The organism is Exiguobacterium sp. s57 (genome assembly GCF_018617685.1).
Taxonomy (GTDB): Bacteria; Bacillota; Bacilli; order Exiguobacteriales; family Exiguobacteriaceae; genus Exiguobacterium; species Exiguobacterium marinum.
Genome location: NZ_JACSKR010000008.1, coordinates 1 through 53,499, shown reverse-complemented (window position 1 = coordinate 53,499; position 53,499 = coordinate 1). Strand labels below are relative to the sequence as shown.

Below are 53,499 nucleotides of genomic sequence, written 5' to 3'. Positions count from 1 at the left end.
TCAGCGCCGAAAGTAGTTGGGGGATCTCCCCCTGTGAGGATAGGACGTTGCCAGGCAACAACGCAGAGGACGACCGAGCATAACGCTCGATCGTCCTTTTGTATATTAGCGATGTTCTCTATGGAGAACATCGCTTTTCATTTGCCTTTTTTTAAATCAATGATAAAATATAGTCAAAAGTCAAAGATGGTCAGAGGGTGGTGGAGATGAGAAATATTTCGGATGTCATTGAACAGTATTTGAAGCAAGTGTTGAAAGAAAGTCAGGCGAATGCGATTGAAATTAAACGTCAAGATATCGCGCAACGATTCGAATGTGTCCCATCCCAAATCAATTATGTCATCAACACACGTTTTACCGTCGAAAAAGGATATTTAGTAGAAAGTAAACGTGGCGGTGGCGGATATATTCGCATTCGACGCGTCACTTTGCATGAAAAGCAAGATCTCCTCTCTAGTTTGATGGATGTCATTCTTGAGCATCCACGTCTGAATGAACAGCTCGTCGAAAATGTTCTTGTTCGATTAGTGGAAGAACAAATGTTGCACGAGCAAGAAGCTCAGTTGATTTATCATCTCTTATCAGATGAAGCGTTAAACTTACAGGTTGACGATCGCTTCTTTATCCGACGTCAACAGTTACTGGCACTAATGAAAGTACTTCGTTACCGTAATGGAGGATAAGTCGTATGTTATGCGAACGTTGTAAACAGCGACCGGCTGTCAATGAAGTCGTTGTCATGGAACAAGATGTACCTGTGAAAAGACACTTATGTCGACAATGTACGGTAGAACTCATGACGGGTTATGTCCCGGTCGTGAAGCGTTGTCCGACTTGTCAGATGACCCGCCAAGACTTATTGCGTGTAAGAAAAGCAGGGTGCGCTACGTGTTATACCGTATTCCGGGATGAACTGATAAAAATCACCCGTCAATATCAACAAGGACACGATCGTCATATCGGTTCGATTCCTGACCATCTACGAACACCGTATGAACGGATTGAGGAGCGGCTTGAAAAGTTAGCAGGGGAGTTGACCCGTGCTGTCGAACAAGAAGATTATGAACGGGCAGCACGTATTCAAAAAGAAATGAAGCAATTAGAAGGGCAGGGAGATGGCTAATGGAACCTTTCCTAACACATCCACTCGGTCCAAAAATGAAAGAACGTGCCAAACTTGATGATTTGGTCGTCTCCACAAGAATCCGACTGGCACGTAACGTCAAAGACACCGTGTTTTCACCGGCCCTTTCTAAAGAAGGAGAACGTCAACTTTGCGATCGTTTAGAGGGACGTCTACGCGGGTTGAAGGGATTTGAATATCTTCATATGCGTGATTATGATGAAGTGACACGACAAGCGTTAATGGAGAAACATTTGATTAGCCCGGCTGTTGCTACTAATGAAGAAAGTGCGGTCTTCTTAAGTGAAGATGAAACCATCAGTGTACTAATCAACGAGGAAGACCATCTGCGAATTCAAACGTTGCTTCCCGGCTATCAAGTGAAAGCGGCGTTCGAATTAGCGAAACAAGCAGACGCATTATGCGCGGAGTCACTTTCTTATGCTTTTGATGAACAGTTAGGCTATTTGACGACATGTCCAAGCAATATCGGAACAGGACTCCGAGCTTCGGTCATGTTACACTTACCGGGACTCACGCTAACGGGTCGGATTGGTCCGATTTTACGGGAACTTCGAAAACTCGGTTATACGATTCGCGGTCGTTATGGTGAAGGAAGCGATGCAGCCGGACGCTTGTTCCAGCTGTCGAATCAACGGACACTAGGTAGTCATGAATCACAACTGTTGGCTGACTTTATGGAAGTGACAGAACAAGTGATTCAGGCAGAACGCCATGCGCGTGAAGAACTCATTGCGAATCGACAGGAAGAGTTAGAAGATCGATTTTATCGGTCATATGGTATATTACGATATGCTAAATTACTCTCTTCCACTGAAGCAGTTGAACGACTATCTGATTTACATTTAGCAAGTGACCTTGGAATTTTGTCTGATTGGAGCCCGCCGAAGTTTCACGAGTTGATTGTTCGGTTACAATCAGGTTTTCTACAAAAACATTTCGGGAAAACATTATCTACGCAAGAGCGGGATCGAGAACGAGCGACACTCGTTCGTCGAACGTTAGATCAAGGCTTAGTTTGATCCAACTATAAGGAGGTTTTGTCAATGATGTTTGGACGATTTACAGAGCGAGCACAGCGCGTATTAGCTTTAGCACAAGAGGAAGCCGTACGTCTTGGCCATCATAATATTGGTACAGAACATATTTTATTAGGATTGGTTCGGGAAGGAGAAGGGATTGCGGCGAAAGCACTCTTCGCACTAGGACTGACATCTGAAAAGATTCAACAAGAAGTCGAGTCATTGATTGGACGTGGTTCTGAGAACGGATCGACGATTCACTACACACCACGTGCGAAAAAAGTCATTGAACTCTCGATGGATGAAGCAAGAAAATTAGGACATTCATACGTCGGAACGGAACACATCCTTCTCGGATTGATTCGTGAGGGGGAAGGTGTCGCAGCGCGCGTCCTCAATAACCTAGGAATCAGTTTGACGAAAGCACGTCAACAAGTACTGCAGCTCCTCGGGAATACTGAGTCTTCTTCAAATGCTTCGCAACCAGGCGCAAGCGCTGCAACACCAACGCTTGATGGGTTGGCACGCGACTTGACGCAACAAGCCAGAGAATCACGTTTAGATCCGGTGATTGGACGCGCAGGTGAGATTCAACGTGTTATCGAAGTCTTGTCTCGTCGGACAAAGAACAACCCGGTTCTTATTGGTGAGCCGGGTGTCGGGAAGACCGCGGTAGTCGAAGGCCTTGCTCAACAAATCATCAACAACGAAGTCCCTGAGACACTTCGTAACAAACGAGTCATGGTACTCGACATGGGTACGCTCGTGGCCGGTACAAAATATCGTGGTGAGTTCGAAGATCGTTTGAAAAAGGTCATGGATGAGATTCGCCAGGCTGGAAACGTCATTCTCTTCATCGATGAATTGCATACATTGATTGGTGCAGGAGGCGCTGAAGGCGCGATTGATGCGTCGAACATCCTCAAACCGTCACTGGCCCGTGGTGAACTTCAATGTATCGGGGCGACAACACTCGACGAGTACCGGAAGTATATCGAGAAAGATGCAGCACTTGAACGACGTTTCCAACCAATTCAAGTGAACGAGCCGACGGCAGAAGAGGCTGAGCAAATCCTTCTCGGTTTACGCGACCGCTATGAGGCACACCACCGTGTAACGATTACAGACACAGCCATTCATGAGGCGGTCGTCCTTTCTGACCGTTATATTTCGGATCGCTTCTTACCGGACAAGGCGATTGACCTCGTCGATGAAGCCGCATCAAAAGTACGACTTCGTTCTTTCACAGCGCCGCCGAACTTGAAAGAGTTGGAATCGCGCCTCGAGTCGATTCGTAAAGAAAAAGACTCTGCTGTTCAAAGCCAAGAGTTTGAAAAAGCAGCGTCCCTTCGCGATACGGAGCAAAAATTACGTGATGAATTAGAAGAATTGAAAGCAGAGTGGCAGAATAAGCAAGGGAACGAAAAACTTGAAGTGACGAAAGAAGATATCGCTCAAGTTGTCGCAAACTGGACAGGAGTACCGGTCACAAAGATTGCCGAAGAAGAGACGGACCGTCTCCTCAAACTCGAATCGATTCTTCACAATCGTGTCATCGGTCAAGACGATGCAGTGAAATCGATTTCTCGTGCTATCCGTCGTGCCCGTGCCGGATTGAAAGATCCGAAACGTCCAATCGGTTCGTTCATCTTCCTCGGACCGACCGGAGTCGGGAAAACCGAGCTCGCCCGCGCAGTTGCCGAAGCGATGTTTGGCGATGAAGATGCGATTATTCGAATCGATATGTCAGAGTACATGGAGAAACATGCGACAAGTCGTCTCGTCGGTTCGCCTCCGGGCTATGTTGGTTACGAAGAAGGTGGTCAATTAACCGAGAAAGTACGCCGGAAACCATATTCGGTCATTCTTCTTGACGAGATTGAGAAAGCACACCCTGAAGTATTTAACATCTTACTTCAAGTGCTAGACGACGGTCGCTTGACGGACTCAAAAGGTCGCACGGTCGACTTCCGAAATACCGTCATCATCATGACGTCAAACGTCGGGGCAGCAGCGCTTCAACGAAATAAATATGTCGGATTCACAGTCGAAGATGATGTGAAACGTGAGTATACGGAAATGAAAGACAAAGTGCTCGAGGAATTGAAAAAAGCGTTCCGACCTGAGTTCTTGAACCGAATTGACGAAATCACAGTCTTCCATTCACTTCAAAAAGAGCACATCCAAGAAATCATCAAACTTATGGCTGAGACACTTAAGAAACGTCTCGCCGAACAGGGTGTTGATTTCAGCATGACAGATGCGGCGCTCGAGAAGATTGCCGAAGTCGGCTACGATCCGGAATACGGGGCCCGTCCCCTCCGTCGTGCTCTTCAGCGAGAAGTGGAAGACCGTCTCTCAGAAGCAATGCTCGGTGGTACGATTACCAAAGGTAGTAAAGTTGCGCTCGACGTACAAGATGGAGAGTTTGTCGTTCGTAACGAAGGTGTCGTTCAGTAAATCATTCAGCTCCCTCACTGTTCATGAGGGAGCCTTTTTTAGACAGGAAGGAAGCTTATGGCCAAAATTAAAACGAAATACGTCTGCCAATCGTGTGGATATGAATCAGCGAAGTGGATGGGGCGCTGTCCAGGTTGTAATGAATGGAATACGCTTGTGGAAGAATTTGTGGAAGAAAAGAAAGCCAAACGCGGTGCAGCATTTGTCCATAGTTCGTCTCGACAATTGAAACCGGAACGTCTATCAAACGTCGTCTCACAAGAAGAGACGCGTGTGCACACGAATAGTCGTGAATTTGACCGTGTGCTCGGTGGAGGAATCGTCCCGGGTTCCCTTGTCTTAGTCGGGGGTGACCCAGGAATCGGAAAGTCGACGATTTTGCTACAAGTCAGTGCCCATTTAGCCCATAGCGGCAAAAAAGTGTTATATATTTCGGGTGAAGAGTCGCTCAAACAAACGAAACTGCGCGCGGAACGACTCGGCTTACCGACCGAAGACTTGTTCGTGCTCGCGGAGACAGACATGCTGATGATTGAACGGGTCATCGATGAAGAACAGCCGGGGTTTGTCATCATCGACTCGATTCAGACGGTGTATATGGATGAGATTCAATCTGCTCCGGGCAGTGTGTCACAAGTACGAGAATGTACGGCGGCGCTCATGAAGATTGCGAAAACGCGAGGGATTGCTGTCTTCATTGTCGGACACGTGACGAAACAAGGGTCGATTGCAGGACCGCGCTTACTCGAACACATGGTAGATGCGGTGCTTTACTTTGAAGGCGAACGTCATCATACATTCCGTATTTTGCGGGCGGTGAAGAATCGGTTTGGTTCAACGAATGAAATTGGGATTTTCGAGATGAAAGAGAGTGGGTTAGAAGAAGTCCTCAACCCGTCCGAAATCTTTTTAGAAGAGCGAACCGCAGGGGTATCCGGCTCTACGGTCGTTGCTTCGATGGAAGGGACACGGACGGTGCTCGTCGAACTGCAGGCACTTATCTCCCCTACCTCATTCGGGAACCCGAGACGAATGGCGACGGGAATCGATCAAAATCGGGTCGCGCTTCTCATGGCCGTGCTCGAGAAACGATCCGGTCTTCTGCTTCAAACACAGGATGCTTATTTGAAAGCGGCCGGTGGTGTCAAATTGGATGAACCGGCGATTGACCTTGCGATTTGTATTTCAATCGCCTCTAGTTTTCGCGATCGCCCGACTCGGCCGACGGATGTCTGCATCGGAGAAGTCGGATTGACGGGAGAAGTGCGGCGCGTATCACGAATAGAACAACGTGTTGCCGAGGCGGCAAAGTTAGGGTTTACAAGGGCCATCATCCCGAAAAATAATATGGGTGGATGGACCGCTCCGGCAGGGATTGAGGTGGTCGGTGTCGGAACAGTGGATGAAGCACTCCAGTTGGCGATTCCATTTTGATGGGTCGCCACTGGCAGTTTGTAACGCTTTGTAACGAACGTGATTAAAAAATCGTGTTACAATGAAAGTGTTATTTTTTGAAATTTTATTTCATATAAAAGGAGGTGGAATGAGTGAAGATTGCTGTACGAATCGGATTTATTTTGATTGGACTCGTCGTGGGTTGGTTCGGAATCATCGAAGCGACGCTTTTATTAGCAGACCTTGGCATGAATGTGCCGGAGTGGTTAACGATTCCATACGTAGCAAGTTTGATTGGTGGACTTATCTTCTTCATTCTTAGTTTATTCTTAACAGATGGTGTTGTTGCATTTATTCGTTTTGTCGAAGAACGGCTCGTCCGTTTACCGGTGGGAGATATCTTATTCGGTTCGATCGGTCTTATCATCGGGCTCTTGATCGCCTTTTTGATCAGTGTATCGCTTGAAGTCACGAATATTTTCTTACTGAGTAAAATCGTCCCGATTTTTGTCACGGCACTGTTTGGTTACTTTGGTTTCGCGGTCGGCTATCGGAAGCGTAACGAATGGATTAAACTATTTGTGAAGAGCGAACGGGAGAAGCCGGCGGCTGAACCGGTTCAACGTTCTAACGATAAAATCTTGGATACGAGCGTCATCATCGACGGTCGGATCGCGGATATTGCGACGACTGGATTCGTGGAAGGGACATTGATTGTTCCGCAATTTGTGATCGGAGAGCTCCAATACATCGCCGACTCTTCGGATACATTAAAACGAAATCGTGGTCGTCGGGGTCTCGACATTTTAAAAGAACTGCAGGAGAACAAGCGCATCCAAGTTGAAATTTATGATGGCGACTTTGAAGATGTACCGGAAGTCGATATCAAATTAATCAAATTGGCTGAACTTAAAAATGGTATTGTTGTCACGAATGACTATAACTTAAACAAAGTGTGTGAAGTACGGAATGTCCCGGTATTGAATATCAATGACTTAGCGAATGCCGTCAAACAAATCGTCATTCCTGGCGAAGAGATGGTCGTGACAGTCATTAAAGAAGGAAAAGAGCAAAATCAAGGCGTCGCCTATCTTGAAGATGGGACGATGGTTGTCGTGGAAGGTGGACGGAAGTTGATTTCGAAGACGCTTCCTGTCGTCGTGACGAGTGTCTTACAGACGTCTGCAGGTCGAATGATTTTTGCACGTCCGGAATAATGAACAAAAAAGAGACGCGGGAGCGCTCTCTTTTTTCACGAAGAGAGGTGTTTACATGGTAGCTTATACAGTCGTCATCCCGGCTGCGGGAAGAGGGAAGCGGATGGGAGCAGATGCGAACAAACTCATGTTGTCGTTACGAGGCAAGCCGATTATCGCATGGACGTTACAAGTGTTCGATACCGATCCATGGTGTGAACATATCGTTTTAGCGATTCGTCCAGAGGAACGTGACTGGTTTGAAGCGATGATGGCACATATCGATACGCCGATTACATATGTAATTGGCGGAGAAGAACGACAACAGAGTGTCTACGCAGGACTGCTTGTTGTTGAAACGGACACGATTGTGATGATTCATGATGGCGCTCGTCCGTTTGTGAAACGCGAACAGCTACATCAAGTGGCGGAAGCTGCGTTACAAGGTGGAGCTATTTTAGCGGTACCGGTCAAGGATACGGTCAAACAAGTGGAGCGTCACCAAATCGAACAAACCGTGCCCCGTGAAAACTTGTGGTTGGCACAAACACCGCAAGCTTTTCAGGCCAAGGCGATTTTATCAGCGCATGAAAAAGCAGTAGAACGACAGGTGCTAGGAACGGATGATGCCAGTTTATTCGAATGGCTCGGTGAAACGGTGCAAGTGGTCCCTGGAGATTACCATAATATTAAGATGACGACACCAGAGGATTTACTGTTTGGCGATGCGATTTTAGCGAAGGGGGATTTACAATGAGAATTGGTCAAGGGTTTGATGTACATGCATTTGCGGAAGGACGTCCGTTAATATTAGGTGGAATCGACATCCCACATGAGCGTGGACTTCTCGGTCATTCTGATGCGGATGTGTTGCTCCATACGATTGCCGATGCGGCGCTCGGAGCGATTGCGGCAGGCGATATCGGGAAGCATTTTCCTGATACAGATTCCGAATTCAAAGATGCGGATTCGAAAGTGTTACTTCGCCACGTATGGCAACTTGTGAAAGACGAGGGGTATGTCCTCGGAAATGTGGATGCGACGGTCATGGCACAACGTCCGAAATTGCGCCCCTACATTGATGAGATGCGCGCGGTCATCGCAGATCTTCTTGAAGCGGATATTGAACAGGTAAACGTGAAAGCGACGACGACGGAGAAGCTCGGCTTCACTGGACGAGAAGAAGGAATCGCAGCACAGGCGGTCATCTTACTCAACCGAGCTTGACAGAAATGGTATACTATTTGGGCAGAAGAGAAGAAAGGTGGAACTATTATGAGTGAAGTGCGTGTACGCTATGCGCCTAGTCCGACGGGGCATCTCCATATCGGAAATGCGCGGACTGCGTTGTTTAACTACTTATTTGCTCGCCATGCAGGCGGGAAGTTGATTCTTCGAATTGAAGATACTGACCAAAAACGGAACGTGTTGAACGGTGTCGAAAGTCAAATGAAGTACTTAGAATGGCTTGGCATCGACTGGGATGAGGGTCCAGGCCGTGACGGCGACTACGGTCCATATTACCAAATGGAGCGTCTTGCGATTTATGAGAAATATGTCAATGAGTTGATGAGCAAAGGTCTTGCTTATAAATGTTACATGACATCTGAAGAGCTCGAAGCGGAGCGTGAAGCTCAAATCGCTCGTGGAGAGGCACCGCGTTACTCGGGTGCGCACCGTAACCTCACTGCCGAAGAACGTGAAGCATTTGAAGCGGAAGGCCGCAAGCCATCGATTCGTATTCGGGTGCCAGAAGGCGTGACGTATAAGTGGACGGATGTCGTTAAAGGAGACGTCTCCTTTGAATCGAAAGACTTTGGAGATTGGGTCATCGTGAAACAAGATGGGATTCCAACATACAACTTCGCTGTTGTCGTAGATGATCATTTGATGAACATCAGTCACGTATTGCGTGGGGATGACCACATCGCAAACACACCAAAACAGATGATGGTATATGATGCGCTCGGTTGGGAGTATCCGGAGTTTGGTCACATGACCCTCATCTATAACGACCAACACAAGAAGTTGTCAAAACGTGACGAATCGATTATCCAGTTCATCGAACAGTATGCCGATCTCGGTTACTTGCCTGAGGCGCTCTTCAACTTCATTTCTCTTCTTGGCTGGTCACCAGTCGGGGAAGAAGAAATCTTCTCAAAAGAAGAGTTCATTCAAATGTTTGATGCGAACCGATTGTCGAAGAGTCCGGCTGTGTTTGACCAACAAAAACTTTCTTGGATCAACAGTGTATACATGAAGAAGGCCACGCTTGACGAAGTGGTGGCACTCAGTTTACCATTCTTACAAGAAGCAGGACGATTACCCGAGGCGGTATCTGTCGAGGAAGCGGATTGGGCGACAAACTTGATCGCATTGTATAAAGAACAAATGACGCACGGGGCAGAGATTGTCGCGTTGACAGACTTGTTCTTCAAAGATGAAATCGAGTATGACGAGGAAGCGAATGTTGTCCTTTCAGGTGAAACGGTACCTGCTGTTCTTGCAGAGTTCAAACAGCAACTCGAAGGAATCGAAGACTTCACACCGGAAGCGATTAAAGCGGCGACGAAAGCGACTCAAAAAGCTACCGGTCAAAAAGGAAAGAACTTGTTCATGCCGATCCGTGTCGCCACGACAGGACAAACACATGGGCCAGAACTCCCGAACGCCATTTCATTAATTGGAAAAGAGCGTGTATTGAAGCGTCTGACAACTTTATTAGCGTAATAAAGGCATCGATGAGGAAAGTAAGCGGTACGACACGTTGCAGAGACTAGGACCTAGGCTGGGAGTTCTAGATGTGTCCACCGAAGAAGTGCACCTCGGAGCCGTCTCGGCGATATGTAGTCGAGGCCGTGACTCGGCGTTAACGGGATTTGAGAGGGGAACACTTTTCCCAAACAGAGTGGAACCGCGCTTACGGCGTCTCTGTGCCTTGGCACAGGGGCGTCTTTGTTTTTGTATAAGAAAAGGAGATATCGATTATGGGATTTTGGAGCAGTGTACGCGAAGACTTGCGGACTGTCCTGGAACTAGACCCTGCCGCTCGATCAAAAGTGGAGGTCGCAATGACGTATCCAGGATTGCACGCTATTTGGGCACATCGCATCGCACACGGATTATGGAAACGAAACGTGAAGCTAGTGGCTAAGTTATTAGCCCAGTTCAGTCGCTGGGTGACCGGGATTGAAATTCATCCTGGCGCAGTTGTCGGTAACCGGGTATTTATCGATCACGGTTTCGGCGTCGTCATCGGAGAGACAGCCATTATCGGAAATGACGTGACGATTTATCAAGGCGTCACACTCGGTGGAACCGGGAAAGAAAAAGGGAAGCGACACCCGACGATTGGAAGTGACGTCCTCATTTCAGCCGGGGCAAAAGTGCTTGGAAACATCACGATTGGCGATTGCGTCAAAATCGGGGCAAGTTCCGTCGTCTTGAATGATGTACCGTCTGATTCGACTGTGGTCGGGATTCCGGGTCGGGTCGTTATTCGAAACGGCAAACGTGTGAAACAACACGACTTAGATCACCGCCTGCCTGATCCGGACCGCGAATGCCAAGAACGTCTTGAAAATGCTGTGGCAGAACTTCAACATAAATTAGAGACGCTTGAAAAGCGAATGGAGGAGAAGACACATGATTCAGCTGTACAACAGTCTCACGAATAAAAAAGAACCGTTTGTCCCGATTGTCCCGGGTAAAGTATCGATGTATGTTTGTGGACCAACCGTCTATAACTATATCCATGTCGGCAATGCCCGTCCGGCGATTGCCTTCGATACAGTTCGTCGCTATTTGACGTATCGTGGGTATGAGGTGAAATACGTCTTGAACTTCACGGACGTGGACGACAAAATCATTCGTACCGCCAACGAATTAGGTGAAGACACCGAAACGTTGACGAATCGTTACATTGACGCATATTTAGCGGATACGGGTGCTCTTAACGTGCAACCTGCGGACGTGCATCCACGTGTTACCGATACAATGGAAGAGATTATCGAGTTCATTCGTCAGTTAGAGACGGAAGGGTTCGCTTATGAATCCGAAGGCGATGTCTATTTCCGGACGAAGAAGTTTGAAACATACGGGAAACTAAGTCAGCAATCGATTGAAGATTTGCGGGCAGGCTCACGCGTCGATGTCGGGGAAAAGAAAGAAGACCCGCTCGACTTTGTCTTGTGGAAAGCGGCTAAGCCGGATGAACCATCATGGAATAGTCCATGGGGCAAAGGTCGTCCGGGCTGGCATATCGAATGCTCGGCGATGGCGAAAAAACATCTCGGGGCAACGATCGACATTCACGCGGGTGGGCATGATTTAAAATTCCCACACCACGAGAACGAGATTGCCCAATCGGAAGCGTGCAACCATGCGAAGTTCGCCAACTATTGGTTGCATAACGGGTTCATCAATATTGAAAACGAGAAGATGTCTAAGTCACTCGGAAACTTCCTCCTCGTCCATGAAGCACTGAAGGAAGTCGATCCGATGGTACTACGTTTCTTCATGTTGTCTGTTCATTACCGTCATCCCATCAACTATAGCCGTGAATTGATCGAACAAGCGGCGAACGGGTGGGACCGAATTAAAGAAGCGTATCAAAATATTGAATACCGCTTATCGGTAACAGCCGGACTCGGGGAACCGAGCGAGTCGATGGAACGGAAACTTGAATCGATCAAGACGGCTTTCATTGAGTCGATGGATGATGACATCAATACAGCAAACGCTGTGACGGTCTTATTTGACTTAGCACGAGAAGCAAACATTTATGCGAAAGCGGACCATGTGGCAAAAGCGACACTCGAGCAGGTTCTTTCACTATTCGATGAATTGACGGGTGTGCTCGGTTTGACGTTGGCAGAAGAAAAAGAACTACTGGATGCCGAGATTGACCGATTGATTCAAGAACGAAATGATGCACGTGCGGCACGTAATTTTGCCCGAGCCGACGAGATTCGTGATTTACTAAAAGAACAAAACATCCAACTCGAAGACACGGCCCAAGGGGTTCGGTGGAAGCGGTTATGATGCAACCGAAACAAATGAATGCCCTCGCCCTAGCCTACATGGGGGACGTGGTATATGAATTGGCCGTACGGAAACGGTTGCTCGAGAAAGGATTGACGCGCCCGAACGATTTACACCGGGGCGCGGTCCGCTACGTCAATGCACGGGCACAGGCGAGCGTCGTGACCCATTGGCTAGAAATGGACTTATTGACGGAAGAAGAGCAAGCCATCGTCAGACGTGGTAAGAATGCGAAGTCAGGATCAATCCCGAAGCGGGTTGATGTTCACACTTATCGTTACTCCACAGCGTTCGAGGCGTTGATTGGATATATCTATTTGACAGAAAGAAGGGATCGTCTTGAAGAACTCATCAAACAAGCGTTCGAACGACTCGAAGCCGAATCGTTCGAATCGACATGACGGAAAGCGGGGAGCGGAGAAACGAACATTTGACCGCCCTCGTGGTGAACGACCAGAACGTGCACGTCGCCAGAAAGCCGAGCGTCCGGATTATAAAGAAGTGGACGTGATGGAGGAAGGGATTGACTTCCTTTATGGCCGAAATCCCGTACTCGAAGCACTTCGAAGCGGCCGTGACATGAACAAAGTGTTTATTATGGAAGGGCAACAAAAAGGCCCGCTCGCCCAAATCATTGCGATGGCGAATGAAGCATCAGTTCAAGTTTCTTTCGTACCCAAAACGAAACTCGAGAAGATGGCAGGCAGTGAGCATCACCAAGGTGTCGTTGCAGCCGTAGCGGCTTATGAATACAAAACGATTGAGGATATGTTTGCACTCGCTGCTTCAAAAGAGGAAACACCGCTCATCATCCTGTTGGATGAGCTAGAGGACCCGCATAATCTAGGTTCGATTTTACGGACGGCAGATGCAATCGGGGCACACGGAATCATTATTCCAAAACGCCGTTCGGTTGGTTTGACCCAAACGGTCGCCAAAGCGTCGACTGGGGCGATTGAGTATATTCCAGTTGCGCGCGTGACGAATTTGACGCGAACGCTTGAAGAATTGAAGGAAAAAGGACTATGGGTCGTCGGGACCGATGCGAAAGAGAGTCAGGACTATCGTCGATTAGATGGAAATATGCCGCTTGTCGTGGTCATCGGAAGTGAAGGCAAGGGGATGAGCCGACTCGTGCGTGAATCGTGTGACTTCCTCGTCCATTTACCGATGGTCGGTCATGTCACGTCACTCAACGCATCTGTTGCAGCAGCGCTCCTTCTGTACGAAGTGCATCGCTCACGCCACCCGTTAGCATGAGTATTCTAAAACGCGAGCTCCTTCTTGTAGATGGATATAACATTATCGGAGCGTGGCCACATTTAAGAAGTTTGCGCGATGTAGATTTTGATCAGGCGCGCAACCTCTTGATTGAAGCGATGGCAGAATATCAAGCTGTATCCGGCAAAGAGGTCACAATCGTGTTTGATGCTCATATGCGGTATGGTCGTGAAGCAAAAGAGAAGCGCAGTCGTGTCGATGTCATTTATACGAAAGAAAATGAGACAGCTGACGAATGGATTGAGCGACGAGCGCATGAATTGGTCGATGACCGACTCGTGACATTATTCGTTGCGACAAACGATTTCACCGAGCAATGGGTTATTTTTGGTCAAGGTGCATTACGCGTTCCTGCGACCGAGCTGTTAAAAGATTGGATGCATGCGAAAACACTGATTGAGCAACAACGGATGTCGTTAGAAAAGGAACAATCCAATCGAAAGACAATCGATATTCCTCCGCACATTCAAGCGCGCTTTGAAGAAATGCGACGACGTAAATCAAAAGGTGACTGAAATCACGGGCGAGTTCATGGAATGGACTCGTCTTTGTTTCGATTTTGACATTTTTTTGCAAAGGAATGTTGTATACTATTACATATATGAGTTACACATTATTCAATTGACGGAATTTTTAGAAATTTGTTTGACGCATAGGAGTAGGGAGTCCTATAATGGGACAAAACCTTACATAGTTCAGGATCAATCGCCGGGGGGGAACGAGCATGAACGGATGGCCGTACGAACAGTTTGAAAAAATGTCAGACGAAGAGTTGGTCTTATTGGCGCGAAACGAAGGGGATAGCGATGCGCTTGAGTTTTTGATTGAACGATACCGGTATTTTGTGCGGGCGAAGGCGCGCTCATACTTTTTGATTGGGGCAGATCATGAGGACATCGTCCAAGAAGGCATGATCGGTCTTTACAAAGGGGTGCGTGACTACAAAGACGAACGGCTCGCGTCATTCAAAAGCTTTGCTGAAATGTGCATCACACGTCAGATGATTACTGCAATCAAGACGGCGACACGTCAAAAGCACATTCCGCTCAATTCATACGTTTCGCTCGATAAACCGATTTTTGATGAAGAATCCGATCGAACATTGCTTGATGTTATCTTGCCTCCACATCCTACCGACCCTCAGGAATTGATTGTGACACAGGAAGAGCAAACGTTCATGGAAGAGAAGATGGAAGAAATTTTAAGTGACTTGGAGCGGAAAGTATTGCGTCTTTATTTAGACGGACGTTCTTATCAAGAGATTTCAGACGACTTGGATCGTCATGTCAAATCAATTGATAATGCGTTACAGCGTGTGAAGAAGAAATTTGAACGCCATGTCGATGTTCGGACGCTTACAAGCTAACCGATTATTGACCGCGTGCCTCCTATGTGATACTTTAAAAGTAGCGCCTTGTCCGTAGACGCCATTTACAGGAGGCGTTTTTTTTTTCGCTCTTTTTTAAGAGAGAGTAGTCGAAAGGGGCGCTTATGAATGGCAAAGAAAGTAAGTCTCGCTTGTTCAGAATGCGGGTCTCGAGAGTATTCGACGACAAAGAAAGATGGTGTGTCGACACGACTTGAAATGAAAAAGTTTTGTCGCCGCTGTAATGCGCATACGATGCATCGGGAATCAAAGTAACGTAGATTGGCATTCAATGTAGGAGGAAGCTACCATGAACTTTTTGCGCGACGTATGGAAAGAGTTGAAGAAAACGAGTTGGCCTACTCGTAAAGAACTCACGAAATATACCATTACCGTCATCGCGACCGTTGTCGTGATTGGCCTGTTCGTGTTCGGCGTAGATACTGGAGTCAGCTATCTCGTCAATTTATTGATTAACTAAGGAAGAGGTGAAAGCCGTGGAGAAACAATGGTTTGTTGTCCAGACGTACTCAGGTTTTGAGAATAACGTCAAAGAAAACCTAGAACGTCGAATCGGTTCGATGAACATGGAAGATAAAATTTTCCGCGTCCTCGTCCCGACTGAAACGACACAAGAAGAAGTCACATTAAAGAGTGGCGAGAAGAAAATCAAAGAGCGTGAAGTCAAAAACTTCCCGGGCTATGTGTTCGTAGAGATGGTCATGACTGACGATTCATGGTATGTTGTCCGCAACACGCCTAACGTCACCGGCTTCCTCGGTTCAACCGGCGGTGGGGCCAAGCCGATCCCGCTTCAACCGGATGAAGTGACAAATGTCTTGTCGCAAATGGGACTCATCGAGAAGAAAGATCGTTACAATTACGAACTCGGTGACCTTGTCCGTGTGAAAGAAGGCGCGTTCGAGAACTTTGAAGGTACGATTGACGAAATCGAAGCTGACAAAGAGAAGCTCAAAGTCGTGGTCGATATGTTCGGTCGCGAAACAAAAATTGAGCTTGATTTCGAACAAGTTCAGAAAATTAACTAAACCCACTTGCTAATCCGTAAAACGGATGGTACAATCGGAAATGTTTGATGTTGTGCTTTATTTCGGTACAAACTCGACCTAATAGATTGAGTGGGAGGGCGCACAACGTCCAAGAAACCACATTTTAGACTTAAGGAGGTGTGTCTCGTGGCGAAAAAAGTTTCTAAACTCGTTAAACTTCAAATCCCAGCTGGTAAAGCTAACCCAGCTCCACCGGTAGGTCCAGCACTTGGACAAGCAGGTGTTAACATCATGGGATTCTGTAAAGAGTTCAACGCTCGTACACAAGACCAAGCCGGATTGATTATTCCTGTAGTCATCACGGTATACGAAGATCGTTCGTTTACATTCATTACGAAAACTCCACCAGCTGCAGTTCTCTTGAAGAAAGCTGCTGGTATCGAGAGTGGTTCTGGTGAACCAAACCGTAAGAAAGTAGCAACGGTTAAGCGTGACAAAGTTCGCGAAATCGCTGAACTTAAAATGCCTGACCTTAACGCATCATCTGTAGAAACAGCGATGCTTATGGTTGAAGGTACTGCACGTAGTATGGGTATTGTAATCGAAGACTAATTGATAGTCTCTGGGGTTGTCGGTGAATACTGCTCACCTTCAATCCCTTCATTATGTGGGAGGAAATTCCGCTAACCACAAGGAGGAAAAGATCATGGGTAAAAAACACCAAGAAGCAGCTAAGCTTGTTGACCGCACGAAGTCATACGACCTCGCCGAAGCTGTCGAGCTCGTTCAAAAAACAGCTACTGCTAAATTCGATGAAACAATCGAAGTTGCTGTCCGTCTCGGCGTAGATCCGAAGAAAGCAGACCAACAAATCCGTGGTGCCGTTGTACTTCCACACGGTACTGGTAAAACACAAAAAGTTCTCGTCTTCGCTAAAGGTGAGAAAGTGAAAGAAGCGGAAGCTGCTGGAGCAGACTACGTTGGTGACGCTGAGTACATCAACAAAATCCAACAAGGATGGTTCGACTTCGATGTCATCGTTGCGACACCTGACATGATGGGTGAAGTTGGTAAACTCGGTCGTGTTCTCGGACCTAAAGGCCTCATGCCTAACCCGAAAACAGGAACAGTTACTTTCGATGTAGAAAAAGCAATCGCGGACATCAAAGCTGGTAAAGTTGAATACCGTGTTGATAAAGCTGGTAACATCCACGTTCCAGTTGGTAAGAAATCATTTGAAGCATCTAAACTCTCTGAGAACATCGAGACAATTCTCGAAACACTCATGAAAGTGAAGCCTGCTACTGCAAAAGGAACTTACCTTAAAAACATCGCGCTTTCATCTACAATGGGTCCTGGGATCCGTGTAGCGACTGCGGATTTCCTTAAGTAATTTTGTTGAAATAAATTGTTGACAACGTGTGACACCGCTGATAAAGTAATACACGTTCAACCGAATATGTTGGATTACCGTAGACAGAAGGTGGACATCGGTCCGTAAACCCTTCCGAGGTGTCTTTGCTCGAACTTGAGCCTGTTGTCACAGGTTTACTTTCAAACAATTACGCCCTCGTATGTCTTCATACGAGGGATTTCTTTTGGAGAGCAGCCTCTCGTCCGGTATAAGAATTGACTAGGAGGTGCAAACACATGGCAAACGAAAAAATCGTAGCTCAGAAATCGGCACTCGTCGATGAAATCGCTGAAAAAATGCAAGCGAGCGTGGGAACAGTTGTTGTTGACTACCGCGGACTTACAGTTGAAGAAGTGACTACACTCCGTAAATCACTCCGTGACGCTGGAATTGAGTTCAAAGTTTACAAGAACGGTCTTCTTCGCCGCGCAGCTATTCAGTCGAACTTCGAAGGTCTTGACGAAGTCTTCACTGGTCCTACAGCAATCGCCTTCTCAAACGAAGACGTTATTGCTCCAGCGAAGATCTTGAATGACTTCTCGAAAGATCACAAAGCGCTCGAACTTAAAGGCGGAATCATCGAAGGCAAAGTGACTTCACTCGAAGAAATCAAAGCCCTTGCAGAACTTCCATCACGCGATGGTCTTCTCTCGATGCTTCTCAGCGTACTTCAAGCTCCAATCCGTGGGCTCGCAGTCGCAACAAATGCAATCGCAGAACAAAAAGAAGAGCAATCAGCTTAATTTTTGTCGCGTAGCGTAACTTAAAAACTTTTTACAACATCAAAGGAGGAAAACCATAATGGCTTTCAACAAAGAGCAATTCATCGAAGACCTCAAATCAATGACGGTTCTCGAACTTAACGAACTCGTAAAAACAATCGAAGAAGAATTCGGCGTATCAGCAGCAGCTCCAGTAGCAGTTGCAGGTGCTGGCGCAGGCGCAGCAGCTGAAGAGCAAACTGAATTCGACGTAATCCTCACAAACGCTGGCGCTGGTAAAATCAACGTCATCAAAGCTGTTCGTGAAATCACAGGCCTCGGTCTTAAAGAAGCAAAAGGACTCGTTGACGGAACTCCGGCTCCAGTCAAAGAAGGCGTTTCTAAAGAAGACGCTGATTCAATCAAAGCTAAGCTTGAAGAAGCTGGCGCATCTGTTGAAGTTAAGTAATTCAACTTCACAACCTATAGAAGCTCGCCATGGCGAGCTTCTTTTATTTCCTTGAAGAATGGGTTAGGAGGTTCGACGCATGGGAGATCATTACTATACGAACGATCCACGTTCGGAAAGTGCCCCGGAGACATGGACGTATGAGTTACGAGGGAAACAGTATCATTTCACTTCGGACCGCGGTGTGTTCTCGAAAGGATCGGTCGATTTTGGGTCACGTCTTTTAATTGAATCGTTTGAAGTACCTGAGGTGTCAGGACGCATTTTAGACGTAGGCTGCGGCTATGGTCCGATGGGGATCTCGCTTGCCGATGCCTCTGGGCGTGAAGCATTGCTCATTGATGTAAATGAGCGTGCGCTGGCGCTCTCTGAGCAAAACGCCGCCCGTAATGGAGTGACGGTCGAAACACGGCTTTCTCACGCGTATGACGCGGTGGGGGGAGAACGGTTTGCCGCCATTGTCACCAATCCGCCGATTCGTGCGGGAAAACAAGTCGTCCATACGATCTTGCGTGAAGCACATGCGCATTTGGTCGATGGAGGAGCAATTTATGTCGTCATTCAAAAGAAACAAGGAGCGCCTTCTGCTAAAAAGTTATTAGAAGAGGTGTTTAGTCAAGTCGAAACGGTCGCGAAAGAGAAGGGTTACTTTATTTTCCGAGCAATTCGGTCTTGACAAACGGTGAAGTCTTGTTGACTCGCTATAACGTATATGCTAACATTATAAAATGCCATTGGAATGGAATTCGCTTGAAACTGCCGTGTCTGCTGCTTTTTAGAGACGGAAAACGAGCGACATTCAATGACAATGTTCGATTATTACGCCCGAAAAATTCGCTAAAGAATTGGGGGTCTGAGAGGTGAATCAGTTGACTGGTCAACTTGTTCAGTACGGTCGTCACCGTCAGAGAAGAAGCTTTGCCCGTATCAGTGAGGTTTTAGAGCTTCCGAATTTGATTGAAATTCAAACTGCTTCTTACGAGTGGTTCTTGCGTGAAGGATTGAAGGAAATGTTCACAGACATTTCACCGATTTCCGACTTCACAGGAAACCTCGTGTTGGAGTTCATCGATTACTCGCTCAGCGAGCCGAAGTATTCGATCGATGAATCGAAGGAGCGCGACGTTACTTATTCTGCGCCACTTCGCGTAAAAGTACGTCTCCAAAACAAAGAGACAGGTGAGCTCAAAGAACAAGAAGTGTTCATGGGAGATTTTCCGCTCATGACAGAATCGGGAACATTTATTATTAATGGTGCAGAACGCGTCATCGTTTCCCAGCTTGTCCGTTCACCGAGCGTGTATTACAACGCTAAACTCGATAAAAATGGTAAACGTGGATTTGGCGCAACCGTCATCCCGAACCGTGGTGCTTGGCTCGAACTTGAAACAGATGCCAAAGATATCGTTTATGTTCGTATCGACCGTACCCGCAAAATTCCGGTAACGGTGTTGTTGCGTGCCCTCGGATTCGGTACGGACCAAGAAATTATCGACCTTCTCGGTGATGACGAATATCTTCGTAACACCCTTGAAAAAGATAATACAGAGTCTACAGAGAAAGCGTTGATCGAGATTTACGAGCGTCTACGCCCTGGTGAACCACCAACTGTAGAAAACGCGAAATCACTTCTCGTATCACGTTTCTTCGACCCGAAACGTTATGACTTAGCGAACGTTGGTCGCTATAAGATGAACAAGAAACTTCATCTTAAGAACCGTTTGTTCGGTCAAAAATTAGCGGAAACGCTCGTGGACCCGGAAACAGGCGAAGTACTCGCTGAAGCTGGAACCGTCCTCGACCGTCGCAACTTAGATCGTATCCTCCCACATTTGGAGAGCGGCCTCGGTTATGTCGATGCGGAACCGACTGGCGGCGTCGCTGAAGGCGAACCGTTCGGTCTTCAATCAATCAAAGTCATCTCACCAGATGACCCAGATGGAGAGCGTATCTTGAACATCATCGGAAATGGCAATATCGACCGCAGTATCAAACATGTTACGCCGGCTGATATTATCGCTTCAATCAACTACTTCTTTAACTTACTTCACGAAGTCGGAACAACAGATGACATCGACCATTTAGGAAACCGTCGTCTTCGTTCAGTCGGAGAACTTCTCCAAAATCAATTCCGGATCGGGCTTTCTCGTATGGAACGTGTTGTAAAAGAACGTATGTCGATTCAAGATCAAAATGCGATTACACCTCAGGCGCTCATTAACATCCGCCCGGTTATCGCATCGCTTAAAGAGTTCTTCGGTAGCTCGCAATTGTCACAGTTCATGGACCAAACGAACCCGCTCGCAGAGCTTACGCACAAACGTCGTCTCTCTGCACTTGGACCGGGTGGTTTGACACGTGAGCGTGCTGGTTTCGAAGTTCGAGACGTTCACTATTCCCACTACGGTCGGATGTGTCCAATCGAAACGCCAGAGGGCCCGAACATCGGACTCATCAACTCACTTTCGTCTTATGCGAAAGTGAACGAGTACGGTTTCATCGAAGCGCCATATCGCCGTGTCGACCCGGAAACAGGTCTTGTCACAAGTGAAATTCAATATATGACGGCCGATGAGGAAGATCTCTACGTCGTCGCACAGGCAAACATGCCGCTCACAGAGGATGGTCACTTTGCAGACGAACAAGTTCTTTGCCGTTTCCGCGGACAAAACTTGTCAGTCGAGCCAAGCCGAGTGGACTACATGGACGTATCGCCGAAACAGGTTGTTTCTGCTGCGACAGCATGTATCCCGTTCCTTGAGAACGATGACTCGAACCGTGCCCTCATGGGAGCGAACATGCAACGTCAAGCAGTACCACTTCTTCAACCAGATTCGCCGATTGTCGGTACTGGAATGGAGTATGTGTCTGCGAAAGACTCTGGTGCAGCAATTGTTGCGAAATACCCAGGTGTCGTTGAACGCGTCACAGCGCGTGAAATCTTGATCCGTCGTATGTCTGACGTAAACGGTTCTGAGGTTTCAGGTGATTTGGACCGTTACAAACTTCAAAAATATGTCCGTTCTAACCAAGGAACATGCTATAACCAAAAACCAATCATCGCAGCTGGCGATCGTGTCGAAAAAGGAGAAATCCTTGCGGACGGTCCGTCGATGGATATGGGTGAGCTCGCGCTTGGCCGTAACGTTGTCGTTGCCTTCATGACATGGGATGGTTACAACTATGAGGATGCGATCATCATGAGTGAGCGTCTCGTGAAAGATGACGTGTACACGTCGATTCATATCGAAGAGTACGAGTCAGAGTCACGCGACACGAAACTTGGACCAGAGGAAATCACACGTGATATTCCAAACGTCGGAGATGACGCACTTCGTAACTTGGACGATCGCGGAATTATCCGTATCGGAGCTGAAGTCAAGGATGGCGATATCCTCGTCGGTAAAGTAACACCTAAGGGCGTTACGGAATTGACGGCGGAAGAACGTCTCTTGCACGCAATCTTCGGTGAGAAGGCACGTGAAGTACGTGATACGTCACTTCGTGTACCAAACGGTGGAGACGGAATCATCTTGGATGTCAAAGTGTTCGACCGTGAAAACGGCGACGAGTTGTCTCCAGGCGTCAACCAAATGGTACGTGTCTATATCGTTCAAAAACGTAAGATTCACGAAGGGGATAAGATGGCGGGACGTCACGGTAACAAAGGTGTTATCTCGCGGATCCTCCCTGAAGAAGATATGCCATACATGCCAGACGGTACACCGGTTGACATCATGCTCAACCCGCTTGGGGTACCATCGCGTATGAACATCGGTCAGGTACTTGAACTCCACCTTGGAATGGCAGCGAAGAAGCTCGGCATCAAAGTGGCAACACCTGTATTCGATGGAGCGCGTGAGGAAGACGTATGGGCAACGATTGAAGAGGCTGGTATGGATAAAGATGCGAAAACGCGTCTCTATGATGGTCGTACGGGTGAACCGTTCGATAACCGCGTCTCTGTCGGTGTCATGTACATGATCAAACTCGCGCACATGGTTGATGATAAACTTCACGCTCGTTCGACAGGACCATACTCACTCGTTACGCAACAACCGCTCGGTGGTAAAGCACAGTTCGGTGGTCAGCGCTTCGGAGAGATGGAAGTTTGGGCTCTTGAAGCGTACGGTGCAGCCTACACGCTCCAAGAAATCTTGACAATCAAGTCGGATGACACGGTCGGTCGTGTGAAAGCATATGAGGCCATCGTGAAAGGCGAGAGCGTTCCAAAAGCGGGCGTTCCTGAATCATTCCGCGTCTTGATCAAAGAGCTTCAAGCGCTCGGTATGGAAGTCAAGATGATGTCAGCGGATGATGAAGAAGTCGAAATGAAAGATGAAGATGACGACAACATCCCGAACGCAACATCGGCGTTAGAACAAGTCGTTCAACCGACTGTTACGGAAGAGGAATAAGGCGAAAAGGGAGGTCGGCCCCTTGGTAGATGTTAATCGATTTGAATATATGAAAATCGGCTTGGCTTCATCAGAGAAGATCCGTTCGTGGTCTTACGGTGAAGTCAAAAAGCCGGAAACGATCAACTATCGTACACTTAAACCAGAGAAGGACGGATTGTTCTGTGAACGAATCTTCGGTCCTACGAAAGACTGGGAATGTTACTGCGGGAAATACAAACGAATCCGTTATAAAGGAGTCATTTGTGACCGCTGTGGCGTTGAAGTGACGAAAGCGAAAGTGCGTCGCGAGCGAATGGGCCATATCGAGCTCGCGGCACCAGTTTCGCACATCTGGTACTTTAAAGGGATTCCAAGCCGCATGGGGCTTGTTCTCGATATGTCACCACGTGCACTTGAAGAAGTCATTTACTTCGCATCTTACGTGGTAACAGAACCAGGTGACACACCGCTTGAGAAGAAACAACTTCTCTCGGAAAAAGAATTCCGTCTCTATCGTGAAAAATACGGTAGCGACTTCAAAGCAGACATGGGTGCTGAAGCAATCCGTACACTTCTTCAAGACGTCAATCTTGAAAAAGAAGTGGGTGAGCTTCGTGAAGAGTTGAAAACTGTCCAAGGTCAGCGTCGTACTCGTGCGATCAAGCGCTTGGAAGTTCTTGACGCGTTCTTCACTTCAGGAAACAATCCAGACTGGATGATCCTTGAAGTACTTCCTGTCATCCCGCCAGAGCTTCGCCCAATGGTACAGCTCGACGGAGGACGCTTTGCAACATCTGACTTGAACGATTTGTATCGTCGAGTCATCAACCGGAACAACCGTCTCAAACGTTTGCTCGACCTCGGCGCGCCGAATATCATCGTGCAAAACGAGAAGCGTATGCTTCAAGAAGCGGTTGATGCTCTCATCGACAACGGTCGTCGTGGTCGTCCGGTAACAGGTCCTGGTAACCGTCCGCTCAAATCGCTTTCACATATGTTGAAAGGGAAACAAGGTCGTTTCCGTCAAAACCTTCTCGGTAAACGGGTCGACTACTCAGGACGTTCGGTTATCGTCGTAGGACCAAACTTGAAGATGTATCAGTGTGGTCTTCCAAAAGAGATGGCACTTGAGCTCTTCAAACCGTTCGTAATGAAAGAACTTGTCGGTCGCGGCATCGCTTCAAACATTAAGAACGCAAAACGTAAAATCGAGAAGATGCAACCTGAAATCTGGGGCGTCCTTGAAGAAGTCATCCGTGAGCATCCGGTTCTCTTGAACCGTGCCCCGACACTTCACCGCCTTGGTATTCAAGCATTCGAACCGATTCTTGTTGAAGGTCGTGCGATTCGCCTTCACCCACTCGTATGTACGGCTTATAACGCCGACTTCGATGGTGACCAAATGGCTGTCCACGTTCCACTTTCTGCAGAAGCACAAGCGGAAGCACGCCTTCTCATGCTCGCTGCACAGAACATTTTGAACCCGAAAGACGGTAAACCAGTTGTTACACCATCGCAGGATATGGTCCTCGGTAACTACTACATCTCACTTGAACGTGAAGATGCCGTCGGTGAAGGAAAAGTGTTCTCGAACGTCAACGAAGCGTTGATTGCTTACCAAAACGGATATGTCCACTTGCACTCGCGTGTGGCTCTTCCGGCACGTACGCTCAACAATCCGACGTTCACAGACGAACAGAACGAGAAATTGCTCATTACGACAGTTGGGAAGATGGTCTTTAACGAAATCTTGCCAAATACGTTCCCTTACTTGAACGAGCCAACGATGGAAAACTTGCAGGAAGCAACGCCTGACAAGTACTTCATCGACAAAGGGACGAACGTTGCGGAAGAAATCGCATCACGTCCAATCATCGATCCGTTCAAAAAAGGATTCCTCGGGAAAGTCATCGCGGAAGTGTTCCAGAAGTTTGAAACGACTGAAACAAGCCGCATGCTTGACCGGATGAAAGATCTTGGCTTTAAGCACTCGACAAAAGCGGGTGTAACGGTTGGGATTGCTGATATCATCGTACTTCCTGACAAACAGGAAATCTTGGATGAGGCACAAACTCAAGTCGACCAAATCATGAAGTCGTTCCGTCGCGGTCTCATCACAGAAGATGAGCGTTACGAGCGCGTAGTACGTGCTTGGAACGAAGCGAAGGATGAAATTCAATCTCGATTGATGAAATCCCTCAACCGCTTGAACCCGATCTTCATGATGTCTGACTCTGGTGCCCGTGGTAACGCATCTAACTTTACGCAGCTTGCGGGTATGCGTGGTTTGATGGCCGCTCCATCTGGTCGCATCATCGAACTTCCAATCAAATCGTCGTTCCGTGAAGGTCTGACGGTTCAAGAGTACTTCATCTCGACTCACGGGGCTCGTAAAGGTCTTGCCGATACAGCCTTGAAGACAGCCGATTCAGGTTACTTGACGCGCCGTCTTGTTGACGTGGCGCAAGATGTCATCATCCGTGAAGAAGACTGTGGAACAGACCGCGGAATCCGTGTGTCTGCACTCCGCGAGGGTACGGAAGAAATCGAAAGCTTGTACGACCGACTCGTCGGACGTACATCGTTCGAAACGGTCACACACCCTGAAACGGGCGAAGTGTTAATCGATAAGAACGAATTGATTACAGAAGATATCGCACGCATCATCGTTGATGCGGGTGTTGAACAAGTTGAAATTCGTACAGCCTTCACATGTAACACGTCACACGGCGTATGTAAGAAATGTTACGGACGCAACTTGGCGACTGGATCAAACGTTGAAGTCGGAGAAGCCGTCGGTATCATCGCCGCGCAATCGATCGGTGAGCCAGGAACGCAGCTTACAATGCGTACCTTCCACACTGGTGGGGTTGCCGGAGACGATATCACACAAGGTCTTCCACGTATCCAAGAGGTATTCGAAGCCCGTAACCCGAAAGGTCAAGCGGTCATCTCGGAAATCTCTGGTACGGTCATCGACTTCACTGAATCACGTGACAAGCGTGAGCTCACGGTCGAAGGATTCAGTGAGACACGTTCATACACGATTCCATTCGGAGCTCGTCTCCGCGTCCAAATTGGTGATACAGTTGAAGCCGGTGAAGTCTTCACGGAAGGTTCGATCGATCCGAAAGAATTGCTGAACGTCCGTGGTGTATCTGGTGTTCAAAACTATCTTCTCCAAGAAGTTCAAAAAGTTTATCGGATGCAAGGGGTAGAAATTGGTGATAAGCACGTTGAGGTTATGGTTCGCCAAATGCTTCGTCGTGTTAAAGTCATCGAGTCTGGTGACACGCCACTTCTCCCTGGATCACTTGTCGACATCAGCGTCTTCAAAGAAGCGTGTAAAGGTGCGATTCGTGACGGGAAACACCCGGCGACTGCAAAACCGGTCCTACTTGGAATCACGAAAGCCTCGCTTGAGACAGATTCGTTCCTCTCAGCAGCTTCGTTCCAAGAAACGACTCGTGTCTTGACTGATGCGGCAATCAAAGGGAAGCGCGACTACCTCCTTGGACTCAAAGAGAACGTCATTATCGGTAAACTCGTTCCGGCTGGTACTGGAATGGCTGTCTACCGTGATGTGAAACTTGAAGAAGATGAGGCACCAGTTGCTCTCGAAGATACAACGGTCGAATAAAATACGTCTTGACAGCGCAGGTTGGCGGTGCTACTATGATTTAGTGCCGCCAATCGGTTGTTGTCGATGACAACGGTGTCCAGCAGTCGGCAAGCTACTTGGACGTCCATCCGAACTTTCTACGGGAAGGTTTGGCTGCTACAATTGCCACTTTCAAGGTATAACTCACGTTTTTGCGAGGTCATGGAATGCCTACGCCTCGTAAAAACGTTTCGTTATGACCTTAAATGAACCACCCGGGTCGGTGGGACTAGAAAATAGCAACATTCAGGAAGGGAGGATCTTCAAAGATGCCTACTATTAACCAGTTAGTCCGTAAAGGACGTAAATCGAAAGTCGTTAAATCTGACTCTCCAGCACTTAACAAAGGTTACAACAGTTTCATCAAGTCACAAACAAACGTGAGCTCACCACAAAAGCGTGGTGTTTGTACACGTGTTGGTACAATGACTCCGAAGAAACCGAACTCGGCGCTTCGTAAGTATGCTCGTGTTCGTTTGACTAACCAAATCGAAGTGACTGCGTACATCCCAGGTATTGGCCACAACCTTCAAGAGCACAGCGTTGTTCTTATCCGTGGAGGACGTGTAAAAGACTTACCAGGGGTACGTTACCACATCGTTCGTGGTGCGCTTGACACTGCAGGTGTGGACGGACGTATGCAAGGCCGTTCTAAATACGGTACGAAACGTCCGAAAGCTGCGAAGAAGTAATTCTCGCCAACTAAAAATACAATTGAAATCTTGAAAGGAGGGTACTCGGATGCGTAAAAACCGTGCAGAACGTCGTGACGTTATCGCAGATCCGATCTACAACTCGAAATTGGTAACTCGCCTCATTAACCGTGTCATGTTAGACGGTAAAAAAGGTACAGCTCAAACTATCATTTACAACGCATTTGGCCTCATCGCTGAACGCTCAGGCAAAGAGCCTATGGAAGTGTTCGAAGAAGCAATGAACAACATCATGCCTGTACTTGAAGTTAAGGCACGCCGCGTAGGTGGAGCTAACTACCAGGTTCCTGTTGAAGTTCGTCCAGAGCGCCGTACAACACTTGGTCTTCGTTACCTCGTGAACTACGCTCGTCTCCGCAACGAAAAGACGATGGAGCAACGTATCGCGAACGAAATCATGGATGCAGCCAACAACACTGGTGCATCTGTTAAGAGACGCGAAGACATGCATAAGATGGCAGAGGCAAACAAAGCGTTTGCTCACTATCGTTGGTAATTTAATCGTAAAGCCCACTCCGCCAAGCGTGGCTTAACGGAGTGGCTTTCGGGTATAATCATATCGTGTGCCAACACACGAAAATCAAATATGCGGAAGGAGAATACCCAGTATGGCAAGAGAATTCTCCCTAAAGAATACTCGTAACATCGGGATCATGGCTCACATCGATGCCGGTAAAACGACAACAACTGAACGTATTCTTTATTACACAGGTCGTATCCATAAAATTGGTGAAACGCACGAAGGTGCTTCACAAATGGACTGGATGGAGCAGGAGCAAGAGCGTGGTATCACGATCACTTCGGCTGCGACAACTGCACAGTGGAATGGTCACCGTGTAAACATCATCGATACACCTGGACACGTAGACTTCACAGTAGAAGTTGAACGTTCACTTCGCGTACTTGATGGTGCTGTTGCTGTACTTGACGCTCAGTCAGGTGTAGAACCACAAACAGAAACTGTATGGCGTCAAGCGACGACATATGGTGTACCACGTGTCGTATTCGTCAACAAGATGGATAAAATCGGCGCAGACTTCTTGTACTCTGTGAAGACGCTTCATGAGCGCCTTCATGCGAACGCATACGCGATTCAACTCCCAATCGGAGCAGAGGACAACTTCAAAGGGATCATCGATCTCGTTGAAATGAAGACTTACATGTACAACAACGACCTCGGTACTGACATCGAAGTGATTGATGGCTTCCCAGCTGACATGGCTGACCAAGCTGAAGAACTTCGCGGTCAATTGATCGAAGGTGTTGCTGACTTCAACGAAGAGTTGATGATGAAGTACCTTGAAGGTGAAGAAATTTCAATTGAAGAATTGAAAGCTGCGATCCGTCAAGCGACACTTAGCGTTGAATTCTACCCTGTACTCGTTGGTTCTGCCTTCAAGAACAAAGGTGTTCAGCTTATGCTTAACGCCGTTGTTGATTACCTCCCATCACCAGTTGATGTCGAGTCAATCAAAGGGATCAACCTCGATACAGAAGAAGAGATCACACGTGAGCCTTCTGATGAAGCTCCATTCTCAGCACTTGCGTTCAAAGTTATGACTGACCCTTACGTTGGTAAATTGACGTTCTTCCGCGTGTACTCTGGTACAGCTGAAGCAGGATCATACGTGAAGAACTCGACTAAAGGGAAGCGTGAGCGTCTCGGTCGTATCCTTCAAATGCACGCAAACAGCCGTGAAGAGATTCCAATGGTATTCGCTGGTGACATCGCCGCTGCTGTTGGTTTCAAAGACACGACTACTGGTGACACGCTTTGTACTGAGAAAGATAACATCGTTCTCGAGTCAATGACGTTCCCAGAACCAGTTATCTCGGTTGCAATCGAGCCTAAATCGAAAGCAGACCAAGATAAAATGGGTCAAGCTCTTGCGAAACTCGCAGAAGAAGATCCAACATTCCGCACTGAAACAAACCCTGAGACTGGTCAAACGATCATCTCTGGTATGGGTGAGCTTCACCTTGACATCCTCGTTGACCGTATGCGTCGCGAATTCAAAGTAGAAGCTAACGTTGGTGCACCACAAGTTGCTTACCGTGAAACAATCCGTGGCGCTGCGAAGATCGATTCGAAATTCGTTCGTCAGTCTGGTGGACGCGGTCAGTACGGTCACGTTGTCGTAGAATTCGAGCCGAACGAAGAAGGCGCTGGATTCGAGTTCGTGAACAAGATCGTCGGTGGTGTTGTACCACGTGAATACGTCCCAGCTGTTCAAAACGGGATTGAAGAAGCTCTCGAAAACGGTATCCTCGCTGGTTACCCAGTAGTAGACGTTAAAGCTCGTCTCGTATTCGGATCGTACCACGATGTCGACTCGAATGAGATGGCGTTTAAAGTTGCTGCTTCGATGGCGGTTAAACAACTTAAGGACCAAGCGAAAGCTGTTATCCTTGAGCCAATGATGCGTGTTGAAGTTGTTATCCCAGAAGAATACATGGGTGACATCATGGGTGACGTTACGTCACGCCGTGGACGCGTAGAAGGTATGGAAGCTCGCGGTAACGCTCAAGTTGTTAAAGCGATGATTCCACTTTCTGAAATGTTCGGTTACGCAACATCACTTCGTTCACGTACGCAAGGACGTGGAACGTACTCGATGCACTTCGATCATTACGAAGAAGTACCGAAATCAATTGCTGAAGAAATCGTCAAAAAAGCGAACGGCTAATAACGGTTGTATCGCTAGATTGATTGTTGTAAGCTAAGGAGGACGTATGTTAAAAGTAACCTACGTCTTCCTAGTTAAATAAAACTAATCGTTTAATAGAGGAGGAATCTAGAATGGGTAAAGAAAAATTCGACCGTTCTAAGCCGCACGTTAACATTGGTACAATTGGCCACGTTGACCACGGTAAAACAACTTTGACTGCAGCAATCTCTGCTGTACTTTCACGTGCACAAGGTAAAACAGCTACTAAGTTTGACCAAATCGATGGTGCTCCAGAAGAGCGCGAACGCGGTATCACAATCGCAACAGCTCACATCGAGTACGAAACTGAAAAGCGTCACTACGCACACGTTGACTGCCCAGGACACGCTGACTATGTTAAAAACATGATCACTGGTGCTGCTCAAATGGACGGAGCAATCCTCGTTGTATCTGCAACAGATGGCCCAATGCCACAAACACGTGAGCACATCCTTCTTTCACGTCAAGTAGGTGTTCCTTACATCGTAGTCTTCATGAACAAAGTTGACATGGTAGACGATGAAGAGCTCCTCGAACTCGTTGAAATGGAAATCCGTGAACTTCTTTCTGAATATGACTTCCCAGGCGACGACCTCCCTGTAATCAAAGGTTCTGCACTTGGCGCACTTAACGGTGAAGCTCAGTGGGAAGAAAAAGTTATGGAACTCATGAACGCTGTTGATGAGTACATCCCAGAACCAGTTCGTGACACTGATAAAGACTTCATGATGCCTGTTGAGGACGTATTCTCAATCACTGGTCGTGGTACTGTAGCGACTGGTCGTGTTGAGCGTGGTGTTCTCCGCGTCAACGACGAAGTTGAAATCGTTGGTCTTACAGAAGAAACTAAGAAAACTGTATGTACTGGTGTAGAGATGTTCCGTAAGCTTCTCGACTACGCTGAAGCTGGCGACAACATCGGTGCACTTCTCCGTGGTGTATCACGTGAGGACATCGAGCGTGGACAAGTACTTGCTAAGCCAGGTTCAATCACACCACACTCTAAATTCAAAGCATCAATCTATGTTCTTTCTAAAGAAGAGGGTGGCCGTCACACGCCATTCTTCGCGAACTACCGCCCGCAGTTCTACTTCCGTACAACTGACGTAACAGGTATCGTTCACCTTCCAGAAGGTACTGAAATGGTAATGCCAGGAGACAACATCGAGTTGACGGTCGAATTGATTTCTACAATCGCGATCGAAGACGGTACACGTTTCTCTATCCGTGAGGGTGGCCGTACTGTAGGTGCTGGTTCAGTAACAGAAATCATCGAGTAATCGATTGACTCATCTGAACAACTTCAAGCAGTCCGCAATATGCGGGCTGCTTTTTTGTGTTTTCATGATGACATGGTAAGATGAGGCATACGAGAAAGGAGTGACGTCATGCTGAAGCAATTGGAGACAATTTGTCGCCTGAATGGGATTGAGTATCGCATCGGTGGCTCACAACTGTTAAAGCATCATGGCATCGTCGAGGTAACGAATGACATCGATGTCTTTGTTGAACCGGATCAGTTTGAAAAGATCGATTGCATACTAAGTCGCGCCGGGGAAAAGAAAGCCTCTGACCCACACGAGGCATACGTAACCACCTACTTTGGAGAGTACGTATTCGAGAGAACGGATGTGGACGTCATGTCTAGTTTCCGGATGAAGTGCACAGACGGAATCTATACGCATCCTTTCATTGAACCAGATGGGCAATGGATGCACCTAGAGGAGTGGGTCGTCCTTTACACGGTCATCGGGCGTGAGGATAAACTAGCGTCATTGGTCAGCTATTTCAAGATAAACTCTATTAATGAAGGAATTGTCAAAGACTGTTTGAAACGAGCCCCGCAATCGGTCATAGAAGAGGTAACAGAGCGGTTTGGCGGGTTAATGAAACGCTAGGTAGAGTTGACATGGGAGTTCGTTTAAAAAATAGTTCAATAAAAGAATGAATTTTTACTTGCAAAAGCTCGTAAATCTTGTTACATTAGGGAACGTTGAGCAACTCATCAGACAACCGGCGACTTCAAAAATCTAATCTTGCATTCCATGACCAGATTAGATATAATGATTAAGTGTTTGTGCGAGTGGTGAGAGACTTTACAGCAGAACATGGGTCCAATCGTTGATTTGCAATGATCGGATGCCTCTGCTGACACAAGCACGCTGCGTTGAAGCGGGAGGTTATGACACGCCAGGCAGCATTGCCATGGCCGGTGTGGAAATTTCCGCGGAGAATTGTCTATTTTTAAAGTAGGCGACAAAGGAGGGAAATAAACATGGCAAATGAAAAAATTCGTATTCGTTTAAAAGCATATGACCATCGCGTTCTCGATCAATCAGCTGAGAAAATCGTTGAAACTGCGAAGCGTTCAGGTGCAAAGGTATCGGGTCCAATCCCGCTCCCAACTGAAAAATCGATTTACACGATCCTTCGTGCGGTCCACAAGTACAAAGATGCTCGTGAGCAGTTCGAAATGCGTACACACAAACGCTTGATCGACATCGTAAACCCAACACCGAAAACAGTCGATTCGCTTATGCGTCTCGAGTTACCATCAGGTGTAGACATCGAAATCAAACTTTAATTCTTCATATAGTAGATACTAGCCAGAAGAGACAATTAATTATTAACAGGAGGTGTATCTCATGGCTAAAGGAATCTTAGGAACAAAACTTGGTATGACTCAAATCTTCAACGAAGCAGGCGAAGTTGTACCGGTAACAGTAGTTGCTGTCGAAGGTAACGTCGTTCTTCAACTTAAAACAGTTGATACAGACGGTTACGAAGCAGTTCAACTTGGTTTCGGAGACATCAAAGAATCACGTCAAAACAAACCATCAAAAGGTCACGCTGCGAAAGCAAACGCGACACCTAAGCGCTTCATCAAAGAAGTTCGTACTTCAGTAGAAGGATACGAAATCGGTCAAGAGATTAAGGCAGACATTTTCGCTGCAGGTGAATTAGTAGACGTTACAGGTACATCGAAAGGTAAAGGATTCCAAGGTGCGATCAAGCGTCACGGACAATCACGTGGACCAATGGCTCACGGTTCGCGCTACCACCGTCGTCCTGGTTCGATGGGTCCTGTCGCTCCTAACCGCGTATTCAAAGGGAAACTTCTTCCTGGTCAAATGGGTGGAGAGCGTAAAACAATTCAAAACCTTGAAATCGTTAAAGTTGATGTGGAACGCGGCCTTCTCCTCGTGAAAGGTGCTATTCCAGGCGCTCGTAAATCGAACGTCATCATCAAAACAGCGGTCAAAGGTAACTAATTAACTGCACGGAAAGGAGGAATTACGAATGCCTAAAGTAGCTTTGCTTAACCAAACAGGTTCACAAGTTGGCGAAATCGAATTGGCAGAAGCCATCTTCGGAATCGAGCCAAACGAATCAGTACTTTACGACGCAATCGTCATGCAACAAGCATCACGCCGTCAAGGTACTCACGATACGAAAGGTCGCTCGGAAGTACGCGGTGGCGGCCGTAAACCATGGAAACAAAAGGGAACTGGTCGTGCGCGCCAAGGTTCTATCCGCTCACCACAATGGGTTGGTGGTGGTACAGTCTTCGGTCCAACACCACGTTCATACTCTTACAAACTTCCTAAGAAAGTTCGTCGTTTAGCACTTCTCTCGGCACTTTCGTCGAAAGTACAAAACAACGAATTCATCGTCCTCGAAGGCCTTGCTTTCGATGCACCAAAAACAAAAGATATGGCTGCTGTACTCAACAGCCTATCAGTAGAACGTAAGGCTCTTGTAGTCACAGCGGACTACAATGAGACTATCGCTCTCGCAGCTCGTAACATCCCAGGAGTGACTGTGATCGACGCAGCAGGCGTAAACGTTCTTGACCTCGTTGCTAACGACAAAGTCATCTTCACTAAAGATGCGGTTGCGAAGGTAGAGGAGGTGCTTGCATAATGGCACAAGCATACGATATCATCAAACGTCCGATCATTACTGAACGTTCAGTTAGCCTCATGGAAGCTAACAAATACGTTTTCGAAATCGACGTAAAAGCGACTAAATCGCAAGTAAAACACGCTATCGAAACAATCTTCAACGTGAAAGTTGCTTCGGTAAACACAATGAACTACAAACCGAAAGCGAAACGTGTCGGTCGTCACGCTGGTTACACAGCTCGCCGTAAAAAAGCGATCGTAACTCTTGCTGAAGGCAACACAATCGACTTCCTCGGTTAATTAACTACCTTAGAAGAAAAGGAGGGAATCCTCGATGGCAATCAAAAAGTTTAAGCCGACCACTAACGGTCGTCGTAACATGACATCTCTTGATTTTGCAGAGATTACAACGAATCGCCCTGAAAAATCGTTAACTGAAAAGCTTTCGAAAAAAGGCGGACGTAACAACCAAGGTCGCTTGACTGTTCGTCACCAAGGTGGCGGTCACAAGCGTAAATACCGTATCATCGATTTCAAACGTAACAAAGATGGCGTTGCAGGACGTGTGTCAACGATCGAATACGATCCAAACCGTTCAGCTAACATCGCACTCATCAACTATGTAGATGGTGAGAAACGTTACATCCTCGCTCCTAAGGGCATCAAAGTGGGCATGGAAATCATGTCTGGTCCTGAAGCGGATATCAAAGTGGGGAACGCTCTTCCACTCGTAAACATCCCTGTCGGTACAACAATCCACAACATCGAGCTTAAGCCTGGTAAAGGCGGTCAGCTAGTTCGTGCGGCTGGTGCATCGGCACAAATCCAAGGACGTGACGGCAAGTACGTCATCGTTCGTCTTCAATCAGGTGAATCACGTTTGTTCCTCGGCACTTGCCGCGCGACAATCGGTTCAGTTGGTAACGAAGAACACGAACTCGTAAACATCGGTAAAGCAGGACGTTCACGTTGGTTAGGCAAACGCCCAACAGTACGTGGTTCTGTAATGAACCCGGTTGATCACCCACACGGTGGTGGTGAAGGTCGTGCGCCAATCGGTCGTACGGGCCCACTTACTCCTTGGGGTAAACCAGCTCTTGGTCTTAAAACTCGTAAGAAAAACAAATCGAGCGACATGTACATCCTTCGTCGCCGTAAGAAATAATTACTACATGATTCTCGGGCGGTTCGAAAGGACCGTTCCCGAATCATTCCAAAGGGAGGTTCTAACATGGGTCGCAGCTTGAAAAAAGGTCCATTCGCAGATCACCACTTGCTCGCTAAAGTTGATAAAATCAACGAATCTGGTGAGAAGCAAGTCATCAAAACTTGGTCACGTCGCTCGACGATCTTCCCAGAATTCATGGGTCACACGTTCGGTGTACACGATGGTCGTAAACACGTACCAGTATTCGTGACAGAAGACATGGTTGGTCACAAACTTGGTGAATTCGCTCCAACACGCACGTACAAAGGTCACGGATCAGACAAGAAAACGAAACGGTAATTTGAGGGGAGGTCAAATCCATGCAAGCTAAAGCATCAGCTAATATGGTCCGTCTTGCTCCTCGCAAAGCACGTCTCGTTGTAGACTTAATTCGCGGGAAACAAGTCGGCGAAGCGCTCTCTGTCCTTGCTCACACAAACAAGGCAGCATCGCCAGTCGTTGAGAAAGTATTAAAATCAGCGATTGCTAACGCAGAGCACAACTACGATATGAACATTGAGAACCTTGTTGTAACAGAAGCTTTTGTCAACGAAGGTCCAACACTCAAACGCTTCCGCCCACGTGCGATGGGTCGCGCAAGCCGCATTAACAAACGCACAAGCCACATCCACATCGTGGTAACTGAGAAATAAGGAGGGATATGTAGTGGGTCAAAAGGTAAATCCGCACGGTCTTCGCGTTGGTGTTATCAAAGACTGGGATTCGCGTTGGTACGCTGAGAAAGACTACGCTGATCTCCTTCATGAAGACTTCGTTATTCGTGAATACATCGAAAACAAAATGAAGGATGCTAGTGTTTCTAAAGTTGAAATCGAACGCGCTGCAAACCGCGTGAACATTTCGCTTCACACTGCGAAGCCAGGTATGGTAATCGGTAAAGGTGGTTCTGAAATCGAATCACTCCGTAAACACATCACAAAACTCGCTGACGGAAAACGCGTTCACATCAACGTTGTTGAAGTGAAAAATGCTGACGCTGTAGCGAAGCTTGTAGCAGAAAACATTGCTCGTCAATTGGAAGGTCGTGTATCATTCCGTCGTGCAATGAAACAATCAATTCAACGTTCGATGCGCACAGGCATCAAAGGGATCAAAACAGAAGTTTCTGGTCGTCTTGGTGGCGCTGATATCGCTCGTTCAGAGAAATACTCGGAAGGAACAGTTCCACTTCACACACTCCGTGCCGACATCGACTACGGAACAGCTGAAGCTGACACAACTTACGGTAAAATCGGCGTAAAAGTTTGGTTATACCACGGTGAAGTTCTTCCAACAAAAAACAACACAGCGAAAAACGCTGAATAATAAACACTCTTTCAGGAAGGAGGCAACACACTATGTTGTTACCTAAACGCGTGAAATATCGCCGTGTACACCGTGGTAAAATGCGCGGGAACGCTAAACGCGGCACAACTGTACACTTCGGTGAGTTCGGTCTCCAAGCTCTCGAAGCGAGCTGGATTACAAACCGTCAAATCGAATCAGCACGTATTGCAATGACACGTTATATGAAACGTGGTGGTAAAGTGTGGATCAAGATCTTCCCACACAAACCTTACACTAAAAAGCCTCTCGAAGTCCGAATGGGTTCGGGTAAAGGTGCTCCAGAAGGCTGGGTAGCTGTAGTTAAGCCTGGCAAAGTAATGTTCGAAATCGCAGGTGTATCTGAGGAAGTGGCACGTGAGGCACTTCGTCTTGCATCGCACAAACTTCCAGTGAAATGTAAGTTCGTGAAACGTGAAGAAAATGGTGGTGATACGAATGAAAGCAACTGATCTCCGTCAATCAACAACTGAAGAGCTCAACGGTAAAGTGGGCGAGTGGAAAGAAGAACTCTTTAACCTGCGCTTCCAACTTGCTACAGGTCAGCTTGAGAATCCTGCTCGTATCCGTGAAGTACGCAAGTCGATTGCGCGTGCTAAAACGATTCTTCGTGAACGCGAACTCGGCATCAACAACGCCTAATTACATCGGATTCTTGAGAGGAGGTAACACTCATGGAACGCAACAACCGTAAAGTGTTCACTGGTCGCGTCGTGTCTGACAAAATGGACAAAACGATCGTCGTCGCAGTAGAAACAAAGGTTCGTCATAAACTTTATGGCAAACGTGTAAACTACACGAAAAAATATAAAGCACACGATGAGAACAACGTCGCTAAAGTGGGCGATATCGTTCGCATCGCGGAAACACGTCCTCTTTCTAAAGACAAACGTTTCCGTCTTGTAACAGTAGTAGAAGAATCAGTAATCATCTAATAACAGTTCGGATTTATTAAACATCCGGAGGGAGGTACACTCGCATGATTCAACAAGAATCTCGCTTGAAAGTAGCAGACAACTCTGGCGCGCGTGAACTGTTGACAATTAAGGTTCTCGGTGGTTCTGGTCGTAAGACTGCAAACATCGGTGACGTTATCGTCGCAACGGTAAAACAAGCAACACCAGGTGGCGTTGTTAAAAAAGGTGACGTTGTCAGAGCAGTTGTCGTTCGTACAAAACGCGGCGCTCGTCGTAAAGATGGTTCGTACATCCGTTTCGATGAGAACGCAGCAGTCATTATCAAAGATGACAAGAGCCCACGCGGCACACGGATCTTCGGGCCAGTTGCACGTGAACTTCGTGAAAAAGAATTCATGAAGATCGTTTCGTTGGCACCGGAAGTACTTTAATTTCCAATTTCAATCCTATAAGGAGGTGCGCAAACGATGCATGTTAAAAAAGGCGATACAGTCCAGGTAATGTCTGGTAAAGATAAAGGCAAGCAAGGGGTTATCCTCAAAGCTATGCCAAGCAAGAACCGCGTATTGGTTGAAGGTGTAAACGTGATGAAAAAACACGCGAAACCATCACAAGCGAATCCACAAGGCGGGATCCTTGAGATCGAAGCACCAATTCACGTCTCGAACGTAATGCCACTCGACCCTAAAACTGGCAAACCAACTCGTGTTGGTTTCAAAGTAGTCGATGGTAAAAAAGTTCGTGTCGCGAAATCGGGCGAAGTACTCGATAAATAAGAAGAACGTGACGAAAGGAGGTCCATTCGACTATGAACCGTTTGCAAGAGAAGTATAAAAGCGACATCGTGAAAGCGATGATGGATAAATTCAACTATGACTCAGTCATGCAAGTACCGAAAATCGAAAAGATCGTCATCAACATGGGTGTAGGTGATGCTGTTTCGAACTCGAAAGCACTTGACATGGCAGTGGAAGAATTATCAATTCTTTCTGGTCAAAAACCACTCGTAACGAAAGCGAAGAAATCAATCGCTGGTTTCAAGCTTCGTGAAGGTATGCCAATCGGTGCGAAGGTTACACTTCGTGGCGAGCGTATGTACGATTTCCTCGACAAATTGGTAACTGTTTCACTTCCACGTGTACGTGACTTCCGCGGTGTATCGAAGAAAGCATTCGACGGACGCGGTAACTACACGCTTGGCGTGAAAGAGCAACTTATTTTCCCTGAGATCGATTACGATAAAGTATCTAAAGTACGCGGTATGGACATCGTTGTTGTTACAACAGCAAACACAGACGAAGAAGCACGTGAATTACTCACACTTCTCGGTATGCCATTCCAAAAATAATCTAAAGGGAGGTCGACAACATGGCTAAAAAGTCAATGGTGAATCGCGAACTTAAACGCGAGAAACTCGTTGCCCAGTACGCTGAAAAGCGTGCGAAGTTGAAAGCTGAAGGCGATTATATCGGACTCAGCAAATTGCCACGTAACTCGTCACCTGTACGCTTGCACAACCGTTGCAGCATCACAGGTCGTCCGCATGGTTACATGGGTAAATTCGGGATCAGCCGTATCAAGTTCCGTGATCTTGCATACAAAGGTCAAATCCCTGGTGTTAAAAAAGCAAGCTGGTAATCCACTAACAGTGTGAAAGGAGGTACATCGCATGGTAATGACAGACCCTATTGCAGATATGCTTACACGTATCCGTAACGCTAACATGGTTCGCCATGAAAAAATGGAGCTCCCAGCTTCGAACATTAAACGTGAGATCGCTGAAATCCTTAAGCGTGAAGGTTTCATTCGCGATGTTGAATATATCGAGGACGCTAAACAAGGTACACTTCGTCTTTTCCTTAAATATGGAGCAAGCAACGAACGTGTAATCACTGGTCTCAAACGTATTTCGAAACCAGGTCTTCGTGTATACGCAAAAGCTGATGAAGTACCAAAAGTACTCGGAGGACTCGGAATCGCAGTTCTTTCGACATCTAAAGGTCTTATGACTGATAAAGAAGCTCGCCAACAACAAGTCGGCGGCGAAGTGCTCGCCTACATCTGGTAAGTCACTTTTCTAACAAGAACGGAGGTGTAATCAATGTCACGTATTGGTAAAAAACCAGTTACGATTCCTGCTGGCGTTACTGTAACAGTTGCTAATGACAACACGGTCACAGTAAAAGGTGCTAAAGGTGAACTTTCGCTTTCAGCTAACCCGGCATTGGAAATCAAAATTGAAGAGAACGAATTGACGGTTGTTCGTCCAGACGAATCGAAAGAAAGCCGTACAATTCACGGTACGACACGTGCCCTTATTGCCAACATGGTACAAGGTGTGTCGAACGGATTCCAAAAAACACTTGAGATCTCGGGGGTTGGTTACCGTGCTACGAAGCAAGGTAACAAACTCGTCCTCAACCTCGGTTACTCGCACCCAATCGAGTACGTTGCTGAGGAAGGTATCGAAATCGAAGTTCCTTCAAACACGCAAATCATCGTAAAAGGGATTAACAAAGAGCGCGTCGGTCACGTTGCTGCTCAAATCCGCTCGTACCGTGCTCCAGAACCTTACAAAGGTAAAGGTGTTCGTTACTCTGATGAACGTATTCGCCGTAAAGAAGGTAAGACTGGTAAGTAATTCGTCACGAAATGAACGGAAAGGAGTGGCATAAATGATCACAAAAGCAGATAAAAATGCAGTTCGTAAAAAGCGTCATGCTCGCGTACGTCGTACGATCACGGGGACGGCAGCTCGTCCACGTTTGAACGTATTCCGTTCGAGCAAACACATTTACGTTCAACTTATCGATGACGCGGCACAAACAACGCTTGTGTCTGCATCTTCGAAAGATAAAGCTCTCGATCTTACAAATGGCGGTAACGTTGAAGCAGCGAAAGCTGTTGGTAAACTTGCTGCAGAACGTGCACTCGAGAAAGGTATCGACACAGTTGTGTTCGACCGTGGTGGATACCTCTATCATGGCCGCGTCAAAGCTGTTGCAGAAGCAGCTCGTGAAGCAGGTCTTAAATTCTAATAAAAAGGAGGGGACACTCGATGCGCCAGTTAGACGTTAACATGGAACAACTTGAAGAACGCGTTGTTACCGTAAACCGCGTCGCGAAAGTCGTAAAAGGTGGCCGCCGCTTCCGTTTTGCTGCTCTCGTAGTCGTAGGTGACAAAAATGGTCACGTCGGTTTCGGTACAGGTAAGGCACAAGAGGTGCCAGAAGCGATTCGCAAGGCTATTGAAGCCGCTAAGAAAAACATGGTACAAGTACCTATGGTTGGTACAACAATTCCACACGAAATCACAGGAGTATTCGGAGCAGGTCGTGTATTCATGAAACCAGCTTCTGAAGGTACTGGGGTTATCGCTGGTGGTCCAGTTCGTGCGGTGCTCGAACTTGCAGGTGTAGGTGACATCCTTTCGAAATCGTTAGGTTCAAACACACCGATCAACATCGTCCGTGCGACGGTTCAAGGCTTGACAGAGCTCAAAAAAGCAGAGGAAGTTGCTAAACTACGTGGTAAAAGCGTAGAAGAACTTCTTAACTAAGGGAGGGAACTAGACATGGCGAAACTCGCAATCACCCTCACACGCAGCACTATTGGTCGTCCGGAAGGTCAGCGTGTTACTGTACGTACACTCGGTCTTCGTAAAATGCATCAAACGGTCGTTGTCCCTGACAACGTCGCGATGCGCGGTATGATCAACAAAGTGTCGCACCTTGTGACTGTAAAAGAAATCAACGAATAATAAAGATTTTAATAAATAAGGAGGTGCCACTATGAAACTCCATGAATTGAAGCCAACTCCAGGTTCACGTCACGAACGTAACCGTGTCGGTCGCGGAATGGCGACTGGTAACGGTAAAACTTCTGGTCGTGGACACAAAGGTCAAAAAGCTCGTTCGGGCGGTGGCGTTCGTCCAGGATTTGAAGGTGGACAAAATCCACTTTACCGTCGTCTTCCAAAACGCGGTTTCAACAACCCAACTCGTAAAGAGTATGCGGTTGTTTCCCTAGACACGCTTAACCGTTTCGAAGCAGGTACTGAAGTTACTCCAGAACTCTTAATTGAGACTGGTGTTGTCAGCTCTGCTAAAGACGGAATCAAAGTTCTTGCCAACGGCAAGCTTGAAACTAAATTGACTGTAAAAGCCAACAAGTTCTCGGGTGCAGCGAAAGAAGCGATCGAAGCAGCTGGCGGTACAGTTGAGGTGATCTGATGTTTCAGACGATCTCCAATATGTGGCGCGTGAAAGATATTCGACAGCGTATTCTCTTCACACTCGCAATCATCATCATTTTCCGCATCGGGGCTCATATCCCGGTGCCGATGGTGAATACGGATGTGTTGCGTTTTGACTCAGGAGGTCTTCTTGACTTCTTGAACTTGTTTGGAGGAAATGCTTTACAGAACTTCTCCTTGTTCGCAATGGGGATCATGCCGTACATCACGGCATCGATCGTTGTGCAACTTTTACAAATGGACGTCGTTCCAAAGTTTGCCGAATGGGCCAAACAAGGAGAGGCGGGCCGTAAAAAGTTAGCGACGGTCACGCGCTATGGGACGATCATCTTAGGCTTTGTTCAAGCGACATCATTGTCGTTTGGATTTAACCGCCTGTACCCAGGTCTCGTCAATGAGACATGGGGAACGGCAACTTACTTTGTGATCGCGATTGTACTCACTGCGGGTACAGCGTTCTTGATGTTCCTTGGTGAAATGACAACGGAGAAAGGTGTTGGGAATGGTATTTCCATCATCATCTTCGCGGGTATCGTCGCCGGGTTCCCAAGAATCTTTACGCAGGTTTATGAAACAAAACTCCAAAACGCTGGAGATGCATTGTTCATTAATATCGTTTACTTGGTTGTATTGGCCCTTGTGATTTTGGCCGTGACGGTTGGGATCATTTATGTTCAACAAGCGGCACGCAAAATCCCAATCCAATATGCAAAACGCACGGCAAACCGTACCCCAGTGGGCGGACAGTCGACGCACTTGCCAATCAAGCTAAACGCAGCAGGTGTTATCCCGGTAATCTTCGCGATTTCCTTCATGGTAACACCGCCAACTGTTGCAAGCTTCATTGCTTCTCCAGAGACAACGCAAAAATTACAAACGTACTTTGACACGACGGCGCCAATCGGAATGTCGATTTATGTTGCGTTAATCATTGCGTTCTCTTACTTCTATACATTTGTTCAGGTGAATCCAGAGCAGATGGCAGAAAACTTGCAGAAGCAAGGTGGTTATATTCCTGGGATTCGTCCTGGGGCGCAAACAGAACAGTACATCACGAAGTTGCTGTATCGATTGACTTTCTTCGGAGCGATTTTCTTATCGTTCGTGGCGATCATGCCGACAATCTTCATTAAGCTTGCCGGTCTTCCAACTTCCGTTCAAATCGGAGGAACGAGCTTATTGATCGTCATCGGGGTAGCCCTCGAAACGATGAAACAAATCGAGAGTCAACTTGTAAAACGACACTATAAAGGCTTTATCCGTTAAAGCGGAAGGAAGGGTCAACCCTTCCTTCCTGTCGTGTTTACGAGATCTTCGTGAAAATCAAAACTGGAGGCTAACCGAGATGAATCTAGTACTCATGGGCTTACCGGGTGCTGGGAAAGGGACTCAAGCTGCTAAAATTGTAGAAGAGTACCAAATCCCTCACATTTCGACAGGCGACATGTTTCGTGCGGCAATCAAAGGCGGAACGCCACTCGGTAAAGAAGCTAAGTCATTCATGGATAAAGGTGAACTCGTACCGGATGAGGTAACAATCGGAATCGTACGGGAACGTCTTAGTCAAGATGACACAGAAAAAGGTTTCTTACTCGATGGATTCCCGCGTACTGTTGCTCAAGCAGAGGCACTCGAAAGTTTGCTTAAAGATTTGGGGAAACAGATTGACCACGTCGTCAACATCGATGTGGATGCGGAAATTCTCGTTCCACGCTTGACAGGTCGTTGGATCTGCCCAACGTGTGGCGCGACATATCATGTGATCTTCAACCCACCAAAAGTGGAAGGCATCTGTGATGTGGATGGGTCGGCTCTTATGCAACGTGAAGACGATAAAGAGGAAACGGTTCGCCGTCGCCTTGACGTCAACATCGAGCAATCGAAACCACTCATTGACTTTTACGCTGAAAAAGGGTATCTTCGTACATTGGATGGAGATCGTCCAATCGATGTCGTGTATGCCGATGTCAAAGCATTACTTGGTGATACTGAATGATCATCACGAAGACGCCTCGTGAAATTGCGATTATGCGTGAGGCTGGGCAAATTGTTGCTCGAACGCACCAGGTGCTCAAACAGCACATTAAACCAGGAATCACGACGCTTGAGCTCGACCGGATTGCGGAAGATTACATTCGCAGCCAAGGTGCGACACCATCGTTCAAAGGCTACAACGGTTTTACCGGTAGTGTTTGTGCTTCGGTGAACGAAGAGCTTGTTCATGGCATTCCAGGAAAACGGGTATTGAAAGATGGAGATATCATCTCAATCGATATCGGTGCCTACTACAATGGATATCATGGAGATTCCGCTTGGACTTATCCAGTGGGAACAATCTCAGAAGAGACACAGCGGCTACTTGACGTAACCGAAGAAAGTCTGTATAAAGGATTGGAGCACGCCAAGGCTGGAGGGCGATTGACAGATATTTCGCATGCGATTCAAGCATATGTTGAATCAAATGATTTCTCTGTCGTCCGCGAATACGTCGGTCATGGTGTTGGACAAGATTTGCATGAAGAGCCGCAAATTCCACACTATGGTCCACCGGGGAAAGGGCCGCGCCTGAAGACTGGGATGACGTTAGCCATTGAACCAATGGTGAACGCTGGTCAACGCTATGTTCGAACACTGACTGATAACTGGACAGTTGTCACAGTGGACGGTAGCATGTGCGCCCACTTTGAGCACACCATCGCCATCACAGACGATGGATACGAGATTTTAACGAAACTCGATTCCGGTGAATGAGGCTCTATTGTTCCATACTGATCCGTCAAGGATCCTTCTCTCACAGTAGATGGCAATAGATCGTCTGTGCTCCTAAAGATTTTCATATAGAAAGGGGAATAAATGATGGCGAAACAAGATGTCATTGAAGTGGAAGGCACTGTTGTCGAACCACTTCCGAACGCAATGTTTAAAGTGGAGTTAGAAAACGGCCACACGGTGCTCGCGCACGTCTCAGGGAAAATTCGGATGCACTACATTCGGATCCTTCCAGGTGACCGCGTAACTGTTGAGTTGTCTCCATACGACTTGACTCGCGGGCGGATTACGTACCGTTATAAGTAACTCCGATTTTTCCAGGAGGAGGGTATACTCATGAAAGTAAGACCGTCGGTAAAACCGATTTGCGAAAAATGTAAAGTCATTCGTCGTAAGGGTAAAGTAATGGTAATTTGCGAAAACCCGAAACACAAACAAAAACAAGGTTAATTTCAGAGGAGGTGCACACATGGCACGTATTGCTGGTGTAGATATTCCACGCGAAAAACGTATCGTTATTTCGCTCACATACATCTATGGTATTGGTAAAACAAAAGCACAAGAAATTTTGAAGGCAGCTAACGTTTCTGAAGAGACACGCACACGCGACCTTACTGAAGATGAACTCAACCGTATCCGTGAAGCAATTGACGGAATCAAAGTTGAAGGTGACCTTCGTCGTGAAGTTTCACTTAACATCAAACGTTTGATCGAGATCGGCGCATACCGCGGTATCCGTCATCGCCGTAGTCTCCCTGTTCGCGGTCAAAACACGAAGAACAACTCGCGTACTCGTAAAGGCCCACGCCGTACAGTAGCGAACAAGAAGAAGTAAAGGAGGGAATTGAACAATGGCGAAACGTAAGCAAAACGTACGTTCTAAACGTAAAGTTAAAAAACATGTTGAAGTCGGTGTGGTACACATCCGTTCTACATTCAACAACACAATCATCACAATCACTGACACGCAAGGTAACGCGATCTCATGGGCTACTTCTGGTAACCTTGGATTTAAAGGATCACGTAAATCGACTCCATTCGCAGCACAATTGGCTGCTGAAACTGCAGCGAAAGTTGCAATGGACAACGGTATGCGTACAGTAGAAGTTAACGTTAAAGGTCCTGGTGCTGGACGTGAAGCGGCTATCCGTGCACTCCAAGCTACTGGTCTTGAAGTTACTGCAATCCGTGACGTAACTCCAGTTCCGCACAACGGTTGCCGCCCTCCGAAACGTCGCCGCGTATAATCGCTTGAACGTGTGAAGGGTTTACCTAGCACGACAGCATATACTTTAGCAGTTCAAACTGCACGGCAGGATATACTCAAGGAGGGGTTCAGATGATCGAGATTGAAAAACCAAAGATCGAAACGGTCGAAATCAGCGAGGACGCTACGTTTGGTAAATTCGTAGTAGAACCGCTTGAACGTGGATATGGCACTACTCTCGGTAACTCACTACGTCGAATTCTATTGTCATCGCTCCCAGGTGCAGCGGTAACAGCGGTTCAAATCGATGGCGTGCTTCACGAGTTCTCTACGATTGACGGTGTCGTCGAAGATGTCACTCAAATCGTACTAAACCTCAAGAAGTTAGCACTAAAAGTGTACTCGGAAGAAGAGAAAACGCTTGAGATTAACGTTTCAAGTGCCGGTGCTGTCACTGCGGCAGACATTACCCATGATAGCGACGTTGAAATCTTGAATCCTGAGCTCTACATCGCGACTCTCGCTGACAATGCGACGCTTCGCATGCGTTTGACTGCTCGCCGTGGTCGTGGTTACGTCCAGGCAGAAGATAACAAACGTGATGATATGCCGATTGGTGTCATTCCAATCGATTCGATCTATACACCGATTCAACGCGTGAACTACGAAGTAGACAAAACACGTGTCGGTCAGGACGCTAGCTTCGATAAGCTTTTATTAGACGTGTGGACAGATGGTTCAATTCGTCCGGAAGAAGCTGTATCATTAGGGGCTAAAATTTTGACGGAACACTTGAACATCTTCGTTGGTTTGACAGATGAAGCTCTCAATGCAGAAATTATGGTCGAGAAAGAAGAAGACCAAAAAGAAAAAGTACTCGAAATGACGATTGAAGAACTCGATCTCTCAGTTCGTTCGTACAACTGCTTGAAGCGCGCTGGCATCAACACTGTTCAAGAACTCGCAAACAAATCAGAGGAAGAGATGATGAAAGTTCGTAACCTCGGACGTAAATCACTCGAAGAAGTTCAACACAAGTTGGACGAACTCGGTTTGGGCTTGCGTAAAGAAGACTAAGTTCAACCGAAGGAGGGAAATGTAATGGCTTATTCGAAACTTGGCCGTACAAGCTCGCAACGCAAGGCGCTTTTGCGTGATCTTGCAACTGACCTAATCATCAACGAGCGCATTCAAACAACTGAACAAAAAGCGAAAGAACTTCGCCCAGTCGTTGAAAAATTGATCACTCTTGGGAAACGTGGCGATCTTCATGCCCGTCGTCAAGTAGCTTCATTCGTTCGTAAAGAGAACGCTGGAGAAAAAGACGCTATCCAAAAATTGTTCGAAGACGTGGCACCACGCTACGCTGAACGTCAAGGTGGATACACGCGCATCATGAAAGTCGGCCCACGCCGCGGTGATGGTGCAGAAGTTGTAATCATCGAACTCGTCTAATTCATTAGGCAGTCGACAGGGCATGCGGTGACGTAGTGCCCTGTTTCCACATAAGAAAGGAGTCGACCTATGGAAGCACAAATTATGGTACGGGATGTCGTATTTCATTACCCTGGACAATCTGAGCCGGCACTTAACGGCCTATCGCTCGATGTGTACAAAGGGGAATGGCTTGCGATTGTCGGCCATAATGGTTCTGGCAAGTCGACACTGACGAAATTGTGGAACGGACTTCTCATTCCTGAACAGGGGGAAGTCCACGTCGAGACACTCGATCCGTCGAACGCCGCAGACGTGTGGGACGTTCGGACGCGGATTGGGGTCGTCTTTCAAAATCCCGACAATCAATTTGTTGGGGCGACCGTGCGCGATGATGTGGCATTTTCTCTCGAAAACATGGAACTTCCACGTCAAGAAATGGTTCGTCGAATTGATGACAGTCTAGCGCGCGTTGGATTATCGGAACTAGCGGACCGTGAACCGCATCAGTTATCCGGTGGACAAAAGCAGCGCGTTGCGATAGCTGCGGCTCTCGCAATGCGCCCGCGTGTCCTCGTGCTCGATGAAGCGACCTCGATGCTCGACCCAATCGGGCGACAAGAGGTATTACAAACGGTACGACAGCTCGTCTCGGAAGGGATGACGGTTGTCGCTATTACACACGAGCTCGACGAAGTGTTGTTTGCCGACCGTATCATTGCATTATCGAAAGGTAAGATTGCGATGACCGGTACACCTGAAGACGTGTTTCAACATCCAGATGCGCTTCGTGACATCCAATTAGATGTCCCGTTTATCGTTCGGATGCAACTCGAACTGAAGGAGCGTGGCATTCCACTCGATCGTTTGATGCTACAACATTCGGAGTTGGTGAACCATCTATGCCGATACGCATTGAAGAAGTAACATATCAATATCAAATCAATACTCCGTTTGAACGAACCGCGCTGCGCGATGTGAATGTAACCATTCCGTCGGGAGCGCTTGTTGCGTTTCTTGGGCATACAGGCTCAGGGAAATCGACGCTTGTTCAACATATGAACGGATTATTACGACCGACAGACGGGCGTGTGGTAGTCGATGACATCACCGTCACACCGATTCGTTCGCGTCGTGATAAAAAGCAGAATCTCTTGCCGCTTCGGCGTCGCGTTGGGCTCGTCTTTCAATATCCCGAACATCAATTGTTTGAAGAGACGGTCGAACGCGACGTCATGTTCGGTCCGCGCAATTTTGGCGCGACAGATGCCGAAGCGAAAGAACGTGCCCATGAAGCCCTTCGCCTCGTTGGTTTGGATGAATCACTTTGGGAACGTTCCCCATTTGATCTCTCGGGCGGACAAATGCGCCGTGTTGCGATTGCAGGGGTCTTGGCGAGTCGTCCTGACGTCCTTATCGTCGATGAACCGACAGCAGGTCTCGATCCGATTGGAAGACGGGATATGCTTGCCTTATTCAAACGGTTACGAGAAGAATTGAATCTGACACTTATTCTCGTTTCGCACGATATGGATGATGTGCTCGCCTATGCGGAACGCGTCGTGGTGATGGAGCGCGGCGAGGTGGCGTTTGACGGAGATCCGTTTGACCTGTTCCAAGACGAGACGCTCGTGCGACGTCTCCAGCTCGACATCCCGCACGTTTTACGATTCGCCCGCGATATGGCACCGGCTTTTGGAGAAACTGTAATTCCACTCGTACGCACTGAGAGCGAACTGGCGGATTGGGTCGCGGAACGGTTGAAAGGGGGAGCGACATGATTATCGGTCAATATATACCGGGACATTCGTGGCTCCACTCACTCGATGCACGTGCGAAGACGCTCTTCATTTTAGGGTTCATCCCGGTCGTCTTTTTAGCAGATAATTTATGGACGAACTTGTTTCTGCTGTCTTTCACGTTGTTTGTGGTCAAACTATCGCAGTTATCGTGGCGCTACTTATGGAACGGGCTACGCATGATTTTATTTTTAATCGTCTTCACATTGGTCTTGCAGTTGTTATTCAATCGTGACGGCACCCTCCTCTTCGAATTCGGACCGGTTGCAATTTATTCGGAAGGGGTTCGCATGGGCCTGATCGTCTCGCTCCGATTCTTCTATCTCGTCATGTTGACGACGCTCGTGACATTGACGACGACACCGATGGAATTAACCGACTCGATTGAAGCTGGTCTCCGGCCATTCGAACGGATTCGTGTGCCTGCCCATGAGATTGCATTAATGCTCTCCATCTCGCTCCGTTTCCTACCGACTCTTGCGGACGAGACGGACCGCATTATGAAAGCGCAACAAGCACGGGGCGTCGATTTGATGAGCGGTCCATGGAAGTCTCGATTGAAAGGAGTTATTCCGTTACTAATCCCATTATTCATCTCAGCGTTTAAGCGTGCTGAGGACCTCGCTACAGCTATGGAAGCGCGTGGCTACCGTGGGGGTGAAGGAAGGACGAGATTGCGCGAGATGGAGTGGCATACGCGTGACACGATGGTGTTGTTTATCTTTGTCGTACTGACACTCATATTGTTTGGATTGAGAGGGATTGGATGAGACGAATTAAATTGACAGTTGCCTATGACGGGACCAACTATGCGGGATATCAAGTACAACCGAACGGCAATACGGTTCAGGCTGAGATTGAGACGGTGTTAGCACGCATGCATCGTCAACCGGTAAAAATCGTCGCTTCAGGTCGTACAGACGCCGGCGTCCATGCCTTAGGACAAGTGATTCACTTTGATACGTCGCTACAGATGCCTGCGGAACGATTCGTCAAAGCGCTAAACGCGATGTTGCCGGATGATATCCATGTCAAACAGGCTGAAGAGGCTGATGCTCTGTTCCATGCTCGCTACGGGGCCAAGCGAAAAGAATATCGCTACTATATTCGTAAGACCGAGGACCCGTTTCGACGACACTATGCTGCGACCGTTACTTACACGCTAAACCTAGAGTCGATGTGTCAAGCAATGAAGCTGTTAGTAGGAACACATGACTTCACTTCGTTCTCAGTGACGAAGGCGGAGGTCGAGGATCGTGTTCGTACTATCTATGAAACGGAAGTGTTAGAAGTAGATGATGAGATCATATTTCGTTTCGTGGGTTCTGGCTTTTTGTACAATCAAGTGCGAATTATGGTAGGGACAGTCATCGAGATAGGGCGAGGCAAGTATGAGCCTGCCGACATCGCACAAATGTTGGAGGCGAGAGACCGCCGTATGGCGGGAATAACCGCGCCCCCGCATGGTTTATATTTGTGGAATGTGAATTATGAAAAAGTAGATTGACATTCCTTCTATAAAATCGTATTATATTCATTGGCATTTCATTTTCAAATTTAGAGATGAACCACAATCTTAGCCCCGTAAACTAGGATTATGATAAAGCATCAAAAAATTAAGTGAACAGACATTTCTAGGAGGTATTCCACATGCGCACAACATTCATGGCTAAAGCATCTGAAGTAGAACGCAAATGGCTCCTTATCGACGCAGAAGGCAAAACACTTGGTCGTTTGACTAGTGAAGTAGCTTCACTTCTTCGCGGTAAGCACAAGCCGACTTTCACACCACACGTTGATTGCGGAGACCACGTCATCATCATCAACGCTGAGAAAATCAAATTGACTGGTAACAAGTTGAATGACAAGATCTACTACCGTCATTCAGGTCATCCAGGCGGCTTGAAATCACAAACTGCAAAAGAGCTTCTCGCAAAACGTCCAGAGCGTATGCTTGAACTCGCGATCAAAGGGATGCTTCCAAAAGGATCACTCGGTCGTCAACAATTCAACAAACTCCACGTTTACGCTGGAACTGAACACAAGCATGAAGCACAAAAACCAGAAGTTTACGAACTTCGCGGTTAATCGAGACACAGGGAGGAACTAAACGATGGCAGATGTACGTTACTACGGAACAGGCCGCCGCAAACACTCGGTGGCTCGCGTTCACCTCGTTGCAGGTGACGGTAAAGTTGTTGTAAATGGCCGCGATATCTCAGAATACTTCGGTCATGAGACTTTGATCATGATGGCTAAATCACCACTCGTATTGACTGAAACAGAAGGAAAATACGATGTAATCGTTAACGTTAACGGTGGTGGATATACTGGACAAGCTGGAGCGATTCGCCACGGTGTATCACGTGCGCTTCTTCAAGCGGACCCAGAATTCCGTCCAAGCCTCAAAGAAAAAGGCTTCTTAACTCGTGACGCTCGTATGAAAGAACGTAAAAAATACGGTCTTAAAGCAGCACGTCGCGCACCACAATTCTCGAAGCGTTAATCTTCGCGGTGTGGTTCGAACTCTCCATCCTTTCGGGTGGAGAGTTTTTTGTTTGAAATAGTCGATTCCGAAGCCGTCAAGAAAACGCTTTTTTTGATATACTGATATCGAAACAGTTAGAAGGGGGAAGCGATATGCTTACAGTAGAGCAAGTACGCGAGGAATTGGCGGGGCTCGTTGATCCAACGATCAACCGAACGCTTGGAGATACAGCGGGGGTAAAAGACATCCGCATTAAAGAAGATTATGTCAGTGTGAAAGTGGCACTCGGACAAACAGGGAGCGGGGAACAGCTTCAATTACAACAAGAGATTGTCACATTGCTCAAGGGGAAAGGCTTTAAGACGGTTGGACTTCGCTTTGAAGCATTGAACGACGAAAGTTTGAAGGAAGCGACAAAGCCGGCGATTCTTCGTGAGAATTCAGGGACGACATTTATCGCCATCGCTTCAGGTAAGGGTGGCGTAGGGAAATCTACAGTGTCTGTCAACTTAGCGGTCGCGCTTGCGCGAGCGGGCAAGAAGGTTGGATTGATCGATGCGGACATTTACGGATTTAGTGTTCCGGATATGCTTGGCATCGAAGAACGACCAGTTGTTCGCGGCGAAAAGATCATTCCAGTCGAGCGTTTCGGTGTGAAGGTCATTTCAATGGGCTTTTTCGTTGAAGACAATGCACCCGTTATCTGGCGTGGACCGATGCTCGGAAAAATGTTAAATAACTTCTTCAATGACGTCGAGTGGGGCGACCTAGACTATCTATTGCTCGACTTACCGCCAGGAACGGGGGATGTCGCACTTGATATCCATTCGATGCTCCCATCATGCCAGGAGTTGATTGTGACGACACCTCACGCGACAGCTGCTTTCGTTGCTGCTCGTGCTGGGGCAATGGCGATTAAAACGAACCATAAACTACTAGGTATCATTGAGAACATGGCTTATTTCGAAAGTAAACTGACAGGCGAAAAAGAATACGTATTCGGTTATGGTGGTGGAGAAAAACTATCAGAAGCACTGAAGAGTAAGTTGCTTGCTCAAATTCCGCTTGGCCAACCGTATGACAATGAAGAGGACTTCGCACCTTCTGTCTATCGGGATGGTCATCCATTTGAGCATACGTATGACGAGTTAGCGCAAGCAGTCATTAAACAAATAGAAGGGTGAATCGGTGAGAGATGAAAGTACAAGGATTTTTACGTTTGTTTTGGACAACGCTCGTTTTTGGGACGTTGTTCGGGTTCCTTATGAACTTGTTAGCGAACCCGGGTTATTTAGTCAGTCAGTCTTGGGAGGCAATTGTCACTGCGCTTAGTTACTCGAGCACATGGACCGGGATCAGTATGATGGGCTTCTTCGCCTATTTGATCATCCATCGGGTCGGTCTTGATTTATTCCGAGGGCCACGTCTATGGAATCGCGTCCAGGTGTTGTTAATCGCCTTTGCGATCTTTGATGCCGTTTATTTACGGATGCTCGCATTTGGAAATGATCACATGTGGCGTTATATCGGCGAGATGCTTGTGTTATTAATTGTCGCTTGGGTAGTTGCTGCGAGTAAAGCGAAACAAACGAATATGAGTGCTTTCATCCCGACACTTTTCTTAATGACCGTCATTACTTTGATTGAATGGATTCCGGCCCTTCAAACAACGGATGAAATTCCATTACTCTGGCCGGCCCTTGCAACATTAGTGTTCGCGAATGCCTATCAAGTATTGATGCTTCATCGCTTTCAACAGACGGGGCAAGTCACTGAACCGGCTTCGTCTGAAGTGGCGAAGAAAAAAACGAAAAAACAGATGCCGTCTAAGTCATCATAAAATTTAATCGGTCGTGGATCGTTCTTTGTCATTTGGAGCGATTCAGCGACCGATTTTGTGTTTTGATTAAGTGGATGCAAAAAAAATAAAGTTTTTTTAGAAAAATTGTTGACGATTTTTTAGGATACTGATATATTAATAAACGTCGCTGATGTTGTTCACGCAGAAAAACATTAGGGAGTAAAAAAATAATAAAAAGTGGTTGACTTTCATAAGTCAAATCGCTATTATTAAAAAGTCGCTAACACGACAACAATTTGGTCTTTGAAAACTGAACGATGAGGCAAAAAAAGTTTTACAATTTTTGAATGAAGCGCAAGCTTCGTCAATTTAAGAGCTATATCAAATTCT

At 47.2% G+C, this 53,499-nt stretch carries 68 protein-coding genes and 2 other annotated features; all 68 genes read left to right on the top strand.

From position 1 onward, the window contains the following. Positions 1-206 precede the first annotated feature (206 nt). The 68 genes from KNO98_RS14205 (at position 207) to KNO98_RS13870 (ending at position 53,148) form a co-directional block, all read left to right on the top strand. The gene (locus KNO98_RS14205; RefSeq protein WP_026824805.1) at positions 207-683 is read left to right on the top strand and encodes a CtsR family transcriptional regulator; all 477 of its coding nucleotides are present in this window, start codon (positions 207-209) and stop codon (positions 681-683) included. 5 nt (positions 684-688) lie between these two features. Further along, complete coding sequence (locus KNO98_RS14200) at positions 689-1,123, top strand: UvrB/UvrC motif-containing protein (RefSeq protein ID WP_026824806.1); 435 nt, start codon at positions 689-691, stop codon at positions 1,121-1,123. Then, entirely contained in the window at positions 1,123-2,166 is a 1,044-nt protein-coding gene (locus KNO98_RS14195; protein ID WP_026824807.1) for a protein arginine kinase, read from the top strand. Before KNO98_RS14200 ends, KNO98_RS14195 begins: the two co-directional genes overlap by 1 nt. A 24-nt stretch (positions 2,167-2,190) precedes the next feature. After that, positions 2,191-4,626 (top strand): ATP-dependent Clp protease ATP-binding subunit, encoded by a 2,436-nt coding sequence (locus KNO98_RS14190; RefSeq protein ID WP_026824808.1) that lies wholly within the window; start codon positions 2,191-2,193, stop codon positions 4,624-4,626. Between the two features lie 57 nt (positions 4,627-4,683). Further along, the gene (gene radA, locus KNO98_RS14185) at positions 4,684-6,060 is read left to right on the top strand and encodes a DNA repair protein RadA (RefSeq protein ID WP_026824809.1); all 1,377 of its coding nucleotides are present in this window, start codon (positions 4,684-4,686) and stop codon (positions 6,058-6,060) included. A 113-nt stretch (positions 6,061-6,173) separates the two neighbouring features. Next, positions 6,174-7,238: a PIN/TRAM domain-containing protein gene (locus KNO98_RS14180; RefSeq protein ID WP_012727703.1), complete on the top strand. Its 1,065-nt coding sequence runs from the start codon at positions 6,174-6,176 to the stop codon at positions 7,236-7,238. A gap of 55 nt (positions 7,239-7,293) precedes the next feature. Next, a complete protein-coding gene (gene ispD, locus KNO98_RS14175; protein ID WP_026824810.1) occupies positions 7,294-7,974 on the top strand; it encodes a 2-C-methyl-D-erythritol 4-phosphate cytidylyltransferase in 681 nt (226 codons plus the stop codon). Beyond that, positions 7,971-8,444, top strand: coding sequence for a 2-C-methyl-D-erythritol 2,4-cyclodiphosphate synthase (gene ispF / locus KNO98_RS14170; RefSeq protein ID WP_026824811.1), 474 nt, complete (start codon positions 7,971-7,973; stop codon positions 8,442-8,444). The genes ispD and ispF overlap by 4 nt, the downstream gene beginning before the upstream one ends. A 45-nt stretch (positions 8,445-8,489) precedes the next feature. Further along, positions 8,490-9,947: a glutamate--tRNA ligase gene (gene gltX, locus KNO98_RS14165; RefSeq protein ID WP_200868291.1), complete on the top strand. Its 1,458-nt coding sequence runs from the start codon at positions 8,490-8,492 to the stop codon at positions 9,945-9,947. Continuing rightward, positions 9,947-10,153: a binding site (T-box leader), on the top strand. (Overlaps the previous gene by 1 nt.) Before the next feature lie 51 nt (positions 10,154-10,204). Next, positions 10,205-10,894: a serine O-acetyltransferase gene (gene cysE / locus KNO98_RS14160; RefSeq protein WP_026824813.1), complete on the top strand. Its 690-nt coding sequence runs from the start codon at positions 10,205-10,207 to the stop codon at positions 10,892-10,894. Next, on the top strand, positions 10,863-12,260 hold the full coding sequence (gene cysS, locus KNO98_RS14155; protein WP_214701473.1) for a cysteine--tRNA ligase: 1,398 nt from the start codon (positions 10,863-10,865) through the stop codon (positions 12,258-12,260). The genes cysE and cysS overlap by 32 nt, the downstream gene beginning before the upstream one ends. Continuing rightward, a complete protein-coding gene (locus KNO98_RS14150) occupies positions 12,257-12,661 on the top strand; it encodes a Mini-ribonuclease 3 (RefSeq protein WP_026824815.1) in 405 nt (134 codons plus the stop codon). Before cysS ends, KNO98_RS14150 begins: the two co-directional genes overlap by 4 nt. Before the next feature lie 109 nt (positions 12,662-12,770). Next, positions 12,771-13,520 (top strand): 23S rRNA (guanosine(2251)-2'-O)-methyltransferase RlmB, encoded by a 750-nt coding sequence (gene rlmB / locus KNO98_RS14145; RefSeq protein ID WP_026824816.1) that lies wholly within the window; start codon positions 12,771-12,773, stop codon positions 13,518-13,520. Continuing rightward, entirely contained in the window at positions 13,517-14,056 is a 540-nt protein-coding gene (locus KNO98_RS14140) for an NYN domain-containing protein (RefSeq protein WP_214701472.1), read from the top strand. The genes rlmB and KNO98_RS14140 overlap by 4 nt, the downstream gene beginning before the upstream one ends. 209 nt (positions 14,057-14,265) lie before the next feature. Continuing rightward, the gene (gene sigH, locus KNO98_RS14135) at positions 14,266-14,907 is read left to right on the top strand and encodes an RNA polymerase sporulation sigma factor SigH (RefSeq protein WP_026824818.1); all 642 of its coding nucleotides are present in this window, start codon (positions 14,266-14,268) and stop codon (positions 14,905-14,907) included. A gap of 129 nt (positions 14,908-15,036) precedes the next feature. Beyond that, positions 15,037-15,183, top strand: a complete 147-nt coding sequence (rpmG, locus tag KNO98_RS14130; RefSeq protein WP_026824819.1) for a 50S ribosomal protein L33 — start codon at positions 15,037-15,039, stop codon at positions 15,181-15,183. A gap of 34 nt (positions 15,184-15,217) precedes the next feature. Further along, positions 15,218-15,388, top strand: a complete 171-nt coding sequence (secE, locus tag KNO98_RS14125) for a preprotein translocase subunit SecE (RefSeq protein ID WP_012727692.1) — start codon at positions 15,218-15,220, stop codon at positions 15,386-15,388. Positions 15,389-15,404: 16 nt separating this feature from the next. Next, on the top strand, positions 15,405-15,956 hold the full coding sequence (nusG, locus tag KNO98_RS14120) for a transcription termination/antitermination protein NusG (protein ID WP_026824820.1): 552 nt from the start codon (positions 15,405-15,407) through the stop codon (positions 15,954-15,956). Positions 15,957-16,103: 147 nt separating this feature from the next. Further along, on the top strand, positions 16,104-16,529 hold the full coding sequence (rplK, locus tag KNO98_RS14115) for a 50S ribosomal protein L11 (RefSeq protein WP_012727690.1): 426 nt from the start codon (positions 16,104-16,106) through the stop codon (positions 16,527-16,529). A 94-nt stretch (positions 16,530-16,623) separates the two neighbouring features. Beyond that, positions 16,624-17,310, top strand: a complete 687-nt coding sequence (rplA, locus tag KNO98_RS14110; protein WP_214701470.1) for a 50S ribosomal protein L1 — start codon at positions 16,624-16,626, stop codon at positions 17,308-17,310. Between the two features lie 59 nt (positions 17,311-17,369). Further along, positions 17,370-17,523 (top strand) — a sequence feature (ribosomal protein L10 leader region). 44 nt (positions 17,524-17,567) lie between these two features. Further along, on the top strand, positions 17,568-18,074 hold the full coding sequence (gene rplJ / locus KNO98_RS14105) for a 50S ribosomal protein L10 (protein ID WP_026824822.1): 507 nt from the start codon (positions 17,568-17,570) through the stop codon (positions 18,072-18,074). 58 nt (positions 18,075-18,132) lie between these two features. After that, a complete protein-coding gene (rplL, locus tag KNO98_RS14100; RefSeq protein WP_026824823.1) occupies positions 18,133-18,501 on the top strand; it encodes a 50S ribosomal protein L7/L12 in 369 nt (122 codons plus the stop codon). 79 nt (positions 18,502-18,580) lie between these two features. Further along, complete coding sequence (locus KNO98_RS14095) at positions 18,581-19,177, top strand: class I SAM-dependent methyltransferase (RefSeq protein ID WP_026824824.1); 597 nt, start codon at positions 18,581-18,583, stop codon at positions 19,175-19,177. Positions 19,178-19,370: 193 nt separating this feature from the next. Beyond that, positions 19,371-22,919, top strand: coding sequence for a DNA-directed RNA polymerase subunit beta (rpoB, locus tag KNO98_RS14090; RefSeq protein WP_026824825.1), 3,549 nt, complete (start codon positions 19,371-19,373; stop codon positions 22,917-22,919). 22 nt (positions 22,920-22,941) lie between these two features. Further along, a complete protein-coding gene (gene rpoC / locus KNO98_RS14085; protein WP_026824826.1) occupies positions 22,942-26,541 on the top strand; it encodes a DNA-directed RNA polymerase subunit beta' in 3,600 nt (1,199 codons plus the stop codon). 290 nt (positions 26,542-26,831) lie between these two features. Continuing rightward, on the top strand, positions 26,832-27,254 hold the full coding sequence (gene rpsL / locus KNO98_RS14080; protein WP_012727683.1) for a 30S ribosomal protein S12: 423 nt from the start codon (positions 26,832-26,834) through the stop codon (positions 27,252-27,254). A 49-nt stretch (positions 27,255-27,303) separates the two neighbouring features. Next, positions 27,304-27,771, top strand: a complete 468-nt coding sequence (rpsG, locus tag KNO98_RS14075; RefSeq protein WP_026824827.1) for a 30S ribosomal protein S7 — start codon at positions 27,304-27,306, stop codon at positions 27,769-27,771. A gap of 112 nt (positions 27,772-27,883) precedes the next feature. After that, positions 27,884-29,962, top strand: a complete 2,079-nt coding sequence (gene fusA, locus KNO98_RS14070; RefSeq protein ID WP_026824828.1) for an elongation factor G — start codon at positions 27,884-27,886, stop codon at positions 29,960-29,962. 113 nt (positions 29,963-30,075) lie between these two features. Next, a complete protein-coding gene (gene tuf / locus KNO98_RS14065) occupies positions 30,076-31,263 on the top strand; it encodes an elongation factor Tu (protein WP_026824829.1) in 1,188 nt (395 codons plus the stop codon). Between the two features lie 108 nt (positions 31,264-31,371). Next, on the top strand, positions 31,372-31,881 hold the full coding sequence (locus KNO98_RS14060) for a hypothetical protein (protein WP_214701468.1): 510 nt from the start codon (positions 31,372-31,374) through the stop codon (positions 31,879-31,881). A gap of 377 nt (positions 31,882-32,258) precedes the next feature. Then, complete coding sequence (gene rpsJ / locus KNO98_RS14055) at positions 32,259-32,567, top strand: 30S ribosomal protein S10 (protein ID WP_026824831.1); 309 nt, start codon at positions 32,259-32,261, stop codon at positions 32,565-32,567. A 61-nt stretch (positions 32,568-32,628) separates the two neighbouring features. Next, positions 32,629-33,255, top strand: coding sequence for a 50S ribosomal protein L3 (gene rplC, locus KNO98_RS14050; RefSeq protein ID WP_026824832.1), 627 nt, complete (start codon positions 32,629-32,631; stop codon positions 33,253-33,255). A 28-nt stretch (positions 33,256-33,283) separates the two neighbouring features. Next, a complete protein-coding gene (gene rplD / locus KNO98_RS14045) occupies positions 33,284-33,907 on the top strand; it encodes a 50S ribosomal protein L4 (protein WP_026824833.1) in 624 nt (207 codons plus the stop codon). Continuing rightward, positions 33,907-34,188, top strand: coding sequence for a 50S ribosomal protein L23 (gene rplW / locus KNO98_RS14040; protein ID WP_026824834.1), 282 nt, complete (start codon positions 33,907-33,909; stop codon positions 34,186-34,188). The genes rplD and rplW overlap by 1 nt, the downstream gene beginning before the upstream one ends. A 34-nt stretch (positions 34,189-34,222) precedes the next feature. Then, entirely contained in the window at positions 34,223-35,053 is an 831-nt protein-coding gene (rplB, locus tag KNO98_RS14035; protein WP_026824835.1) for a 50S ribosomal protein L2, read from the top strand. 66 nt (positions 35,054-35,119) lie between these two features. Next, on the top strand, positions 35,120-35,395 hold the full coding sequence (gene rpsS / locus KNO98_RS14030; protein WP_026824836.1) for a 30S ribosomal protein S19: 276 nt from the start codon (positions 35,120-35,122) through the stop codon (positions 35,393-35,395). 20 nt (positions 35,396-35,415) lie between these two features. Beyond that, entirely contained in the window at positions 35,416-35,748 is a 333-nt protein-coding gene (gene rplV, locus KNO98_RS14025; protein WP_024372186.1) for a 50S ribosomal protein L22, read from the top strand. A 13-nt stretch (positions 35,749-35,761) separates the two neighbouring features. Beyond that, the gene (gene rpsC, locus KNO98_RS14020) at positions 35,762-36,421 is read left to right on the top strand and encodes a 30S ribosomal protein S3 (RefSeq protein WP_026824837.1); all 660 of its coding nucleotides are present in this window, start codon (positions 35,762-35,764) and stop codon (positions 36,419-36,421) included. Between the two features lie 32 nt (positions 36,422-36,453). Then, the gene (gene rplP / locus KNO98_RS14015) at positions 36,454-36,891 is read left to right on the top strand and encodes a 50S ribosomal protein L16 (protein ID WP_012727670.1); all 438 of its coding nucleotides are present in this window, start codon (positions 36,454-36,456) and stop codon (positions 36,889-36,891) included. Then, on the top strand, positions 36,878-37,081 hold the full coding sequence (rpmC, locus tag KNO98_RS14010) for a 50S ribosomal protein L29 (RefSeq protein WP_026824838.1): 204 nt from the start codon (positions 36,878-36,880) through the stop codon (positions 37,079-37,081). The genes rplP and rpmC overlap by 14 nt, the downstream gene beginning before the upstream one ends. Before the next feature lie 32 nt (positions 37,082-37,113). Then, positions 37,114-37,374 (top strand): 30S ribosomal protein S17, encoded by a 261-nt coding sequence (rpsQ, locus tag KNO98_RS14005; protein WP_012727668.1) that lies wholly within the window; start codon positions 37,114-37,116, stop codon positions 37,372-37,374. Between the two features lie 44 nt (positions 37,375-37,418). Continuing rightward, positions 37,419-37,787: a 50S ribosomal protein L14 gene (rplN, locus tag KNO98_RS14000; RefSeq protein WP_026824839.1), complete on the top strand. Its 369-nt coding sequence runs from the start codon at positions 37,419-37,421 to the stop codon at positions 37,785-37,787. 36 nt (positions 37,788-37,823) lie between these two features. Next, positions 37,824-38,132 (top strand): 50S ribosomal protein L24, encoded by a 309-nt coding sequence (rplX, locus tag KNO98_RS13995; RefSeq protein WP_026824840.1) that lies wholly within the window; start codon positions 37,824-37,826, stop codon positions 38,130-38,132. A 32-nt stretch (positions 38,133-38,164) separates the two neighbouring features. Further along, on the top strand, positions 38,165-38,704 hold the full coding sequence (gene rplE / locus KNO98_RS13990) for a 50S ribosomal protein L5 (protein WP_026824841.1): 540 nt from the start codon (positions 38,165-38,167) through the stop codon (positions 38,702-38,704). A 20-nt stretch (positions 38,705-38,724) separates the two neighbouring features. Further along, positions 38,725-38,994 (top strand): 30S ribosomal protein S14, encoded by a 270-nt coding sequence (gene rpsN / locus KNO98_RS13985; RefSeq protein ID WP_012727664.1) that lies wholly within the window; start codon positions 38,725-38,727, stop codon positions 38,992-38,994. Positions 38,995-39,025: 31 nt separating this feature from the next. Next, the gene (rpsH, locus tag KNO98_RS13980) at positions 39,026-39,424 is read left to right on the top strand and encodes a 30S ribosomal protein S8 (protein ID WP_026824842.1); all 399 of its coding nucleotides are present in this window, start codon (positions 39,026-39,028) and stop codon (positions 39,422-39,424) included. A 33-nt stretch (positions 39,425-39,457) separates the two neighbouring features. Further along, positions 39,458-39,997 (top strand): 50S ribosomal protein L6, encoded by a 540-nt coding sequence (rplF, locus tag KNO98_RS13975; protein WP_026824843.1) that lies wholly within the window; start codon positions 39,458-39,460, stop codon positions 39,995-39,997. A gap of 34 nt (positions 39,998-40,031) precedes the next feature. Next, positions 40,032-40,394, top strand: coding sequence for a 50S ribosomal protein L18 (gene rplR, locus KNO98_RS13970; protein WP_012727661.1), 363 nt, complete (start codon positions 40,032-40,034; stop codon positions 40,392-40,394). 20 nt (positions 40,395-40,414) lie between these two features. Next, entirely contained in the window at positions 40,415-40,915 is a 501-nt protein-coding gene (rpsE, locus tag KNO98_RS13965; RefSeq protein WP_012727660.1) for a 30S ribosomal protein S5, read from the top strand. A 15-nt stretch (positions 40,916-40,930) separates the two neighbouring features. After that, positions 40,931-41,116, top strand: coding sequence for a 50S ribosomal protein L30 (gene rpmD / locus KNO98_RS13960; RefSeq protein ID WP_012727659.1), 186 nt, complete (start codon positions 40,931-40,933; stop codon positions 41,114-41,116). A gap of 31 nt (positions 41,117-41,147) precedes the next feature. Continuing rightward, entirely contained in the window at positions 41,148-41,588 is a 441-nt protein-coding gene (rplO, locus tag KNO98_RS13955; protein ID WP_012727658.1) for a 50S ribosomal protein L15, read from the top strand. Beyond that, the gene (gene secY, locus KNO98_RS13950; RefSeq protein ID WP_026824844.1) at positions 41,588-42,877 is read left to right on the top strand and encodes a preprotein translocase subunit SecY; all 1,290 of its coding nucleotides are present in this window, start codon (positions 41,588-41,590) and stop codon (positions 42,875-42,877) included. The genes rplO and secY overlap by 1 nt, the downstream gene beginning before the upstream one ends. Before the next feature lie 79 nt (positions 42,878-42,956). Beyond that, complete coding sequence (locus KNO98_RS13945) at positions 42,957-43,607, top strand: adenylate kinase (protein WP_012727656.1); 651 nt, start codon at positions 42,957-42,959, stop codon at positions 43,605-43,607. Beyond that, positions 43,604-44,362, top strand: a complete 759-nt coding sequence (map, locus tag KNO98_RS13940; RefSeq protein ID WP_026824846.1) for a type I methionyl aminopeptidase — start codon at positions 43,604-43,606, stop codon at positions 44,360-44,362. The genes KNO98_RS13945 and map overlap by 4 nt, the downstream gene beginning before the upstream one ends. A 105-nt stretch (positions 44,363-44,467) precedes the next feature. Next, positions 44,468-44,686 carry a translation initiation factor IF-1 gene (infA, locus tag KNO98_RS13935; RefSeq protein WP_021066622.1) on the top strand — a complete coding sequence of 73 codons (219 nt, stop codon included), beginning with the start codon at positions 44,468-44,470 and terminating at the stop codon, positions 44,684-44,686. A gap of 30 nt (positions 44,687-44,716) precedes the next feature. Beyond that, positions 44,717-44,830 (top strand): 50S ribosomal protein L36, encoded by a 114-nt coding sequence (gene rpmJ / locus KNO98_RS13930; RefSeq protein ID WP_003156543.1) that lies wholly within the window; start codon positions 44,717-44,719, stop codon positions 44,828-44,830. Between the two features lie 19 nt (positions 44,831-44,849). Then, entirely contained in the window at positions 44,850-45,215 is a 366-nt protein-coding gene (rpsM, locus tag KNO98_RS13925) for a 30S ribosomal protein S13 (protein ID WP_012727653.1), read from the top strand. Positions 45,216-45,231: 16 nt separating this feature from the next. Beyond that, positions 45,232-45,627, top strand: a complete 396-nt coding sequence (gene rpsK, locus KNO98_RS13920) for a 30S ribosomal protein S11 (RefSeq protein ID WP_021066624.1) — start codon at positions 45,232-45,234, stop codon at positions 45,625-45,627. 92 nt (positions 45,628-45,719) lie between these two features. Next, positions 45,720-46,664 (top strand): DNA-directed RNA polymerase subunit alpha, encoded by a 945-nt coding sequence (locus KNO98_RS13915; protein WP_026824847.1) that lies wholly within the window; start codon positions 45,720-45,722, stop codon positions 46,662-46,664. Positions 46,665-46,688: 24 nt separating this feature from the next. Continuing rightward, a complete protein-coding gene (gene rplQ / locus KNO98_RS13910; RefSeq protein WP_012727650.1) occupies positions 46,689-47,042 on the top strand; it encodes a 50S ribosomal protein L17 in 354 nt (117 codons plus the stop codon). 69 nt (positions 47,043-47,111) lie between these two features. Further along, entirely contained in the window at positions 47,112-47,948 is an 837-nt protein-coding gene (locus KNO98_RS13905; RefSeq protein WP_214701467.1) for an energy-coupling factor transporter ATPase, read from the top strand. Beyond that, positions 47,924-48,802: an energy-coupling factor transporter ATPase gene (locus KNO98_RS13900; protein ID WP_026824849.1), complete on the top strand. Its 879-nt coding sequence runs from the start codon at positions 47,924-47,926 to the stop codon at positions 48,800-48,802. The genes KNO98_RS13905 and KNO98_RS13900 overlap by 25 nt, the downstream gene beginning before the upstream one ends. Beyond that, positions 48,799-49,590: an energy-coupling factor transporter transmembrane component T family protein gene (locus tag KNO98_RS13895; RefSeq protein WP_026824850.1), complete on the top strand. Its 792-nt coding sequence runs from the start codon at positions 48,799-48,801 to the stop codon at positions 49,588-49,590. The genes KNO98_RS13900 and KNO98_RS13895 overlap by 4 nt, the downstream gene beginning before the upstream one ends. Next, entirely contained in the window at positions 49,587-50,327 is a 741-nt protein-coding gene (truA, locus tag KNO98_RS13890; RefSeq protein WP_026824851.1) for a tRNA pseudouridine(38-40) synthase TruA, read from the top strand. Before KNO98_RS13895 ends, truA begins: the two co-directional genes overlap by 4 nt. A gap of 143 nt (positions 50,328-50,470) precedes the next feature. Further along, entirely contained in the window at positions 50,471-50,908 is a 438-nt protein-coding gene (gene rplM / locus KNO98_RS13885; protein ID WP_026824852.1) for a 50S ribosomal protein L13, read from the top strand. 25 nt (positions 50,909-50,933) lie between these two features. Continuing rightward, positions 50,934-51,326: a 30S ribosomal protein S9 gene (gene rpsI / locus KNO98_RS13880; RefSeq protein WP_012727644.1), complete on the top strand. Its 393-nt coding sequence runs from the start codon at positions 50,934-50,936 to the stop codon at positions 51,324-51,326. 134 nt (positions 51,327-51,460) lie between these two features. Next, positions 51,461-52,492, top strand: coding sequence for a P-loop NTPase (locus KNO98_RS13875; RefSeq protein ID WP_026824853.1), 1,032 nt, complete (start codon positions 51,461-51,463; stop codon positions 52,490-52,492). 35 nt (positions 52,493-52,527) lie between these two features. After that, positions 52,528-53,148 carry a KinB-signaling pathway activation protein gene (locus KNO98_RS13870; RefSeq protein ID WP_235181820.1) on the top strand — a complete coding sequence of 207 codons (621 nt, stop codon included), beginning with the start codon at positions 52,528-52,530 and terminating at the stop codon, positions 53,146-53,148. The last annotated feature ends 351 nt before the right edge of the window (positions 53,149-53,499 follow it).

Excerpts from the sequence above, each read along its gene's own strand:
- KNO98_RS14205 (WP_026824805.1), top strand. The coding sequence starts at position 207 with ATGAGAAATATTTCGGATGTCATTGAACAGTATTTGAAGCAAGTGTTG.
- KNO98_RS14200 (WP_026824806.1), top strand. The coding sequence starts at position 689 with ATGTTATGCGAACGTTGTAAACAGCGACCGGCTGTCAATGAAGTCGTT.
- KNO98_RS14195 (WP_026824807.1), top strand. The coding sequence starts at position 1,123 with ATGGAACCTTTCCTAACACATCCACTCGGTCCAAAAATGAAAGAACGT.
- KNO98_RS14190 (WP_026824808.1), top strand. The coding sequence starts at position 2,191 with ATGATGTTTGGACGATTTACAGAGCGAGCACAGCGCGTATTAGCTTTA.
- radA (WP_026824809.1), top strand. The coding sequence starts at position 4,684 with ATGGCCAAAATTAAAACGAAATACGTCTGCCAATCGTGTGGATATGAA.
- ispD (WP_026824810.1), top strand. The coding sequence starts at position 7,294 with ATGGTAGCTTATACAGTCGTCATCCCGGCTGCGGGAAGAGGGAAGCGG.
- ispF (WP_026824811.1), top strand. The coding sequence starts at position 7,971 with ATGAGAATTGGTCAAGGGTTTGATGTACATGCATTTGCGGAAGGACGT.
- cysE (WP_026824813.1), top strand. The coding sequence starts at position 10,205 with ATGGGATTTTGGAGCAGTGTACGCGAAGACTTGCGGACTGTCCTGGAA.
- cysS (WP_214701473.1), top strand. The coding sequence starts at position 10,863 with ATGATTCAGCTGTACAACAGTCTCACGAATAAAAAAGAACCGTTTGTC.
- KNO98_RS14150 (WP_026824815.1), top strand. The coding sequence starts at position 12,257 with ATGATGCAACCGAAACAAATGAATGCCCTCGCCCTAGCCTACATGGGG.
- rlmB (WP_026824816.1), top strand. The coding sequence starts at position 12,771 with ATGGAGGAAGGGATTGACTTCCTTTATGGCCGAAATCCCGTACTCGAA.
- KNO98_RS14140 (WP_214701472.1), top strand. The coding sequence starts at position 13,517 with ATGAGTATTCTAAAACGCGAGCTCCTTCTTGTAGATGGATATAACATT.
- sigH (WP_026824818.1), top strand. The coding sequence starts at position 14,266 with ATGAACGGATGGCCGTACGAACAGTTTGAAAAAATGTCAGACGAAGAG.
- rpmG (WP_026824819.1), top strand. The coding sequence starts at position 15,037 with ATGGCAAAGAAAGTAAGTCTCGCTTGTTCAGAATGCGGGTCTCGAGAG.
- secE (WP_012727692.1), top strand. The coding sequence starts at position 15,218 with ATGAACTTTTTGCGCGACGTATGGAAAGAGTTGAAGAAAACGAGTTGG.
- rplA (WP_214701470.1), top strand. The coding sequence starts at position 16,624 with ATGGGTAAAAAACACCAAGAAGCAGCTAAGCTTGTTGACCGCACGAAG.
- rplJ (WP_026824822.1), top strand. The coding sequence starts at position 17,568 with ATGGCAAACGAAAAAATCGTAGCTCAGAAATCGGCACTCGTCGATGAA.
- rplL (WP_026824823.1), top strand. The coding sequence starts at position 18,133 with ATGGCTTTCAACAAAGAGCAATTCATCGAAGACCTCAAATCAATGACG.
- KNO98_RS14095 (WP_026824824.1), top strand. The coding sequence starts at position 18,581 with ATGGGAGATCATTACTATACGAACGATCCACGTTCGGAAAGTGCCCCG.
- rpsL (WP_012727683.1), top strand. The coding sequence starts at position 26,832 with ATGCCTACTATTAACCAGTTAGTCCGTAAAGGACGTAAATCGAAAGTC.
- rpsG (WP_026824827.1), top strand. The coding sequence starts at position 27,304 with ATGCGTAAAAACCGTGCAGAACGTCGTGACGTTATCGCAGATCCGATC.
- fusA (WP_026824828.1), top strand. The coding sequence starts at position 27,884 with ATGGCAAGAGAATTCTCCCTAAAGAATACTCGTAACATCGGGATCATG.
- tuf (WP_026824829.1), top strand. The coding sequence starts at position 30,076 with ATGGGTAAAGAAAAATTCGACCGTTCTAAGCCGCACGTTAACATTGGT.
- KNO98_RS14060 (WP_214701468.1), top strand. The coding sequence starts at position 31,372 with ATGCTGAAGCAATTGGAGACAATTTGTCGCCTGAATGGGATTGAGTAT.
- rpsJ (WP_026824831.1), top strand. The coding sequence starts at position 32,259 with ATGGCAAATGAAAAAATTCGTATTCGTTTAAAAGCATATGACCATCGC.
- rplC (WP_026824832.1), top strand. The coding sequence starts at position 32,629 with ATGGCTAAAGGAATCTTAGGAACAAAACTTGGTATGACTCAAATCTTC.
- rplD (WP_026824833.1), top strand. The coding sequence starts at position 33,284 with ATGCCTAAAGTAGCTTTGCTTAACCAAACAGGTTCACAAGTTGGCGAA.
- rplW (WP_026824834.1), top strand. The coding sequence starts at position 33,907 with ATGGCACAAGCATACGATATCATCAAACGTCCGATCATTACTGAACGT.
- rplB (WP_026824835.1), top strand. The coding sequence starts at position 34,223 with ATGGCAATCAAAAAGTTTAAGCCGACCACTAACGGTCGTCGTAACATG.
- rpsS (WP_026824836.1), top strand. The coding sequence starts at position 35,120 with ATGGGTCGCAGCTTGAAAAAAGGTCCATTCGCAGATCACCACTTGCTC.
- rplV (WP_024372186.1), top strand. The coding sequence starts at position 35,416 with ATGCAAGCTAAAGCATCAGCTAATATGGTCCGTCTTGCTCCTCGCAAA.
- rplP (WP_012727670.1), top strand. The coding sequence starts at position 36,454 with ATGTTGTTACCTAAACGCGTGAAATATCGCCGTGTACACCGTGGTAAA.
- rpmC (WP_026824838.1), top strand. The coding sequence starts at position 36,878 with ATGAAAGCAACTGATCTCCGTCAATCAACAACTGAAGAGCTCAACGGT.
- rpsQ (WP_012727668.1), top strand. The coding sequence starts at position 37,114 with ATGGAACGCAACAACCGTAAAGTGTTCACTGGTCGCGTCGTGTCTGAC.
- rplN (WP_026824839.1), top strand. The coding sequence starts at position 37,419 with ATGATTCAACAAGAATCTCGCTTGAAAGTAGCAGACAACTCTGGCGCG.
- rplX (WP_026824840.1), top strand. The coding sequence starts at position 37,824 with ATGCATGTTAAAAAAGGCGATACAGTCCAGGTAATGTCTGGTAAAGAT.
- rplE (WP_026824841.1), top strand. The coding sequence starts at position 38,165 with ATGAACCGTTTGCAAGAGAAGTATAAAAGCGACATCGTGAAAGCGATG.
- rpsN (WP_012727664.1), top strand. The coding sequence starts at position 38,725 with ATGGCTAAAAAGTCAATGGTGAATCGCGAACTTAAACGCGAGAAACTC.
- rpsH (WP_026824842.1), top strand. The coding sequence starts at position 39,026 with ATGGTAATGACAGACCCTATTGCAGATATGCTTACACGTATCCGTAAC.
- rplF (WP_026824843.1), top strand. The coding sequence starts at position 39,458 with ATGTCACGTATTGGTAAAAAACCAGTTACGATTCCTGCTGGCGTTACT.
- rplR (WP_012727661.1), top strand. The coding sequence starts at position 40,032 with ATGATCACAAAAGCAGATAAAAATGCAGTTCGTAAAAAGCGTCATGCT.
- rpsE (WP_012727660.1), top strand. The coding sequence starts at position 40,415 with ATGCGCCAGTTAGACGTTAACATGGAACAACTTGAAGAACGCGTTGTT.
- rpmD (WP_012727659.1), top strand. The coding sequence starts at position 40,931 with ATGGCGAAACTCGCAATCACCCTCACACGCAGCACTATTGGTCGTCCG.
- rplO (WP_012727658.1), top strand. The coding sequence starts at position 41,148 with ATGAAACTCCATGAATTGAAGCCAACTCCAGGTTCACGTCACGAACGT.
- secY (WP_026824844.1), top strand. The coding sequence starts at position 41,588 with ATGTTTCAGACGATCTCCAATATGTGGCGCGTGAAAGATATTCGACAG.
- KNO98_RS13945 (WP_012727656.1), top strand. The coding sequence starts at position 42,957 with ATGAATCTAGTACTCATGGGCTTACCGGGTGCTGGGAAAGGGACTCAA.
- map (WP_026824846.1), top strand. The coding sequence starts at position 43,604 with ATGATCATCACGAAGACGCCTCGTGAAATTGCGATTATGCGTGAGGCT.
- infA (WP_021066622.1), top strand. The coding sequence starts at position 44,468 with ATGGCGAAACAAGATGTCATTGAAGTGGAAGGCACTGTTGTCGAACCA.
- rpmJ (WP_003156543.1), top strand. The coding sequence starts at position 44,717 with ATGAAAGTAAGACCGTCGGTAAAACCGATTTGCGAAAAATGTAAAGTC.
- rpsM (WP_012727653.1), top strand. The coding sequence starts at position 44,850 with ATGGCACGTATTGCTGGTGTAGATATTCCACGCGAAAAACGTATCGTT.
- rpsK (WP_021066624.1), top strand. The coding sequence starts at position 45,232 with ATGGCGAAACGTAAGCAAAACGTACGTTCTAAACGTAAAGTTAAAAAA.
- KNO98_RS13915 (WP_026824847.1), top strand. The coding sequence starts at position 45,720 with ATGATCGAGATTGAAAAACCAAAGATCGAAACGGTCGAAATCAGCGAG.
- rplQ (WP_012727650.1), top strand. The coding sequence starts at position 46,689 with ATGGCTTATTCGAAACTTGGCCGTACAAGCTCGCAACGCAAGGCGCTT.
- KNO98_RS13905 (WP_214701467.1), top strand. The coding sequence starts at position 47,112 with ATGGAAGCACAAATTATGGTACGGGATGTCGTATTTCATTACCCTGGA.
- KNO98_RS13900 (WP_026824849.1), top strand. The coding sequence starts at position 47,924 with ATGCCGATACGCATTGAAGAAGTAACATATCAATATCAAATCAATACT.
- KNO98_RS13895 (WP_026824850.1), top strand. The coding sequence starts at position 48,799 with ATGATTATCGGTCAATATATACCGGGACATTCGTGGCTCCACTCACTC.
- truA (WP_026824851.1), top strand. The coding sequence starts at position 49,587 with ATGAGACGAATTAAATTGACAGTTGCCTATGACGGGACCAACTATGCG.
- rplM (WP_026824852.1), top strand. The coding sequence starts at position 50,471 with ATGCGCACAACATTCATGGCTAAAGCATCTGAAGTAGAACGCAAATGG.
- rpsI (WP_012727644.1), top strand. The coding sequence starts at position 50,934 with ATGGCAGATGTACGTTACTACGGAACAGGCCGCCGCAAACACTCGGTG.
- KNO98_RS13875 (WP_026824853.1), top strand. The coding sequence starts at position 51,461 with ATGCTTACAGTAGAGCAAGTACGCGAGGAATTGGCGGGGCTCGTTGAT.